This window comes from Inquilinus limosus DSM 16000 (genome assembly GCF_000423185.1).
GTDB lineage: Bacteria > Pseudomonadota > Alphaproteobacteria > DSM-16000 > Inquilinaceae > Inquilinus > Inquilinus limosus.
In genome coordinates this window covers 1-57,671 of sequence record NZ_KE383986.1, presented here as the reverse complement: position 1 = coordinate 57,671, position 57,671 = coordinate 1, and the positions used below count along the sequence as shown (strand labels likewise).

General features: G+C 70.5%; 48 protein-coding genes (1 of these 48 running past the window's edge). 26 read left to right on the top strand and 22 right to left on the bottom strand.

Annotated elements, in window-relative coordinates; all coding sequences use genetic code 11:
• The 3 genes in view from G537_RS0131880 to G537_RS0131870 are tightly spaced (at most 49 nt apart) and all read right to left on the bottom strand, a layout consistent with a single transcriptional unit that may run on beyond the window.
• A protein-coding gene (locus tag G537_RS0131880) for a carbohydrate ABC transporter permease (protein WP_026873487.1) crosses the window boundary here: on the bottom strand, nucleotides 1-893 show its 5' portion. 13 nt of this gene lie to the left of the window's left edge; the window shows 893 of its 906 coding nt (coding positions 1-893); it begins with the start codon at nucleotides 891-893; the stop codon falls past the left edge of the window.
• Nucleotides 890-1,765, bottom strand: coding sequence for a carbohydrate ABC transporter permease (locus G537_RS0131875; protein WP_026873486.1), 876 nt, complete (start codon nucleotides 1,763-1,765; stop codon nucleotides 890-892). Before G537_RS0131875 ends, G537_RS0131880 begins: the two co-directional genes overlap by 4 nt.
• A 49-nt stretch (nucleotides 1,766-1,814) precedes the next feature.
• Nucleotides 1,815-2,972 (bottom strand): ABC transporter substrate-binding protein, encoded by a 1,158-nt coding sequence (locus tag G537_RS0131870; RefSeq protein WP_211230584.1) that lies wholly within the window; start codon nucleotides 2,970-2,972, stop codon nucleotides 1,815-1,817.
• Between the two features lie 288 nt (nucleotides 2,973-3,260).
• On the opposite strand from G537_RS0131870, the gene G537_RS0131865 reads away from it, so the two are divergent.
• From G537_RS0131865 to G537_RS0131825, 9 genes are all read left to right on the top strand, one after another.
• Nucleotides 3,261-4,244 carry a LacI family DNA-binding transcriptional regulator gene (locus tag G537_RS0131865; protein WP_026873484.1) on the top strand — a complete coding sequence of 328 codons (984 nt, stop codon included), beginning with the start codon at nucleotides 3,261-3,263 and terminating at the stop codon, nucleotides 4,242-4,244.
• Between the two features lie 117 nt (nucleotides 4,245-4,361).
• Entirely contained in the window at nucleotides 4,362-4,844 is a 483-nt protein-coding gene (locus G537_RS0131860) for a GNAT family N-acetyltransferase (RefSeq protein ID WP_026873483.1), read from the top strand.
• Between the two features lie 60 nt (nucleotides 4,845-4,904).
• Nucleotides 4,905-5,930 carry a glycoside hydrolase family 3 N-terminal domain-containing protein gene (locus G537_RS0131855; RefSeq protein WP_026873482.1) on the top strand — a complete coding sequence of 342 codons (1,026 nt, stop codon included), beginning with the start codon at nucleotides 4,905-4,907 and terminating at the stop codon, nucleotides 5,928-5,930.
• A gap of 61 nt (nucleotides 5,931-5,991) precedes the next feature.
• The gene (locus G537_RS0131850) at nucleotides 5,992-7,650 is read left to right on the top strand and encodes an ABC transporter substrate-binding protein (protein ID WP_026873481.1); all 1,659 of its coding nucleotides are present in this window, start codon (nucleotides 5,992-5,994) and stop codon (nucleotides 7,648-7,650) included.
• 200 nt (nucleotides 7,651-7,850) lie between these two features.
• Nucleotides 7,851-8,828 carry an ABC transporter permease gene (locus G537_RS0131845; protein ID WP_026873480.1) on the top strand — a complete coding sequence of 326 codons (978 nt, stop codon included), beginning with the start codon at nucleotides 7,851-7,853 and terminating at the stop codon, nucleotides 8,826-8,828.
• A 3-nt stretch (nucleotides 8,829-8,831) separates the two neighbouring features.
• Nucleotides 8,832-9,719: an ABC transporter permease gene (locus G537_RS0131840; RefSeq protein WP_051249400.1), complete on the top strand. Its 888-nt coding sequence runs from the start codon at nucleotides 8,832-8,834 to the stop codon at nucleotides 9,717-9,719.
• Nucleotides 9,716-10,570 (top strand): ABC transporter ATP-binding protein, encoded by an 855-nt coding sequence (locus tag G537_RS0131835; protein WP_211230583.1) that lies wholly within the window; start codon nucleotides 9,716-9,718, stop codon nucleotides 10,568-10,570. The genes G537_RS0131840 and G537_RS0131835 overlap by 4 nt, the downstream gene beginning before the upstream one ends.
• On the top strand, nucleotides 10,567-11,457 hold the full coding sequence (locus G537_RS0131830; RefSeq protein WP_026873477.1) for an ATP-binding cassette domain-containing protein: 891 nt from the start codon (nucleotides 10,567-10,569) through the stop codon (nucleotides 11,455-11,457). Before G537_RS0131835 ends, G537_RS0131830 begins: the two co-directional genes overlap by 4 nt.
• 196 nt (nucleotides 11,458-11,653) lie before the next feature.
• Nucleotides 11,654-12,364, top strand: a complete 711-nt coding sequence (locus G537_RS0131825) for a hypothetical protein (protein ID WP_155888873.1) — start codon at nucleotides 11,654-11,656, stop codon at nucleotides 12,362-12,364.
• 5 nt (nucleotides 12,365-12,369) lie between these two features.
• Here G537_RS0131825 and G537_RS0131820 read toward each other — a convergent pair whose 3' ends face one another.
• The gene (locus G537_RS0131820; protein ID WP_425402319.1) at nucleotides 12,370-13,050 is read right to left on the bottom strand and encodes a TetR/AcrR family transcriptional regulator; all 681 of its coding nucleotides are present in this window, start codon (nucleotides 13,048-13,050) and stop codon (nucleotides 12,370-12,372) included.
• A 78-nt stretch (nucleotides 13,051-13,128) separates the two neighbouring features.
• Between G537_RS0131820 and G537_RS0131815 the strand changes: the two genes are divergently transcribed.
• Nucleotides 13,129-13,794 (top strand): O-methyltransferase, encoded by a 666-nt coding sequence (locus tag G537_RS0131815; protein ID WP_026873474.1) that lies wholly within the window; start codon nucleotides 13,129-13,131, stop codon nucleotides 13,792-13,794.
• Nucleotides 13,795-13,861: 67 nt separating this feature from the next.
• On the top strand, nucleotides 13,862-14,695 hold the full coding sequence (locus G537_RS0131810; RefSeq protein WP_211230582.1) for a phytanoyl-CoA dioxygenase family protein: 834 nt from the start codon (nucleotides 13,862-13,864) through the stop codon (nucleotides 14,693-14,695).
• Between the two features lie 10 nt (nucleotides 14,696-14,705).
• On the opposite strand, the gene G537_RS44115 is transcribed toward G537_RS0131810, so the two are convergent.
• Entirely contained in the window at nucleotides 14,706-20,879 is a 6,174-nt protein-coding gene (locus G537_RS44115) for an autotransporter outer membrane beta-barrel domain-containing protein (protein WP_155888872.1), read from the bottom strand.
• Between the two features lie 588 nt (nucleotides 20,880-21,467).
• Here G537_RS44115 and G537_RS0131800 point away from each other — a divergent pair.
• The 5 genes from G537_RS0131800 to G537_RS41130 all read left to right on the top strand — a co-directional run bounded on the left by G537_RS0131800 (nucleotide 21,468) and on the right by G537_RS41130 (nucleotide 27,774).
• Nucleotides 21,468-22,475 carry a LacI family DNA-binding transcriptional regulator gene (locus G537_RS0131800; protein ID WP_026873472.1) on the top strand — a complete coding sequence of 336 codons (1,008 nt, stop codon included), beginning with the start codon at nucleotides 21,468-21,470 and terminating at the stop codon, nucleotides 22,473-22,475.
• A 60-nt stretch (nucleotides 22,476-22,535) separates the two neighbouring features.
• Nucleotides 22,536-23,783 (top strand): ABC transporter substrate-binding protein, encoded by a 1,248-nt coding sequence (locus tag G537_RS0131795; protein WP_026873471.1) that lies wholly within the window; start codon nucleotides 22,536-22,538, stop codon nucleotides 23,781-23,783.
• Nucleotides 23,784-24,015: 232 nt separating this feature from the next.
• Entirely contained in the window at nucleotides 24,016-24,945 is a 930-nt protein-coding gene (locus G537_RS0131790; protein ID WP_211230581.1) for a carbohydrate ABC transporter permease, read from the top strand.
• Nucleotides 24,945-25,799, top strand: coding sequence for a carbohydrate ABC transporter permease (locus G537_RS0131785; protein WP_034853746.1), 855 nt, complete (start codon nucleotides 24,945-24,947; stop codon nucleotides 25,797-25,799). Before G537_RS0131790 ends, G537_RS0131785 begins: the two co-directional genes overlap by 1 nt.
• Nucleotides 25,800-25,833: 34 nt before the next feature.
• Entirely contained in the window at nucleotides 25,834-27,774 is a 1,941-nt protein-coding gene (locus G537_RS41130; RefSeq protein WP_034853745.1) for a glycoside hydrolase family 127 protein, read from the top strand.
• Nucleotides 27,775-27,783: 9 nt separating this feature from the next.
• Here G537_RS41130 and G537_RS0131775 read toward each other — a convergent pair whose 3' ends face one another.
• From G537_RS0131775 to G537_RS0131715, 13 genes are all read right to left on the bottom strand, one after another.
• Nucleotides 27,784-28,332 carry a c-type cytochrome gene (locus G537_RS0131775; protein WP_245579182.1) on the bottom strand — a complete coding sequence of 183 codons (549 nt, stop codon included), beginning with the start codon at nucleotides 28,330-28,332 and terminating at the stop codon, nucleotides 27,784-27,786.
• Complete coding sequence (locus tag G537_RS41125) at nucleotides 28,313-29,209, bottom strand: cytochrome c oxidase assembly protein (RefSeq protein WP_051249396.1); 897 nt, start codon at nucleotides 29,207-29,209, stop codon at nucleotides 28,313-28,315. Before G537_RS41125 ends, G537_RS0131775 begins: the two co-directional genes overlap by 20 nt.
• On the bottom strand, nucleotides 29,206-29,556 hold the full coding sequence (locus G537_RS0131765; protein WP_051249395.1) for a hypothetical protein: 351 nt from the start codon (nucleotides 29,554-29,556) through the stop codon (nucleotides 29,206-29,208). The genes G537_RS41125 and G537_RS0131765 overlap by 4 nt, the downstream gene beginning before the upstream one ends.
• Nucleotides 29,556-30,152 (bottom strand): cytochrome c oxidase subunit 3, encoded by a 597-nt coding sequence (locus G537_RS0131760; protein WP_026873466.1) that lies wholly within the window; start codon nucleotides 30,150-30,152, stop codon nucleotides 29,556-29,558. The genes G537_RS0131765 and G537_RS0131760 overlap by 1 nt, the downstream gene beginning before the upstream one ends.
• On the bottom strand, nucleotides 30,149-32,080 hold the full coding sequence (gene ctaD / locus G537_RS0131755; protein ID WP_034853744.1) for a cytochrome c oxidase subunit I: 1,932 nt from the start codon (nucleotides 32,078-32,080) through the stop codon (nucleotides 30,149-30,151). The genes G537_RS0131760 and ctaD overlap by 4 nt, the downstream gene beginning before the upstream one ends.
• Nucleotides 32,077-33,090, bottom strand: a complete 1,014-nt coding sequence (gene coxB, locus G537_RS0131750) for a cytochrome c oxidase subunit II (protein ID WP_026873464.1) — start codon at nucleotides 33,088-33,090, stop codon at nucleotides 32,077-32,079. Before coxB ends, ctaD begins: the two co-directional genes overlap by 4 nt.
• Complete coding sequence (locus tag G537_RS0131745) at nucleotides 33,087-33,632, bottom strand: c-type cytochrome (RefSeq protein WP_026873463.1); 546 nt, start codon at nucleotides 33,630-33,632, stop codon at nucleotides 33,087-33,089. Before G537_RS0131745 ends, coxB begins: the two co-directional genes overlap by 4 nt.
• A gap of 1 nt (nucleotide 33,633) precedes the next feature.
• Nucleotides 33,634-34,446 (bottom strand): substrate-binding domain-containing protein, encoded by an 813-nt coding sequence (locus tag G537_RS0131740; protein WP_026873462.1) that lies wholly within the window; start codon nucleotides 34,444-34,446, stop codon nucleotides 33,634-33,636.
• A complete protein-coding gene (locus G537_RS0131735; protein ID WP_081689186.1) occupies nucleotides 34,427-36,223 on the bottom strand; it encodes a methanol/ethanol family PQQ-dependent dehydrogenase in 1,797 nt (598 codons plus the stop codon). Before G537_RS0131735 ends, G537_RS0131740 begins: the two co-directional genes overlap by 20 nt.
• Before the next feature lie 96 nt (nucleotides 36,224-36,319).
• Nucleotides 36,320-37,099, bottom strand: a complete 780-nt coding sequence (locus G537_RS0131730; RefSeq protein WP_026873460.1) for an SDR family NAD(P)-dependent oxidoreductase — start codon at nucleotides 37,097-37,099, stop codon at nucleotides 36,320-36,322.
• The gene (locus tag G537_RS41120) at nucleotides 37,092-37,601 is read right to left on the bottom strand and encodes a hypothetical protein (protein WP_051249394.1); all 510 of its coding nucleotides are present in this window, start codon (nucleotides 37,599-37,601) and stop codon (nucleotides 37,092-37,094) included. The genes G537_RS0131730 and G537_RS41120 overlap by 8 nt, the downstream gene beginning before the upstream one ends.
• Nucleotides 37,602-37,610: 9 nt before the next feature.
• Nucleotides 37,611-38,780: a zinc-dependent alcohol dehydrogenase gene (locus G537_RS0131720; RefSeq protein ID WP_026873459.1), complete on the bottom strand. Its 1,170-nt coding sequence runs from the start codon at nucleotides 38,778-38,780 to the stop codon at nucleotides 37,611-37,613.
• 89 nt (nucleotides 38,781-38,869) lie between these two features.
• A complete protein-coding gene (locus G537_RS0131715) occupies nucleotides 38,870-39,376 on the bottom strand; it encodes a ferritin-like domain-containing protein (RefSeq protein ID WP_026873458.1) in 507 nt (168 codons plus the stop codon).
• Nucleotides 39,377-39,590: 214 nt separating this feature from the next.
• On the opposite strand from G537_RS0131715, the gene G537_RS42585 reads away from it, so the two are divergent.
• Together G537_RS42585 and G537_RS44110 are read left to right on the top strand one after the other, a co-directional pair.
• A complete protein-coding gene (locus G537_RS42585) occupies nucleotides 39,591-39,887 on the top strand; it encodes a hypothetical protein (RefSeq protein WP_026873457.1) in 297 nt (98 codons plus the stop codon).
• Between the two features lie 41 nt (nucleotides 39,888-39,928).
• Nucleotides 39,929-40,249, top strand: a complete 321-nt coding sequence (locus G537_RS44110) for a hypothetical protein (protein WP_155888870.1) — start codon at nucleotides 39,929-39,931, stop codon at nucleotides 40,247-40,249.
• Nucleotides 40,250-40,263: 14 nt separating this feature from the next.
• Here G537_RS44110 and G537_RS41110 read toward each other — a convergent pair whose 3' ends face one another.
• Nucleotides 40,264-41,529, bottom strand: coding sequence for an MFS transporter (locus G537_RS41110; RefSeq protein WP_034853742.1), 1,266 nt, complete (start codon nucleotides 41,527-41,529; stop codon nucleotides 40,264-40,266).
• Nucleotides 41,526-42,788, bottom strand: a complete 1,263-nt coding sequence (locus G537_RS0131700; RefSeq protein WP_026873456.1) for an arsenic transporter — start codon at nucleotides 42,786-42,788, stop codon at nucleotides 41,526-41,528. Before G537_RS0131700 ends, G537_RS41110 begins: the two co-directional genes overlap by 4 nt.
• Before the next feature lie 196 nt (nucleotides 42,789-42,984).
• Between G537_RS0131700 and G537_RS41105 the strand changes: the two genes are divergently transcribed.
• The 8 genes from G537_RS41105 to G537_RS0131660 all read left to right on the top strand — a co-directional run bounded on the left by G537_RS41105 (nucleotide 42,985) and on the right by G537_RS0131660 (nucleotide 53,313).
• Nucleotides 42,985-45,144 (top strand): VTT domain-containing protein, encoded by a 2,160-nt coding sequence (locus G537_RS41105; RefSeq protein WP_034853740.1) that lies wholly within the window; start codon nucleotides 42,985-42,987, stop codon nucleotides 45,142-45,144.
• Complete coding sequence (locus G537_RS41100) at nucleotides 45,141-45,881, top strand: endonuclease/exonuclease/phosphatase family protein (protein ID WP_064742251.1); 741 nt, start codon at nucleotides 45,141-45,143, stop codon at nucleotides 45,879-45,881. The genes G537_RS41105 and G537_RS41100 overlap by 4 nt, the downstream gene beginning before the upstream one ends.
• A 44-nt stretch (nucleotides 45,882-45,925) precedes the next feature.
• Nucleotides 45,926-46,468 (top strand): DUF4142 domain-containing protein, encoded by a 543-nt coding sequence (locus G537_RS0131685; protein ID WP_026873455.1) that lies wholly within the window; start codon nucleotides 45,926-45,928, stop codon nucleotides 46,466-46,468.
• A gap of 230 nt (nucleotides 46,469-46,698) precedes the next feature.
• Nucleotides 46,699-48,885, top strand: a complete 2,187-nt coding sequence (locus G537_RS0131680) for a TonB-dependent siderophore receptor (RefSeq protein WP_051249392.1) — start codon at nucleotides 46,699-46,701, stop codon at nucleotides 48,883-48,885.
• Nucleotides 48,886-48,892: 7 nt separating this feature from the next.
• Entirely contained in the window at nucleotides 48,893-49,789 is an 897-nt protein-coding gene (locus tag G537_RS0131675; RefSeq protein WP_034853738.1) for an ABC transporter substrate-binding protein, read from the top strand.
• Entirely contained in the window at nucleotides 49,782-51,779 is a 1,998-nt protein-coding gene (fhuB, locus tag G537_RS0131670) for a Fe(3+)-hydroxamate ABC transporter permease FhuB (protein ID WP_051249391.1), read from the top strand. Before G537_RS0131675 ends, fhuB begins: the two co-directional genes overlap by 8 nt.
• Nucleotides 51,776-52,498 (top strand): siderophore-iron reductase FhuF, encoded by a 723-nt coding sequence (gene fhuF, locus G537_RS0131665; protein ID WP_026873451.1) that lies wholly within the window; start codon nucleotides 51,776-51,778, stop codon nucleotides 52,496-52,498. Before fhuB ends, fhuF begins: the two co-directional genes overlap by 4 nt.
• Nucleotides 52,495-53,313: an ATP-binding cassette domain-containing protein gene (locus G537_RS0131660; RefSeq protein ID WP_034853735.1), complete on the top strand. Its 819-nt coding sequence runs from the start codon at nucleotides 52,495-52,497 to the stop codon at nucleotides 53,311-53,313. The genes fhuF and G537_RS0131660 overlap by 4 nt, the downstream gene beginning before the upstream one ends.
• A gap of 21 nt (nucleotides 53,314-53,334) precedes the next feature.
• On the opposite strand, the gene G537_RS0131655 is transcribed toward G537_RS0131660, so the two are convergent.
• The gene (locus G537_RS0131655; protein ID WP_026873449.1) at nucleotides 53,335-57,387 is read right to left on the bottom strand and encodes a non-ribosomal peptide synthetase; all 4,053 of its coding nucleotides are present in this window, start codon (nucleotides 57,385-57,387) and stop codon (nucleotides 53,335-53,337) included.
• The coding region (locus G537_RS41095; protein ID WP_034853733.1) for a phosphopantetheine-binding protein at nucleotides 57,384-57,671 on the bottom strand (288 nt) is incomplete at its 5' end. The genes G537_RS41095 and G537_RS0131655, both read right to left, overlap by 4 nt.

The window sequence follows — 57,671 nt, the reverse complement described above, 5'->3', positions numbered from 1 at the left end:
GCGCCCGAGGCGATGCCGCGGACGAAGTACCGACCGGAGAGGAAGTAGACGACCAGCGGCGGGATCGCGGTCAGCAGCGTCGCCGCCATGTCGACGTTGTATTCGACCTCTCCGGTCGTGGTGTTGACGATGTTGTTGAGCTGGACCGTCATCGGCAGGTTCTCGCGGCCGGCGAAGATCAGCCCCAGCAGATAGTCGTTCCAGATGCCGGTGACCTGCAGGATCAGGGCGACCATGAGGATGTTCAGCGACATCGGTAGCATGATCTGGAGGAAGATGCGGAAGAAGCCGGCGCCGTCGACCCGGGCGGCCTTGACCAGCTCCTCCGGCAGGCCGGCATAGAAGTTGCGGAAGATCAGCGTCAGCACCGGCAGGCCGAAGACGATGTGGATCAGCACGATCCCCGGCAGCGTGCCGTAGAGCGACAGGGTCGAGAACACCTTCACCAGCGGATAGAGGATCACCTGGTAGGGGATGAAGGCGCCCAGCATCAGCGCGGTCAGGATCAGGTTGGCGCCGCGGAAGCGCCATTGCGCCAGGGCGTAGCCGTTGAGCGCGCTGATCAGGATCGACAGGACCACGCTCGGCACCAGGATCTTGACCGAGTTCCAGAAGCCGACATGCAGCCCGTCGCAGAACAGGCCGGTGCAGGCCGAGAACCAGGCCTTGTCCCAGGCCTCCAGCGTCGGCGCCGCCGGCAGGGCGAAGAGCGAGCCCTGGCGGATCTCGTCCATCGGCTTCAGCGAGGTGTTGAAGGCGATCAGCAGCGGGATGGCGAAGAACAGCGCCGAGACCACCAGGAAGGCGTAGAGCCCGAGGCGCCCGGCGGTGCCGCGCGACGAGGCCCGGCGGGCGGCGCGCGGGATGGCGCCGGCGACGACGGTGTCGGTCATCGGTTCCTCCGCCCGAGCTCGATGTAGAGATAGGGGGCCAGCGCCGCCAGCACCGCGGCCAGCATGACCACGGCGCCGGCCGAGGCGAGGCCGACATTGGCGCGCTCGAAGGTCAGGTCGACCACGAACTTGGCCGGCATGTCGGTGGCGTTGCCGGGGCCGCCACGGGTCATGGCGACGACCAGGTCGTAGCTCTTCACCACCGCGATCGCGAGCAGGACGACGCAGGTGACGATCAGCGGCCGCAGCATCGGCAGCACGATCGAGAGATAGGTGCGCCAGCGCGGGATGCCCTCGACCCGCGCCGCCCGCCAGATCTCGTGGTCGATGCCGCGCAGCCCGGCCAGCATGATCGCCATGATCAGGCCCGAGGAATGCCAAACCGCGGCGAGCACCAGGGTATAGATCGCCTTGTCGCGGTCGACGATCCAGTCGAAGGTGAAGCTCTCCCAGCCCAGCCCGCGGACGAAGTCCTGCAGCCCCATGGTCGGGTTGAGGAACCACTGCCAGGCCAGGCCGGTGACGATGAAGGACATCGACAGCGGGTACAGGAAGACCGTGCGGAACACGCCTTCGAACCGGACCTTCTGGTCGATCAGCACGGCGAGCAGCGTGCCGAAGATCAGCGCCGTCACGATGAACAGCCCGCCGAAGATGAACATGTTGCTGAAGGCGGTGTGCCAGCGCGCGGTTCCGAACAGGCGCACATACTGGCCGATCCCGGTGAAGGTGTAGTTCGGCACCAGCCCGGAACGGGTGAAGGAGATGTAGATCGTCCACAGGATCGCGCCGTAGAAGCACACCGCCATGATCAGGACGGTGGGCGCAATCACGGCCTTGGCCGCCGGATAGCGGATGCGGAGCGCGGACATGGTCCCTCCCGGATGGCTCCCGGCGGCGGGCCGCCGGGAGCGGTGGGGATCAGAGATCGGCGTTGGCGACGATGTCGGCGAACTGCTTGGCCGCGTCCGCCGTCGTCATCTCCGGCGTGGTCCAGAACTGGGCGACCAGGTCGTTGATCTGGCCTTCGACGTCGTTGTTGAAGCCCAGCGCGGTGTTGGGGATCTGGTTGTTGACGTCCGCCAGCACCTTCTGGCCGGCCTGGGCGCAGGGGTCGAGGGTCCCGACATCGGCGTCCAGCCGGGCCGGCAGGGCGCCCTTGAACTGGTTGAACCTGACCTGCACCGCCGGGTCCATCATCACCTCGGCCAGCAGCTTCTGCGCCTTGACCTTGGCCTCGTCGGTCTGCTTCGGGAAGACGAAGACGTCGACCGTCAGAATGTAGGCGTCCTGCGTGCCCGGGGCCAGGACGCAGCCGAACTCCTTGCCCGGGGTCAGCCCCGCGGACGCGAATTCGCCCTTGGCCCAGTCGCCCATGATCTGCATCGCCGCCTTGTTGCTGGCGACCATCATGGTGGTGTCGTTCCACTTCCGGCCGGCATGGCCCTCGTCGACATAGTCCTTGAGGCGGCGCAGCGTCTCGAACGCCTTCACCGTGCCCGGGCCGCCCGCCAGCTCGGCGTCGTGATCGACATAGATCTTGCGGTAGGTGTCCTTGCCGGCAGTGCCGGCCAGGATGGCGCCGAACAGCAGCCCTTCCTGCCACGGCTCGCCGCCCAGGCCGAAGGGGATGTAGCCCTTGGCCTTGATCTTGTCGGCGACGGTGAAGAACTCGTCCCAGGTCTTCGGCGGTTCGACCCCGACCTCGGCGAAGATCTTGGTCGAGTACCACATCCAGTTGTTGCCATGGATGTCGGTCGGCACCGCGACGACGTGATCGTCATAGGTGTTGTTCTTGACGATCAGCGGCGGCAGCACCTTCTCCCAGCCGCCTGCGGCCGCGAGGTCGTCGAGCTCGGTCAGGAGCCCCTCCTCCGCCAGCTTGCGCACGGCGACGCCGGCGTTCCACTGCGCGGCCGAGGGCGGGTCACCGCCGGCGATCCGGTTCATGGCCGAGGCGCGCGCCGCCTGGCCGCCGACCACGGCGCTGTCGATCCAGGTGCCGCCGCGCTTCTTGAACTCCTCGGCGAAGACGCTGATCGCCTTGGATTCGCCGCCGCTGGTCCACCAATGGACCACGTCGACCGTCTGTGCAGCCGCCGTACTCGCCCCTGCCGCTGCTATTGCACTGCAAAACGCAGCGGATAGCAGAAGTTTCTGGGAAAAACTCATAAGATTCCTCCCTCGATTTATTCGGTCACCGGCTCATCGAATCCCATCACCGCCCGCAGAACGGGCAGCGAACATTGGAACTGCAGCGCATTCCGTATTTTGACCGGATCGTACAATCGATTACATTGGGGCGTCAACCGCGGAATTGGGGAACGAATATTGCCTTCCTGCGGGAATGGGCGGAACCGCACCAGGATGATCGACATCGCCCGGCTGGCCGGGGTTTCGGTGGCGACGGTCAGCCGCGCGCTGACCGGCTCGCCCCTGGTCACGGCCGAGACGCGCGAGCGGATCGAGGCGGCGGTGCGCCAGACCGGCTATGCGGTGAACCCGCTGGCGCGCGGCCTCAGGCGGCAGGAGGCGCGGCAGATCCTGGTGCTGGTGCCGGACATCGCCAACCCGTTCTTCTCCGAGGTGCTGCTGGGGATCGAGGAGGAGGCGGCGGCGCGCGGCTTCAGCATGCTGGTCGGCAACACCGCCAAGGATCCGGCGCGCGAGGACCGGCACGCCGGGCAGCTGCTGACCGGCGCGGTCGACGGCCTGATCCTGCTGAACGGTCGGCTGCCGCCCCGCCTGCAGCGCGACCGCGACCATGACGGCCGGATCGTGGCAGTGTCCGAGGCGATTCCCGGCGGCCGGGTGCCGGTGGTGGGCATCGACAACGAAGGCGCGGCGGCCGCGGTCGTGGCCCATCTCGCCGGGCTCGGCCACCGCCGCATCGGCCACATCGCCGGGCCGGAAAGCAACATCCTGACGCGGCAGCGCCTGGCCGGCTACGGCGCCGGGCTGCTCGCCGCAGGCCTGGCCGCCGAGCCGGCGCTGATCCGCCACGGCGACTTCACCATCCCGAGCGGCGAGGCGGCGATGGCGGCGCTGCTGGCCCTGCCCTCCCCGCCGACCGCGGTGTTCTGCAGCAACGACGAGATGGCGATCGGCGCTATCCGGGTGCTACGCCAGGCCGGGCGCGATGCCCCGCGGGACGTAGCGGTGGCCGGATTCGACGACATCCAGTTCGCCGGTACCTACGAGCCGCCGCTGACCACGATCCGCCAGCCGCGCCGCCGCATGGGCGCGGAGGCGATGGCGCTCCTGGACCGCCGCGTCGCCGGCGAGCCCGGTGCCGGCGGCGACGTCACCCTGCCCTTCACGCTGGTGGAGCGCCGGAGCAGCCGGACCTGAGCGCCACCTCCCCGACCTGCTTCGCGTCCGATATTGACGCCGCGCCATTCCCGGCTTTAGCTGTTAAGACGCAATAACGTCACATACTTCGTTATTGCGGAATAACGGGAGGCCGGGATGACCGACATGCTGGTCAAGCTCTACGCGCTGGAGCCGCCGACGGCATCGCGTGCCGCGATGCAGGCGGCCGGCATCACCATCCGTCCCGCCATCGCGCCGGAGAAGCGCGCCGTCGCGCAATGGGTGGCGGAGCGCTTCGGCGACCGCTGGGCCAGCGAGGTCGAGGTCGCCTTCGCCCATCAGCCGGTCGGCTGCCTGGTCGCGGTCAAGGACGGCGTGCTGCTGGGCTTCGCCTGCCACGACGCCACTGCCCGAGGCTTCTTCGGCCCGACCGGCGTCGACCCCGATCAGCGCGGCAGGGGAATCGGCGAGGCCCTGCTGCGCGAGACCATGCAGGCGATGCGCGGACAAGGCTACGCCTACGCCGTCATCGGCGGCGCCGGCCCCACCGCCTTCTACGAGAAAATCGTCGGCGCGATCGCGATTCCGGGTTCCACAAGTGGTCTATACCACGGCATGATAGGCTCCAAGACGGAGTGATCCGAAGGGCACGGCCCCGACCTCGGCGGGCCGCCCATCGCAGACACGGGAGGTTCAACGGTGACCGCAGCACCCAGCCGGCCGCTCGCGCTCGTCCTCGGCATCCAGCGGCCGACGCTGTCGGCGGACGAGCTGGCCTTCTTCCGCGAGGCCAACCCCTACGGCCTGTTCCTCGGCCGCCGCAACATGAAGGACCCGCAGCAGCTGCGCGCCCTGTGCGCCGCCTTCCGCGAGGCGGTGGGCCGGCCGGACGCGCCGGTGCTGACCGACCAGGAGGGCGGCCGCGTCTCGCATCTCGATTCCGGCGCTTGGCCGCTGTTCCGCAGCTTCCGCAGCTTCGGCCGGCTGGCCGAGACCGACTTCGCCGCCGCCAGGCGCGCCATCCGCCTGTCCTCGGTCGCCATGGGCCGGATGATGCGCGACGTCGGCCTGAACAGCGCCTGCTCGCCCGTCCTCGACCTGCTCATCCCCGGCGCCGATGCGGTGATCGGCGAGCGCGCCTTCGGCGGCGATCCGGAGCTGGTGGCGGCGCTGGGCCGCGAGGTGGTGGACGGCTTCCTCGAGGTCGGGCTGATCCCGGTGATGAAGCACATCCCCGGCCATGGCCGCGCCACCGAGGACAGCCACAAGACCCGGCCGGTGGTGACCGCCGACGCCGCGACCCTGGACGCCACCGACTTCCTGCCCTTCGCCAAGCTGCGCGACACGCCCTGGGCGATGGTCAGCCACATCGTCTACAGCGCCTTCGACCCCGACCGCCCGGCCTCGGTCTCGCCGGTGATCACCCGGGAGGTGATCCGCGGCCGTCTGGGCTTCGAGGGCGTGCTGATCTCCGACTGCGTGTTCATGAACTCGCTGCAGGGCGAGGTGCATGACCGCGTCGCCCAGGTGCTGGACGGCGGCTGCGACATCGCCCTGCATTGCCATGGCGAACTGCCGGAGATGCAGCGCGCCGCCGTCCGCGCCCGGCCGCTGAGCGACGCCGCGGTCGCCCGGCTGGAAGCGGCGGAACGGCGGCTGGGCGCGGCCGCCGCCGATGTCGGGGCGCTGCACGCCGAGGTCGAGGCGTTGCTGGCCGCGGCCTGACCGCACCGGCGGCCGGCAGATCAACGATCAACGACAAAACGAAGGCATGGAGGCCAATGTCATGAGGCAGAAGAAGTCGGCATTCCTGCTCGCGGCCGCGCTGCTGGCGGCGACGAGCGCCACCGCCCCCGCCCAGTCCACCCTGTCGATGCTGATCGAGGAGGAGACGAACTGGGTCCGCAACTTCAACCCGTTCAACCGCACCTCATACCGGCAGAGCACGATGGATTTCATCTACGAGCCGCTGGTCGTGTTCAACAAGATGCAGAACAACAAGGTCTACTACCGCCTGGCCACGGCAATGAGCCTGGCGGACGACCTGAAGGCGGTCACCTTCGACCTGCGCGAGAACGTGAAGTGGTCGGACGGCCAGCCCTTCACCGCCGACGACGTGGTGTTCAGCTTCGAGCTGATGAAGAAGTTCCCGGCGCTGGACTTCAACAGCATCTGGCAGGTGATCGACGGGGTGGAGAAGCTGAGCCCGACCCAGGTGCGCTTCACCTTCAAGGCCCCGACCGCGCTGGGGCCGGAGAAGATCGTCGAGATGCCGATCGTGGCGCAGCACGCCTGGAAGGACGTGGCCGACCCGGTGACCTATCTCAACGAGAACCCCATCGGCACCGGGCCGATGACCGAGATCACCCGCTTCACCCCGCAGGTCTATGAGCAGTGCCGCAACCCGAACTACTGGGACGCGGCGTCGCTGAAGGTGGACTGCCTGCGCTTCCCGCAGATCGCCACCAACGACCAGGCGCTGGCCGCGGCCAAGGCCGGCGAGCTGGACTGGTTCGCCTCCTTCCTGCCGGACATCGACAAGACCTATGTCGCGGCGGACAAGGAGCATCACGGCTACTGGTTCCCGCCGGGCAGCCTGGTCGCCGTGGTGATGAATCTGGAAAGCCCCAACCCGGCCAACCGCAAGGCCTTCGACAGCGTCGAGTTCCGCCGCGCCGTCAGCATGGCGATGGACCGCGACGCCATGGTCAACGTCGCCGGCTACGGCTATCCGACGCTGAACGACGACCCCGGCACCTTCGGCAAACGGTTCGAGAGCTGGGCCGACCCCAAGGTGCGCGAGACATACGGCAAATACACCCAGTACGACCTGGAGGCGGCCAAGGCGCTGCTGGACCAGGCCGGCTTCAAGGACAAGGACGGCGACGGCTTCCGCGACACGCCGGACGGCGAGAAGCTGTCCTTCGACCTGATCGTCCCGAACGGCTGGACCGACTGGATCAGCACCTCCCAGATCGCGATCGAGGGCCTCAACCAGATCGGCATCGACGTCAAGCTGGCGACGCCGGACGGCGCGGCGTGGCGCCAGAGCCTGCTGGACGGCAAGTTCGACATGGCGCTGAACTCCTGGTACGTCGGCGCCACGCCCTACTACCAGCTGGACGACGCCTTCCACTCCCGCAACAAGGGCAAGACGCGGTTCACGGCGCAGCGCTTCTTCGACCCGAAGCTGGACCAGCTGCTGGACGCCTATACCCAGACCACCGACGACGCCAAGCGCAAGGACCTCCTGGACCAGGCGCAGATGCTGCTGGCGGAGAAGATGCCGGTGGTGCCGATCTACAACAACCCGCTCTGGTACGAGTACAACTCGAAGCGGTTCACCGGCTGGGCCACCGCCGACAACCCCTTCGTCAGCCCGCAGAACTACGATCCCAACCACGACCGGCTGCTGCACCTGCTGGCGTTGCGGCCGGTGCAGTAGGGCTGTGCGGGCAGGCCGCCTGAAGAGGCCCCCCCTGCCCTTCTCTTCTTGTCATCCTCGGGCTTGACCCGAGGATCCAGGGCCGCCGGAACCGCTCTCGATGGCCTCTGGATTGCCGGGTCAAGCCCGGCAATGACAGACCAAAGGAAGCGATGCCGCGAATACACCGCCTCGTCACCACAGCCGGATGACCTGACCACATGGCCTTCGTCGCCCGACGACTGATCTTCTACATGGTCGCCTTCCTGGTGGCCGCGAGCATCAACTTCCTGATCCCGCGGCTGATGCCGGGCGACCCGATCGACATCATGTTCTCGCAGTCCGGCACCCGGCTGTCGGTCGAGAACCTGGCGGCGCTGAAGGCCACCTTCGGCTTCGTCGACGGCCCGCTGTGGCAGCAATACCTGGCCTATCTCGGCAGCATCTTCACCGGCGACCTCGGCATGTCGGTGAAGTACTTCCCGACACCCGTATCCGACGTGCTGGGTCGCGCCCTTGTCTGGACTCTGGTGCTGATGGGCGGGGCCACGGTGCTGAGCTTCACGCTCGGCACGCTGCTCGGCATCATCGCCGCCTGGCGCCGCGGCAGCCGCTTCGACGTCGTGGTCTCGACCACCGCCATCGTCTCGATCGCCACCCCGGCGGTGGTGGTGTCGCTGCTCGGGCTGTTCCTGTTCGGCTTCACCCTGCAGTGGTTCCCGACCGGCTACGCCGCCGATCCCGGGATCGACCCGGCCCTCTCCGCCGACTACGTCCTCAGCGCGCTGTACCACGCCGTGCTGCCGATCCTGACGCTGTCGGTGGTGCTGACCGGGGACTTCCTGGTCACCATGCGCAACAACATGATCAACCTGCTGGGCGAGGACTACATCACCATGGGCCGGGCCAAGGGCCTGGCCGACCGGCGGGTGATGCTGATGTACGGTGCCCGCAACGCCCTGCTGCCCGGCGTCACCAGCCTGGCCATCGCCATCGGCAAGATCCTGGGCGGGTCGCTGGTGACCGAGGTGGTGTTCAACTATCCCGGCCTCGGCAACACCCTCTTCAAGGCGATCCTCGGCCGCGATTATCCGGTCATCCAGGGCCAGCTGCTGATCATGACGCTGGCGATGCTGGCCGCGAACTTCCTGGCCGACATCGCCTATGCCTGGCTCGACCCCCGGCTGCGCAGGAGCTGAGAGATGCGGATGATCCTGGCCGCCCTGTCCAACCGCAAGGCCGCGATCGGCCTCGTCATCGTCGTCTTCCTGGTGGTGACGGCGCTGATCGCGCCGCTCTTGACCGACTACAACCCGTCGCGCCGGGTCGGCCGGCCGCACGAGCCGCCCTCGGCGGAGCACGTCCTGGGAACCACCCGCAACGGCTACGACGTCTTTTCCCAGCTGACCTACGGCGCCCGCACCTCGCTGGCGGTCGGCTTCGGCGCCGGGCTGCTGATCACCGTGATCGGCACCGCGGTCGGGATCGCGGCCGGCTATCTCGGCGGGAAGACCGATGAGGTGCTGAACTTCGCGACGAACGTCGTGCTGGTGATCCCGAACCTGCCGCTGCTGCTGGTGCTGGCCGCCTTCATCGGCCAGGCCAGCCCCTGGGTGATCGCGCTGATCATCGGCGCCACATCCTGGGCCTGGGGCGCGCGCGTGACCCGGGCCCAGACCTTCGCGCTGCGGGAGAAGGAGTTCGTTCGCTCCGCCGAGATGATCGGCGAGCCGCGCTGGCGCATCATGCTGGTCGAACTGCTGCCGAACCTGGTGTCGATCGTCGGCATCAACTTCATCGGCAGCGTGATCTATGCCGTGATCACCGAGGCGACGCTGGAGTTCCTCGGCCTCGGCGACCCGCAGACCATCTCCTGGGGCATCATGCTGTTCAACGCGCAGAACGCCTCGGCCATGGCGGTCGGCGCGTGGTGGGAGCTGCTGGCCCCCTGCGCCGCCCTGGCCCTGCTGGGCGCCGGGCTGTCGCTGCTGAATTTCGCCATCGACGAGGTCGCCAACCCGCAGCTGCGCATCGGCCGGTCGATGGCGCGCTGGAAGCGGCTGGCCCGGCTGCGGGAGGCGCGGCCGTGAGCCCGGATGTGACCGCGGCCCCGCCGCCCGAGCCGCTGCTGTCGGTGCGCGGCCTGACCATCGATTATGTCGGCGACCGCGGCGACTTCCGGGCGGTCGACGACGTCAGCTTCAACATCGGCCGCGGCGAGGTGTTCGGCCTGGCCGGCGAATCCGGCTGCGGCAAGAGCACCATCGCCTTCGCCATCACCCGGCTGCACAAGCCGCCGGCTCTGATCAGCGCCGGCGACATCCGCTTCGACGGGCAGGACGTGCTGCGCCTGGACGGAGAGGCGCTGCGCCGCTTCCGCTGGCGCGAGGTCGGCATGGTGTTCCAGAGCGCGATGAACGCCCTGAATCCGGTGCTGACCATCGAGGCCCAGTTCCGCGACGTGCTGGCCGCCCACACCGGCTGCAGCCGGGCCGAGGCGCGGGAGCGCGCGGCCGAGCTGATGCGCATGGTCGACATCGACCCGGCGCGGCTGCGCGATTATCCGCACCAGTTCTCCGGCGGCATGCGCCAGCGCATCGTCATCGCCATCTGCCTGGCCCTGAACCCGAAGCTGATCGTGATGGACGAGCCGACCACGGCGCTGGACGTCGTGGTCCAGCGCGAGATCCTGCAGCAGATCGACGGGCTGCGGCGAAAGCTGGGCTTCTCGATCCTGTTCATCACCCACGACCTGAGCCTGATGGTGCAGTTCTGCGACCGCATCGGCGTGATGCTGAAGGGCAAGCTGGTCGAGGTCGGGACGGCGCAGCAGATCTTCCGCGCCCCGGCCCATGACTACACCCGGAAGCTCTGGGCCTCCTTCCCCTCGGTGCACGGGGCCCGCCGCACCACGCTGCAGGACGTGGCGGAGGCGTCATGACCCACACGCCCATTCTCGCCCTCGAGCGCGTCGGCAAGCGCTTCGGCCCGCTGCAGGCGCTGGACGACGTCTCGATCGACCTCCATGCCGGCCGGGCGCTGGCGCTGGTCGGGGAGTCCGGCAGCGGCAAGACCACCTGCGCCCGTATCCTGATGCTGCAGCACCAGCCGACCGCCGGCCGGGTGCTGTTCCGCGGCCAGGACGTCGCCACGCTGAACGGCAAGGCCGAGCTGCTGGCCTATCGCCGCGCGGTGCAGATGGTGTTCCAGGACCCGTTCGGGTCGCTGAACCCGGTGCACACCATCTTCCACCACATCGCCCGCCCCCTCGCCCTCCACGCCGGCCTGGCCGACCGCCGCGCCCTGCGCGCCCGGGTGATGGAGCTGCTGGCGGCGGTGGAGCTGGAGCCGGAGACGACGGCGGCGAAGTATCCGCATCAGCTCTCCGGCGGCCAGCGCCAGCGGGTCAACATCGCCCGCACCCTGGCGGTCGGCGCCGAGGTGGTGCTGGCGGACGAGCCGACCTCGATGCTCGACGTCTCGATCCGGCTCGGCGTGCTCAACCTCCTGGAGCGGATGAAGCGCGAGCGCGGCATCGCCTTCCTCTACATCACCCACGACATCGCCACAGCGCGCTACGTCGCCGAGGAGATCGCGGTGATGTATGCCGGGCGGATCGTGGAATGGGGCGACACCGGCGCCGTGATCGATGCGCCGCAGCATCCCTATACTCAGCTTCTGCTCTCCGCCGTGCCGGACCCGGAGCGGCCGTTCCACGGCGAGGCCTCGCAGCTGCAGTCCGAGCTCGTCGCCCAGGCCCGCGAGGCCGCCCGCCTTCCCAGCGGCGTGCGACAAGTGGCGGGCAACCACTTCGTCCGCGCCGCCTAGGAAGGCCGTCCGGCGCCTGCCATATCGACGCCACCATCGGCCCGGAACCTGCATTCGCTGTAGGCCTTGGGGGCAGGAGATGGGGCATTTTCTGCGATGGCGGACGCAGCCGACGATCGCGCTGCTGGCGGTCCTCGCCGGCTGCGGATCCGATTGCAACATCCTGTCCAGCTCGAACAGCTCAGGTTGCGATGCCATGCTGGCCGGCGGCATGATCCTGTCCGCCCCTGTCGTCCTTCCCGCCCTCGCGGTGCAGGGGCTGGCGCAGGATGCGGAGGACAGCGCCACCTTCCGCCACATGACGGACAAGGTCCGTGCTGGAGAAATGGCGGCGCTGCGGCAGTGCACCATCGCCTGCAACAGCATGGCCGCCGACGTCGTCGGGCCGGAGGAGCGGCACGGGCTGCGTGCGGAGGCCGCGCGGGCCCTGATCGCCGCAGCCGGCCCGGCCCCCCAGCCGCAGGATGTCGTTCCGCTCGTCGTCGCCTACGACCTCGTCTCGGAGCAGGAGACGCCGGCCGGACGGATCGCCATCGACGAGGCCGCGGTGCGTAAGGCCTATGACCTGCTTCGCCGGCCGGATTTCGAGCCGCTGGCCCGGCGGAGCCCATGGACGCCGTATGGCGGGTTCGATTCGGTGGTGAACTCCGTCTACGGGAAGCACCTGGCCCTGCGGACACGCTCCCTTCCCTCGTCCGAGACGGACGCATTCTTCAGGCGATGCGCAGCCACGGTGCGCTCGGCCTATCCCTCGCCATATAAACCAAGGGCGTCCGCGATCTGCTCGACGGCATACCAGGCGACATATGCCGCCGACCCGCCCGGGGAACTCAGGAAGATCTGGATCGAGGCCGATTTCACCAGCATGCGCGGCGGTCCGGTTCGTCCGCGCCGTCCGGGCGCATGACCCGGTCAGGCTGAGTCGCCGGCCGCTTCGGCGCCTTCTCCGGCATGCTTCAGGCCATTGAGATAGGCGCAGAACATATCGGCCATGGCGTTGGCGTAGGTCTCGATCTCCGCGGGTGTCCGGGGCGTCTCCGAGAAGCGCTTCCCCACCTCGCTCAGCGTCGTCGTGATCAGATCGCCGGCCAGTTCGCGGATCGTTTCCGAGGCCTCGGGCAGCACCTCACGCATGAAGGCCTCGACGGCGCGGTCTCCCGACGCCCTCGCCTCCTGCGCCTCGGGCGCGTCGCGATAGAGGGGAGCGGCGTCGTCGAGCGCAGTACGGATCTCGGCCTCGTCGCATTCCGAGCGGATGAAGGCGTGGACCAGGGCGCGCAGCCGTTCGAGCGGCGGCCTCCGGACATCCTCGAGGATGCCGCGCAGCAGCTCGGTCGTCCGCCGCCACTCGTCGCTCTGGAGCCGGAAGAGGATCGCCGCCTTGTTCGGAAAGTACTGGTAGACCGACCCGACGCTGACTCCGGCCTTCTCGGCCACCCGCGCCGTGGTGAAACGCTGCGCGCCCTCCTTCGCCAGAACCTGAACCGCAGCCTCCAGAACCGCGGCGACGAGCCCGGCCGAGCGGGCCTGCTGCGGCTGCTTTCGTGAGGAAATCGAAGGGCTTCGGCGATCGGACATCAGGGCGCGCGGCAACGCGAATAGGGAACCTGACGCATTAGTCGTATTTCTGGTCCGGCGCAACGACGCGCTCACCCCAGACCGGAGACCTGCATGACCACCCTGACCGCCAACCCGCTTGCGCCGCTGCTGGACCGCCTGTTCGACGAGTCCTCCAGGGCATGGTCGGCGGCGCCTCCCGCCGTGGCCGACCTCTCGCCCGAAGAACGGGATCGCCTGATGCGAAGCAAGACCGGCTACCTCGACTTCTACGGACACCTGAAGGATCTTCCGCTCGCGGTCTCGCGGGAGATCGGCGTGCTGCTCTACATGCTGGCGCGAGGCTGCGGCGCGCGCACGATCGTCGAGTTCGGGACCTCGTTCGGCATCTCGACCCTGCATCTCGCCGCGGCCCTGCGGGACAATGGCGGCGGCCGCCTGATCACCACCGAGTTCGAGCCGTCCAAGGTGGCGCAGGCCCGGGAGAACCTGACGGCCGGCGGCCTCATCGACCTGGTGGAGATCCGGGAGGGAGACGCCCTGCAGACGCTGGGCGGCGACCTTCCCGAAACCATCGACCTGCTTCTGCTCGACGGCGCCAAGGCGCTCTATCCCGAGATCCTGAGCCTGGTGGAGGGTCGCCTCAAGCCGGGCGCCTTCATCGTCGCCGACAACGCCGATTACAGCCCCGACTACCTGGCGCGCGTGCGCTCACCCGCGAACGGCTACCTGTCCACGCCCTTCGGCGAGGATGTCGAGCTGTCCATGCGGATCGGCTGAGCGCAAGGCTCGAAAGCCGTCCGGAGGCGGCTTCGGCCGCCGCGCCGACCGGCTTTGACCCCGGTTGATGGTGACGGGGGGCGGCCTGTACCCTGCCGCCGCCATGATCGAGACGCACGCGCCGAGCGACGGGCAGGTGGAGCAGTTCATCCGCGACGGCTTCGTCCGGATCGACCGGGCCTTCCCGCCCGAGGTGGCGGCGGAGGCGCGGGCCATCCTGTGGCGCGACCTGCCCTGCGATCCCGACGACCCGGCGACCTGGACCCGGCCGGTGGTGCGGCTGGGCTTCTACGGGCAGGAGCCGTTCCGGGCGGCGGCGAACACGCCGGTGCTGCACGCGGCCATCGACCGGCTGGTCGGCCGGGGCCGCTGGATCCCGCGCCGGGACCTCGGCACCTTCCCGGTGCGCTTCCCGCACCACAAGAGTCCCAATGACGACGGCTGGCACGTCGATGTCAGCTTCCCGGGGCCGGACAGCGACCCGGACGAGAGGCAGGACTATTCGTCCTGGCGGGTCAACGTCACCTCACGCGGCCGGGCGCTGGTGATGCTGTTCCTCTTCTCGGATATCGGCCCGCGCGACGCGCCCACCCGCCTGCGCGTCGGCTCGCATCTCGACATGGCCCGCTTCCTGGCCCCGGCGGGCGAGGCCGGCGTGTCGAGCCCGCGGGTCGACCTCGTGGGCGCCGGCCGGCCCGAGGCGCTGGCGACCGGCGAGGCCGGCACCGTCTATCTCTGCCACCCCTTCATCATCCACGCAGCGCAGAAGCACCGGGGCACGGCGCCGCGCTTCCTGGCGCAGCCCTCGCTGGCCCTGGCCGAGCCCTGCCGGCTGGACCGGGCGGACAGGGCCTATTCGCCGGTCGAGACCGCGATCCGCCGGGCGCTCGGCATGGCCTGACCGGGCTCGGTCAGAACCGATAGGCGACCCGCCCCAGGCCGGCGTGGGAGGCATAACCGTCGCCGACGCCGGCACTGTACTGGAGCCGGAAGTCCCAGTTCGCGCTGCTGAGCAGCTCGGCTCCGAGGGTGAACCTGCCCAGCACATCCGGGATCGGCGTCTCGGCCCGGAAGCCCCGGCTCCCCGGCTGATCCGCGAACCGCGCGGTCGCCGCCCAGTCTCCGTTGGCGTTGAGCTCGACGCCCGCACTGGCGAACGGACGCAGCACCGCGGTCGGGCCGATGGGGATGCGCCCGCCCACCTCGACCGCGGGGATCGCGGCGAAGGTCATTGCCCCCTCCGCCTCGACGTCGAGATTGAACGGGCCGGCTCCCGTCTCCGTGTAGCCGTCGCTGTGCACATAGGTCAGGTGCAGGTCGAGGCGGGGCTGCACGTACCAGGCCTCGACGGGCACCTGATAGGCAAGACGCGCATGCGCGCCGACATGCCAGACATTCGGCGAGGCATCGGCGGTCCCCCGGAAGCTGCCGGCCTCGACCGCGCGCCTGCTGTCGTACCAGCCATAGCCGAAGTCGAGCGCACCCGAGGCCTGCCACGGCCCGGTCTGGTAGCGGAGGATGGCGCCGAGCAGCAGGCTGTCGCCGCTGACCCGCGAGCTGCCGGCATCGCCACGGAAGCTGCTGCTCTCGTAGCCGATGGAACCGCCGAGGAACCAGCCGGGTGCGACCTCGCGCTGTCCGCCGGCCTGCAGGGTCCAGGCGCTGGTGTGATAGCCGAGCGCGTCGCCCGTGCTGTCCTGGTCGGCGACGCCGCCGAAGGCGCGCGCCCAGGCGCAGCTGACTTCGTCCTGCGTCACGCCGGCGCCCTCGAAGGTCGCGCACTCATCCAGCATGTTGGTGACGAAGCCGTGGCTCGAGCTGTAGCGGAAGGCCGCGATCGCCCCGACCGTCTGCCCGGACAGGCTGTTCAGTGCCTGCGCGTAGCTGCCCCCGTCCCCGACCCCGACCAGGGCCGTGAAGCCCTCATCGAGCGTCGCACCGCTGTCCCAGAGCCGCTGCAGATGCGCCGCCACCCGACGCTGGTTGCGGCCCAGCGGGCCGGCCGCCGCGCTGAACTCCGCCACCGGCTGCAGCTGCAGGCTATTGTCGGACTGACGCGTGTCGAAGCGATAGAGATAGGTCCGGCTGGCCTCGAGGTCGGGATCGACCGTCAGCCCCTCCGTCGCGCTCAGCACCGTCACGGCGCGGTTGGCGAGGCTCACCGGATGCACCTCCACCGTGCCGTCGAGGCGGGCACTGCCTTGCACGTCGAGTTGATCCGCCGCGCCGGTGCTGTGGTTCGTCTCCACCACCAGGCGGCCCGTGGCGCTCTGGGCGAGATCGCCCTCGAGCGTGGTCCTGCCGATCCGTCCGCCGCCACCGACGAGCAGGGAGCCGGCGTTCCGCAGGACGCCGCCGTTCCCGAGCGCGATCGCCGTCGGGGCATCGACCACGCCGCCCGACCAGTTGTCGAGGAGGCTGCCGGAACCGCCGGAGAGCTTGACGTCGCCGGTGATCCGCCCGGTGTCGGTATTGGTAACGGCGGTATTGCTCGACGGCGTGTCGGCCAGGATCGCGATCCCTCCGTTAACCCCCAGGATCTGGCCTGCGTTGTGGATCCGGTTCCCGGTGCCGCCCAGCAGCCGGATGGCCGCGTCGTCCCGCTCCGAGGCCTCCTGGCCGCTGCCGTCGGGCGCACCGCCCCGAACCTGCGAGGTTTGATCGATCGAGATCTGGATCGGACCGGACCCGGTTCCGGCGCTCTGGGCGAGAATCCCCGCCGAGCCCACCCCCTCGGCGAAGACCAGGGTGTCGGCCAGCGAGACCGTCACGCCGCCGCCTGTGCCGGCGCCGCCGGCGGTACCCCGCGCCTGGATGTGAGCGCCATTGGCGACGTAGTTCACCAGCCCGCCGCCGCCGCCGACGCTCTGCGCGAAGATGGCCGGGGCGTATTTGCCGGTGGTCTGGATGAGGGCGCCGTCCGCCGTGACCGAAACGGCGCCGCCATTCCCCGAGTTCAACGCCACCAGGTTGCGGGGGATGCCGAGCGCATAGGTCCCCACTGCGGACAGATCTCCGGCGATGCCGCCGCTGCCGCCGACGCTCTGGGCCAGCACCCCGTAGGCGCCGTCGCCGGCCGTCGTAATCGCCGCTCCCGACTGCAGTTGCACGGTGACGGGGCCACCGCTGCCGCCCGCGCCGCCCTCGGGGGGCGCGGGCTGCAGATGGACCTGGCCGCCGACCGCGATGCCTCCGCCGCCGCCGACCGACTGCGCCACAATGGCGTGTGCGTCCAGCCCCGACGTCTCGACGGGGCCGGCGGCCGCCGTGACCTGGACCTGCCCGCCGTCGCCGCCGACGCCGCCCTGGCCGCCGAAGGTCAGCGCCAGCCCGTGGATGTCGCCGAGCCGCCCCTGCGGGTTCACGATGATCTTGGAGGGGTCGAAGGTCTGGTCGGTGGTCATCGTGCGCGCCAGGCCGCCGCTGCCGCCGACGCTCTGCGCCAGGATGGCGATGCCGTGCTTGCCGGTCGTGGTGATGTTGCTGCCGGTGCCACCGCCGGTGGTCACGCTGACGGCGCCGCCATTGCCGCCGGTGCCGCCACTGCCCCCGACGCCGACCGAGAGGCTCTTGAACGAGCCGCTGACCGTCCCGGCCGCCGCCCCTTCGCCACCGCCGCCGCCGACGCTCTGGGCGAAGAGGCCGAACGCCGCGACGCCCTGGGTCAGGATCATGCTGCCGGTGCCGTTGACGACGGTAACGGTGCCGCCCGCGCCCCCGCCGCCGCCCTTGCCGCCGACGCCGATCGCAGTCTGGTACGCTTTGTCGTTGGTCGCCGCGCTCGTCGAAGTCGCCGCCCCGGCACTCCCCCCGCCGCCGCCGACGCTCTGTGCGTAGATCCCGTCCGACTGCGCGCCGAAGGTGATGATCGAGCCGGTGTTGGTCGCGGTCGCGGCGCCGCCGTTGCCCGCGGCTCCGCCGCTGCCGCCGACCGAGACCGAGACGTCGATCTGCTTGCTGGTGCCGATCTCGGACTCGCCCGCCTGCGGCTGCGAGAAGATCTCCTGCAGCTCGTCGATCGTCGCCTCGATCTCCTTGCCGATCTGGCCGATCTGCAGAATGCCGTCGCCGAGGTCGGTGACCTGCTGATTGATGTTCAGCCCGCCCGCCAGGATGTTGAACAGCGCCTTGGCGTTGGACACGGGGTTGACGCCGCCGGCGGTCGCGCCGCCTTTGCCGCCGGTGCCGCCACCGCCGCCGACGCTCTGCGCGAAGATCGCGACGGCGTCGGTGCCACGGGTGACGATGCTGCCGCTGTTCTGCACCGTCGCCGTGTTGCCGTTGCCGCCGGCGCCGCCCTTGCCGCCGACGGCGACGGCGACGGCGATGTTGCCACCGTTCGCCGTGGCGGTGCCGCCGCCGGCGGCGCCGCCACCGCCACCGACACTCTGGGCGAACACGCCGACGGCACCATCGCCGCGGGTCGTGACGGCGCCGCTGTTGGTCAGGCCAAGGGCGCCGGCGTCCCCGCCGGTGCCGCCGCCGCCGCCAACTGCGACGGAGGTGCCGAAGCTGAGCTTGGCCTGGTTCGCGAAGGCGGTGGCGTCGCCGCCACCACCGGTTCCGCCGCCGCCGCCGACGCTCTGTGCGAATACGCCGTAGGCGTCCTGGCCCAGGGTGGCGATCAAGCCCGAGTTGGCGATGGTCACCCCGCCGCCGGTGCCGCCGGTGCCGCCGGAGCCACCGACCGCCACGTCGATCGAGACCGACAGCCCGCCCTGGTTGTTGCCGCCCGCATAGGAGGCGGCCGTGGCGTCGCCCGCCGCCCCGCCGCCGCCGCCGACCGACTGCGCCATCACCCCGATCGCCCCGTCGCCGGCCGTGGTGATCAGTCCGGAGTTGTTGAGCCCCACGGCCCCACCGATATTGCCGGAGCCGCCGGCGCCGCCCGTTGCCACGGCGACCGAGATCGCCGGGATCCGCCGGTTCGGCGAGATGTCCACCGCACGCGCCGCCGCCGCCCCGCCGCTGCCGCCGCCGCCGCCGATGCTCTGGATCAGGACGCCGTGCGCGTCCGCGCCGTAAGTCGTCACCTGTGCCGTGTTGCCGACGGACACGTCGCCCGCCGCGCCGCCACCGCCGCCGCTGCCGCCCACGGAGACGGACGCGAGCGGCAGGACACCGGCCTGGAACGACACCGCTGAACCGCCTTTGCCGCCGCCGCCACCGATCGATTGCGCCTGGATCCCGGCGGCGTGGTCGCCGTAGGTGGTGATGAGCGCATCGCTGCTAATGTTCACCGGGCCGCCGGCCCCGCCGCTCCCGGAATTGCCGCCGATCGCCATTGAGATCAGCCCGACCCCAGTCGTGGACGCGCTTCCGCCCGCCCCGCCCGAGCCGCCGATGCTCTGGGCCAGGATGCCGGCGCCGCCGAGGGTGCTGGTCGAGGCGAACACGCCCTTCGTAAGATCCAGCCCTATAGCTCCCCCATCTCCGCCGAGTCCGCCGACGCCGCCGATGACGATCGAGGCGCCAACGTCAACAGTGGTTGCGTCGCCGCCCGAGCCGCCGCCGCCGCCGATGCTCTGCGCCAGCAGGGCGGCGCCATTCTTGCCAGTGGCGATCACGGAGGCGTTGGGCGCGCTGGCCAAGACCGTGCCACCATTGCCGCCGGCCGCACCATCCCCGCCGGTGCCTCCGATGCCGAAATCCGCGCCTGCCCCGGCACCGCCGCCGCCGCCGATGCTCTGCACCAAGCCCCCATGCGCGAAATTGCCCGAGGTCCGCACCGCGCCGGTGCTCGTCGCATTGCCGAGGGTAAGCGTCGCGTTGCCGCCGATACCGGCGAGTCCGCCGCTTCCGCCCTCACCCGTGAATCCCGAGGCGCCGCCGCCGGGCCCGCCCCGACCACCATTGGCCTGGACGAGAATGCCCTGTCCGTCGACCTGACCGGTGATCCCCGCGCCGTTGTAGGTCACGCTGCCGAGGACGGTGACGATGGCCGTTCCGCCATTGCCTCCGTTGCCGCCCGTGCCACCGCCGGACCCGAGCGACGGGCCAGCCAGGCCACCGCTGCCGCCGTTACCGCCGTTCGCCCGTGCGAGGATTCCGGCGCCGGGCGTCTGGTGGGACAACTGATTGATGGTGATCGCGCCATCGGCCAGGGACACACTGGCCATCCTGCCGGCGCCGCCAGCACCGGCATTGCCGCCGGTCAGGCCGGTTGCGTCCACCGCCTGGCCGCCATCGCCGCCCGCCCCTCCAATCGATTGCGACCATAAACCGAATTGCCCGGTCTGGACGGTGCCGCCGACCCACTGCAGGACCGCCGGGCCGCCGGCTCCGCCGGCGCCACCATTGCCGCCCGTGGCCCCGGTCAACCGATCGACAAAGGAGGTGGCGAGGCCGCCGATGCCGCCCCCGCCCCCAACGGATTGCACCGTGACACCTTGCACCGCGGCGCGGACAGAACCGCTGGCGGTAACCGTCAGAGAGCCGCCATTTCCACCCGGGCCGCCATTCCCAGCGAATTTTCCAAAGGCCCCACCACCCGAGGTTGTGCCGCCTTCCCCTCCGGCGCCACCTTGCGCCGTCACGACTAGAGCCTGGTCTGCCAAGCCTTGCGTCGGATCCGGAACGAAGTTTCCGTTGAAGATCACCGTGGCCGGACCGGCGTTGCCGCCGGCACCTCCGTCGCCGCCCGGCGCGAACTCAAAGACCGCGTTGCCGGCGGTGCCGCCCAGCCCGCCCCCGCCGCCCGTACTTCCGATAGTTGCGGCGGTCGTTGGATTGAAATCGTTGAACTGGGCACCAATGAGCGTCAGAGAGGAATTGGTGCTGGTGACCTGTCCACCAGGCTGTCCTGGACCGCCGGGGCCGCCGGATTGGTCATCGCCACCATTCGTTCCACCGCAGCCGCCGATGCCGACCGAGCCCACCGTCGGATAGGGCGTCGAGGGGCTGAAGCTCCGGTCGGCGAAATTCGCCGTAACCGCAGGCGGCGGAGACGGATTGCTGTTGGAGTTGCACTGCGCCTGCGCCGCGGCGGGGACTATGATCTCCGCGAACGCGATGCCGCCAAGCGCCAGGGCGATCCATGACCCGAAGCGGCGCTCCACCGTTGCGAAGGATCCGGTTGCCACCATCGCTTCCCCCATGCGGGCCGGATGACGACCAGTCCGCCACGATTCATTGCCCCGTCGCGAGCCGTCAACAGAGCCCCTCTTGAACCGGCTGATCGGCCTTGACGCCGTCCCAATGATCGCCGGTGCCATGCCTTCGCCGCGCGCCGGCCACGCCGCGATACACGCCAGGCTCGTCTTTCGATTTACTTCGACTAGGATTGCAGAGACGGGAAGTACTGTATGCACGAAAGCCTATTAATGCCCCGGATCACCTCCTATTCGGAAATTGGTAGAGCTGATACCTCGCAGGGCGTAGCCTGTTCAGGCATATAACCACTCAGAGACCTGCAAAGCCCGTCCTGACAGCGCCAGTGCCTGGTCGCTCCCAGCACGCCGGAGGGTCGGCGCGTCGACGGGCGGGACGTCACCGTCAATTCAGGCTTGTCGTCGCCCGGCCTCTCGCGTACCGTGTTTGAGAAAGCGGTTTCTCACATCGAAGAACAAACCTGAAGAAGCAGGTGTGAGAAACTACTTTCTCAACGAGACGTCACCGGGCTGAGCATGGACCAGAGGTCGCCACGATCCGCTCCGAACGGGCCCGGCCGGCCGGTGACCTTGCGCGACGTGGCCCGGGCCGCCGGGGTCAGCGTCGCCACCGCGTCCAAGGCGCTGAACGGCCAGGGCCGGATGGCCGATGAGACGCGCGAGCGGATCCGGCAGACGGCCAAGGCGCTGGGCTTCCGCCCGAACGGGCTGGCGCAGAGCCTGTCGCGCCAGCGCAGCTTCACCGTCGGCCTCTTGACCAACGACACCTATGGCCGCTTCACCCTGCCGGTGATGGCCGGAATCTCCGACGCGCTGGTCGACAACGGCGTGTCGGTCTTCCTGTGCAACATCGAGGACGATCCGCGGCTGGCCCAGACCCATGTCGACGCCATGCTGGAGAAGCGGGTCGACGGCATCATCGCTTCGGGCAAGCGGATCGACCGCCACCTGCCGGTGGACCTATCGAATCTGGGCATCCCTGTCATCTATGCCTTCACCGAGCCCGACCCGGAGTCGATCGGCTTCGTCTCCGACGACGAGGCCGGGGCCCGGCTGGCGGTCGAGCATCTGGTGCGGCTGGGGCGGCGGCGCATCGCCCATGTCACCGGCCCGGCCAGCTTCCGCGTCGTGCATCAGCGGGCCAAGGCCTATCGCGACGTGCAGCGCGAGGCGGGGCTGGAGGAGCCCGAGCAGGGTGTTCTGACCGGGCAGTGGGCCGAGGCCTGGGGCCACGAGGCGACCGGCTATCTGTTCGACGGCATCGGCCGCCCGCCCGACGCGGTGTTCTGCGGCAACGACCAGATTGCTCGCGGCGTTGTCGATGCGCTGCGCGAGCGCGGCCGCCGGGTGCCGGAGGACGTCGCCGTGATCGGCTTCGACAACTGGGAGATCGTCGCCGCCGCGACGCGCCCGCCTCTGACCACCGTCGACATGAACCTGAAGGAGCTGGGCCGCGAGGCCGGGCTGACCCTGCTGAAGCTGGTCGACCGCGAGCCGATCGAGCCGGGCATCCGCAAGCTGCCCTGCCGGCTGGTGGTGCGGGCGTCCTGCGGCGCCCCGCCGGACGGCTGACGCCGGGCCGCACCGACAAGGCCGCCCCGAAGGACGGCCGCAACCGAGGGAGGACACGAGATGAAGTGTCTGTTGCAGCGCCTGGCCGGGGGCATCGCCCTGATGGCCCTGACCGTCTCCGCCGCTTCGGCCGAGACCTTCACCCTGTGGGTGCGGTCGGACGGGTCGAACTTCATGCCCCGCATCGTCGAGGCCTTCAACAAGAGCCATGAGGACAAGGCCGAGTTGCAGATCGTGCCGGTGGCGGAGCTGGTGCAGAAATACGCCACCGCGGCGGCGGGCGGCGCGGCGCCGGATGCGCTGTCGCTGGACCTGATCTACACCCCCTCCTTCGCCGCCGCGGGCCAGCTCGAGGACATCACCGACTGGGCGAAGTCCCTGCCCTATTTCGACAAGCTGTCGCCGGCGCATGTGAAGACCGGCACCTACAAGGGCCGGATCTACGGCCTGCCCTACTCCGCCGACAGCTCGGTCCTGATCTGGAACAAGAAGCTGTTCCGCCAGGCCGGGCTGGACCCGGAGAAGGGCCCGGCCAACTGGGCCGAGATCGAGGCGGCGGCGGAGAAGGTCAACGCCCTCGGCGGCGACATCAAGGGCTTCTACTTCTCCGGCGCCTGCGGCGGCTGCAACATCTTCACCTTCACGCCGCTGATCTGGGCCAGCGGCGGCGAGATCCTGAGCGAGGACGGCAGCCAGGCGACGCTGGACACGCCGCAGATGCGCGACGCCATCGCCTTCTACCGCAGCATGGTCGAGAAAGGGCTGGTGCCGGAGGGGGCGCGGACCGACACCGGGTCGAACTTCTTCGCCGCCTTCGCCCGCGGCAATATCGGCCTGGCCCCGTCAGGCGCCTTCGCCATCGGCGCGCTGAACACACAGTATCCGGACATCGAGTACGGCGTCACCTTCCTGCCGGGGAAGACCGGCGGCTGGTCTTCCTTCGCCGGCGGCGACAATTTCGTGGTCACCAAAGGCACGACCAAGCTGAAGGCGATCAAGGCCTTCCTCGACTTCTCCTATTCGCTGGAAGGGCAGACCCTGCTCGCCCGCTACGGCAGCCTGCCGGTGCGCGGCGACATCTCGGACGAGGCGCTGAAGGACCTCGACCCCCGCTACAGGATCGCGGCCGAGGCGATGGAGAAGGGCCGGACGCCCTATTCCGTGGTCTTCAACGACATCATCAACAGCATGAACAGCCCCTGGGTGCAGATGGTGAACGAGGTGTTCTTCGGCGACGACGTCGACGGCTCCCTCGCCAACGCCCAGGAGACGATGCAGAGCATCATCGACAGCGCCCCGGGGAATTGAGGGCGGTGATGGCAGCGAAGGCGAAGCCAAACGAGTCCCCCCTCCCCTCGCGGGAGGGGGCCAGGGGGAGGGGGTTGTCTCCGCTGGGCTCGGCTCGGGCTGTCGAAAAACCGGTTCGGCGAGATCGACCCTTTTCCCCTTCGCGCGCGGACGCGCGCAGACCCCTCCCCCTACCCCCCTCCCGCAAGGGGAGGGGGGACAAGGAAGGAGCGGGCTCGGGTGGAGGATCGGCATGATGTCGACGTCCCAGGCCGCCGGCGCGATCCCGAGGGCCCTCGCCCGCCGCCGCCCAGCCCGGCGGCGGGAATGGGCCGGGCTGCTCTTCGTCCTGCCGGCGGTGGCGCTGGTGGTGGTGTTCTTCGTCGTGCCGCTGGCGATGACGGCCTGGATGTCGCTGCACAACTGGCCGCTGATGGGCGTGTCGCGCTTCATCGGCCTGGACAACTACCTCGCCATCGCCCGCGACATGCGGTTCTGGAACGCGCTGCGCTTCACCGCGCTGTACACCGTCGTCGTCACGATCGCGATCTTCGCGGTCGCCTTCCCGCTGGCGCTGTTCGTGGAGAAGCCGCGTCCCTTCGGCGGCTTCTTCCGCACCGCCTATTTCCTGCCGGTGGTGGTCGGCTTCGCCTCGGCCAGCCTCTTGTGGTCCTGGCTGCTGAACGTCGATGCCGGGCTGTTCAGCCCGGCGGCGGAGGCGCTGGGCCTGACATCCGGCCGCGTCAACCTGCTGGCCGATTTCGACCCGGCCTTCTGGTCGATCATCGCCATGGTGGTGTGGAAGGTCGCCGGCTTCACCATGGTGATCCTGATGACCGGGCTGCAAGGAATCCCGGCCGATTACCTGGAAGCGGCGAAGATCGACGGCGCCGGCGCCTGGGCCCGGTTCCGCCGCATCACCCTGCCGCTGATGCGGCGGACCATCGCGCTGGCGCTGATCCTGTCGGTCACCGGATCGATGCTGGCCTTCGACCAGTTCTACATCATCCTCGGCGGCGGGCCGCGAAACCAGACCGTCACGGCCGTCTACTGGATCTTCAACCAGTCCTTCGTCTCGTTCCGGCTGGGCTACGGCGCGGCGCTGTCGATGGTGCTGCTGGCCATCCTGCTGGTGCTGAGCGTGATCCAGCTGCGCCTCTTGCGCCATCCGGAGAGCGAGTGATGAGCGCCACCGTCCCGATGCGCCGGACCGCGCCCGGCTTCCTGCTGCAGGCGGCGGCGCTGATCGCCGCCATCCTGTTCCTGGCGCCGATCGCCTGGACCATGCTGGCCAGCGTCAAGCCGGCGTCGGAGGCCAACCTGCCGCCGCTGCCGCCCTGGCCGAGCGCGGGCTGGAGCACCGACAGCTACGCCGCGCTCGACGCCTTCGGCGCCGGCATCGGCCATTACGCCGGCAACAGCATCACGGTCGCCGTCGCCACCGCCGTGATCACCTCGATCGTCAGCCTGCTCGGCGGCTACGGCTTCTCGCGCTTCCGCTTCCCGCTGAAGAACGTGCTGTTCGTCCTGATCATCGCGACGATCATGATCCCCTTCCAGTCGATCCTGACGCCGCTGTTCCTGCTGCTGACCAGGCTCGGGCTGCAGAACACGCTGGCCGGGCTGGTGCTGATCTACGTCACGCTGCAATTGCCCTTCTCGATCTTCATGATGCGCAACGCCTTCGACGCGGTGCCGCGCGAGATCGAGGAGGCGGCGCGGATCGACGGCGCCGGCAGTATCCAGCTGCTGGCCCGGGTGATGCTGCCGCTGGTGTTCCCCGGCATCGTCACCGTGGCGCTGTTCGCCTTCCTGGCCGCCTGGAACGAGTTCCTGGCGGCGCTGATCCTCTTGACCGACCAGGACAAGTTCACCCTGCCGATCCTGATGACCGCCGTCCGTTCCGGCCGCTTCGGCGCCGTGAACTGGGGCGCGGTGCAGGCCGGCGTCACCGTGATGATGATCCCCTGCCTGATCCTGTTCCTCGCCCTGCAGCGCTTCTACATCCGCGGCCTGACGGCCGGCGCGGTGAAGTAGGCGCCCCCTCCCGCTGATCGATGGAGTCTCACCGATGACCGACGCTTCCGCCGTTGCCGTTCCCGACGCCGCGCCGCGCGCCCGCTTCCGCCCGCCGGCGGTGCCGCAGGTCGAGGTCCGCGGCTTCTGGGGCGCCCGCATAGACGCCGTCTGCGCCAAAACCGCCGACACGCTGTACCAGCGCTGCGAGGAGGCCGGGATGCTGCAGCAGATCGACCCCGACCAGCCGTCGCCGGGTGTCCGCATCCCCTTCCATGGTGGGCTGGTGACGGCCCAGATGTTCTGGGATTCCGATTTCGGCAAGGTGATCGAGACCGCCGCCTACTGCCTGCAGCGCAGCCCGAACCCGGAGCTGGAGCGCAAGGTCGACCACGTCATAGACCTGTACGGCCGGCTGCAGCAACCCGACGGCTATCTCAACAGCTGGTACCAGAGAATCGAGCCGGGGCTGCGCTGGACCAATCTGCGCGACTGCCATGAGCTGTACTGCGCCGGCCATCTGATCGAGGGCGCCGTCGCCTATTTCCAGGCCACCGGCAAGCGCAAGCTGCTGGACATCATGTGCCGGTACACGGACCACGTCGCCACCGTGCTCGGCACCGGCCCCGGCCAGAAGCGCGGCTATTGCGGCCATGAGGAGATCGAGCTGGCGCTGGTCAAGCTGGCCCGCGTCACCGGCCAGCAGAAATACATGGACCTGGCCAAGTACTTCATCGACGAGCGCGGCCGGCAGCCGCATTTCTACGACACCGAGGCGCGCGAGCACGGCCGCGACCCGAAGGACTACGTGTTCAAGACCTACGAGTACAACCAGTCGCACCTGCCGGTGCGGGAGCAGGACAAGGTCGTCGGCCACGCCGTCCGCGCGATGTACCTGTACAGCGGCATGGCCGACATCGCGATGGAGTATGGCGACGACAGCCTGCGCCTGGCGCTGGAGCGGCTGTGGCGCGACCTGACGAGCAAGCGCCTCTACGTCACCGGCGGGCTCGGCCCTTCCGCCGACAATGAGGGCTTCACCGCCGATTACGACCTGCCGAACGAGAGCGCCTACGCCGAGACCTGCGCCGCGGTCGGGCTGGTGTTCTGGGCCGGCCGCATGCTGGGCCTCGGCCCCGATGCGCGCTACGCCGACATGATGGAGCTGGCGCTGTACAACGGCGCCTCCTCCGGCCTGTCGCTGGACGGCGCCACCTTCTTCTACGAGAACCCGCTGGAGAGCCGCGGCGGACACCACCGCTGGACTTGGCACCGCTGCCCCTGCTGCCCGCCGAACATCGCCCGGCTGACCGCGTCGATCGGCAGCTACATGTACGGCCAGTCCGAGGATGGGATCGCCGTCCATCTCTACGGCGACAGCACCGCGACGCTCGACACCGCCGGCGGCAAGGTGCGGCTGGTGCAGGAGACGCGCTATCCCTGGGATGGAGCCATCGCCCTGACGGTCGAGCCGGAGGCGCCGGCGGCCTTCACGCTCCATCTGCGCATTCCCGGCTGGTGCCGGAAGGCGAGCCTGTTGGTCAACGGCACGGCCCAGGACCTCGCCGCCATCACCCGCAACGGCTATGCCGCGATCAGCCGGCGCTGGGCGGCCGGCGACACGGTGCGGCTGGACTTGGAGCTGGCGGTCGAGCGGATCCACGCCCATCCGGAGATCCGGCACGACGCCGGCCGGGCCGCGATCCGGCGCGGGCCGCTGGTCTACTGCCTGGAGGGCGTCGACAACCCCGTGCCGCTGAACAGCGTGGTGCTGCCACAGGACGCCAGGCTGACCGCGCGCGAGGAGCCCGGCCTGCTGGGCGGGGTGGTGACGCTGGAGGGCGAAGGGCGGGCGCAATCGGCCGCCGACTGGGGTGGCGATCTCTACCGCACCGCGCCGCCGGCCGAGCGGCCGGTGCGGATCAAGGCCGTGCCCTACTACGCCTGGGACAACCGTGACCCCGGGGAGATGCTGGTCTGGGTCCGCACGGCTTAGCTGGCCGGTTCAGGGCCGCGTTCCGTGGGCATAAAGATAGGCTGCGATGTCGCGCGCCTCGGCCTCTGGGATCCGCGTGCTCGGCATCGCGGTGCGCGGGTTCACGGCGCGCGAATCCCGGAGCCACAGCACCAGGTTCTCCGGCGTGTTCGGCAGCACGCCGCCGATATAGGCCCGGTCCGCCAGGCCTGACAGGGCGGGGCCGACCGTGCCGCGGGCGGCGTCGATCCCGGGAATGGTGTGGCAGCCGGCACAGCCGTTGCGCAGGATCAGAGCCGGCGCGCGCTGCGGGTCGCCGCCGGTGAGATCCGCCGCCCAGCGCTCCGCCGCCTGGCGGCTCTGGATGCCGTAGACCGCCGCGCCGCCGCCCAGCAACAGGATTATCGCCAGCACGGGGACGATCCAGGCCAGCGCCCGGCGGAGACGCCGTGCTCCCGGAGACGTCCGCGGTTCCGAAGCGGGCTGCGGCGCGGCCCGCCGCCCGCCGCAGGCCGCGAGCACGGCCATGGCCGCCGTCGCCAGCACCGCGGCGACGCCCCTACCGCGTCCCGACGGCATGGCGCCCCTCCCCTGCCCGCCGGCCGGCGCCGGCGATCCACAGCCCGGCCAGCGCCAGCCCGGCGATCGGGTAGGCCAGGCAGGCCGGGATCCACATCACCAGCCCGGCCAGCTGCTGGTCCTCCAGCGCCGTCAGACCCCAGCGCGCCGCCTCGCCCGCCTGGTCCGGGAACCACAGCCGGGTGGAGAACACCAGGAGGGCGCCGAGAAGGCCGGTGTGCAGCGCCGTGGCGAAGAGGTGGCCGACCGCCACGCCCCGGCTGCCGCGGCGGCACAGCAGCGACCACCAGAACAGCAGCGCGGTGACCAGGAAGCTGAGGTGCTGCAGCGCGTGCATGGCCTCTTCCGCCAGCGCCGCCGCGAACAGCGCCGGCACGTGCCAGGCCCAGATCGCGATGCCGTGCAGCACCGTCGCAGCCAGCGGGTCGGTGACCGCCCGCCAGAACCGGCGCCAGGGCCGCGACCCCGCCGCCGCGCCCAGCGACCGGCGCCAGCCCTGCGGCAAGCCCCACAGCATGGCGCCGATCGGGCGCGACAGGGCGAGAAGCGGCGCCGCCAGCACCATCAGGATCTCATGCTCGACCATATGCGCCGTGAACAGCCGCTCGCCCAGCGCGTGCAGCGGCGTGACGAGCGCGGCGGCGAGCGCCAGCCAGCCTGCGAGGAACATTGCCGCCTGCCCGTGGCCGACGCCCCGCCCGGGCCCGGCGCGGCGCCACAGCCGCAGCACGCCACGGGCATAGAGCAGCGCCGTCAGCAGCAACGGCCCGGTGATCCACCAATCCCAGGTCCAGGGATACCCGTGGTCGTGCCCGGCATGGGCGAAGGCCGTCGCCGGCACAAGCGCGAACGGGACGGCGAGGCAAAGGCGTCTCATCGCTCGCATCCGTCGAAGACCAGCCCGGCCGAGCCGTGCAGCGCCACGATCAGCGCGAACAGAAGCGCCGCGCCGATGCCCAGCATCGCGATGAAGCGCTCGGTCCGGACCGGCCGCGCGGTGACGTCGGGCCGGCGCAGGGCCCGCCAGGACAGCGCCCCGCCGGCGAGGGCCACCAGCACCAGCAGCAGCGCCGTCCAGGGCACGATGCCGAGCTGGCGCGGGCAGTCCCAGGGGACCAGGGCGTAGTTCACCTGGGTCGACAGCGCCCACGCCCCAGGCCCCGACAGCAGCCCGGCCCAGGAGAGCCCGTGCAGCCGGATCCGGGTGAACACGCCCGCGCCCATCACTGCACCCAATAGAGCAGGAGGTAGATCGGCAGCCAGGAGGCGACCACGAAGTACCAGTAGAACGCATTGTCGCTGACGTCGCTGAAGCGCCTCCCGGTCCTGGCGTGGCGGGTGAACATCAGCACCGCCAGCACGATGGTGTCGCCGGCGTCCGTCAGCAGATGCGTCGTGTGCAGGCCGAGCAGGAACCAGACGACCGAGCCGTAGGCGTTGGTGTCCCACAGCACCGTCAGGGCCTGGAACTCGAAGATGCGGACGATCAGCGGCGCGACGCCGAACAGGCTCATCACCACCAGGCCGATCCGCACCTTCCGGAGGTCCTGCCGCTTGGCCCATTGGTCGAGCAGATGGTTGGGGACGGCGCTGACCAGGAGCAGGATGGTCAGGATCGTCGCCGCCCGGATGTCGTGCTGCGGCGGTGCGATCGGCCAGCTCGGCGCCTGATGGGCGAGGTAGAGATAGGCGCCGATCGCCAGGGCGAAGCCGGTGCCTTCGAGCGCGACGAAGCTGAGCGTGCCCCACCAGATCGGGCTCTTCGATCCGAAGCCGTAGGTCGGCAGCTCCGAGACATCGGCGACGGGGCGGTGCCTCATTCCTCGTCCTCCGGCGTGCCCTTGGGCCAGAACCAGCCGATCAGCGTGACCGCCACCGGGATGCCGCCCCAGACCACCGCCCAGGGGGTGAAGATCGACCCGAGGAAGGCGGCGCCGACCGCCAGCGCCGCGAAGAGCGGCCAGATCGAGGAATCCGGTGATGCCTCTCGCATCTCCGGCTCGGCCTCGGCCAGGGTGCCGGCGATCAGCTCGCGCGCGTCGACGCGAAGTCCGGTCGCGACCGGCAGATCGCCGCGCTCGGCCCAGAGCGGCTCGACATGCGTCACCACCGGGATCCGGGCGAAGTTGTAGGGCCGCGGCGGCGACGCTGTCGCCCATTCCAGCGTGCCGGCATCCCAGGGGTTGGGTCCCGCGATCTCGCCGCGGCGCAGGCTGCGGATCACATTGACCAGCAGCAGGGCGAAGCTGGCGGCCAGGACCACCGCCCCGGCGGTGACGAACAGGTTGGTGCCGCCCCAGCCCGACGCCTCCGGATAGGTGTAGACCCGCCGCGGCATGCCGGCGAGGCCGAGGAGGTGCATCGGGAAGAAGGCGGCGTTGAAGCCGATGAAGGCGAGCCAGAAGTTCCAGCGTCCCAGCCGGTCGTTCAGCATCCGGCCGGTGATCTTCGGGAACCAGTAATAGACGGCGGCGATCAGCGGGAACACCGAGCCGCCGATCAGCACATAGTGGAAATGCGCCACCACGAAGTAGGTGTCGTGCACCTGCAGGTCGATCGGCACCGAGGCGACCATCACCCCGGTCAGCCCGCCGATGACGAAGACGACGATGAAGCCCAGCACGAACAGCATCGGCGTGTTCATGACCGGCCGGCCGCCCCACAGCGTCGCGATCCAGCAGAAGATCTGCAGCCCGCTGGGGATCGCGATCAGCATGCTGGATGCGGTGAAGAAGGCGGCGCCGAGCTGCGGCAGCCCGGTCGCGAACATGTGGTGCACCCACAGGCCGAAGGACAGGAAGCCGGTCGCGATCAGCGCCAGGACCATGCCGAGATGCCCGAAGACCGGCCGCCGCGCGAAGGTGGCGATGATGGCGGAGACCATGCCGGTCGCCGGCAGGAAGATGATGTAGACCTCCGGATGGCCGAAGAACCAGAACAGGTGCTGCCACAGCAGGGCGTCGCCGCCCTCGGCCGGGTTGAAGAAATGGGTGCCGACCAGCCGGTCGAGGATCAGCATGGTGCTGGACACCATCACCGCCGGCATGGCGAAGAGGATCATGAAGGCGGTGACCAGCATCGCCCAGACGAAGAGCGGGACGCGGTCCAGCGTCATCCCCGGCGCGCGCTGCTTGAACACGGTGACGACGATCTCGACCACGACCGCCAGGGCCGAGACCTCGGTGAAGGTGACCATCTGGGCCCAGAAGTCGCTGCGCTTGCCGACGCCGTATTCCGGCCCCGCCAGCGGCACGTAGCTGAACCAGCCGGCATCCGCCCCGGTGTTGAGCGCGAAGGCGATCCAGATCATCAACCCGCCGGAGAGGTAGACCCAGTAGCTGAAGGCGTTCAGCCGCGGGAAGGCGATGTTGCGGGTGCCGACCATCAGCGGCACCAGATAGATCGCGAAGGCCTCCATCACCGGCACGGCGAAGAGGAACATCATCGTCGTGCCGTGCATGCTGAACAGCTGGTTGTAGAGGTCGGGCCCGACCACGCCGGCCTCCGGCCGCGCCAGCTGCAGCCGCATCATCACCGCCGCGAGCCCGCCGAGGATCAGGAAGAAGAAGGCGGTCACCATGTAGCGCCGGGCGATGATCTTGTGGTCGACGGTGGCGAGCCCCGCCAGGAGGCCTCTGCCCGTCCCCCAGGTCTCCGACAGCAGCCGGTCGAGCGTGTGCTCGTCCAGATCGGTGTCGCGCAGGCCGCGCGGTGCGGTGTCGGACGGCAGCGCCTCGGCCTCGTTCATTTCAGGCTCTCGAGATAGGCGACGAGGGCGTTCAGCTCGTCGGCGTCGAGATCGACGCGGGGCATGTTGCTCCCGGGCTTGATCGCCTGCGGGTCGGCGATCCAGGCGGCCAGGCTGCCGCGGGTCAGCGGCAGGGTTCCGGCCGCGAGCGTCTCGCGGCTGCCGATATGGGTCAGCTCCGGTGCCACCCGGCCGCCGGACGGGGTGCCGCGGATCTGGTGGCACATGACGCAGGGCTTGGACAGGAAGACGTCCCGGCCCCGCCGCGCCTCCGCCTCCTGCGGCTCGGCCGCCGGGGCCAGCTGCGCCTCGCGCCAGGCGTCGAAGGCAGGGCGCGGCTCCGCGACCACCAGCAGCGCCATCTTCGCGTGCTGCAGGCCGCAGAACTCGGCGCATTGTCCGCGATATCGGCCGGGCGCGTCGGCCTTGATGGTGATGACGTTCTGCCGGCCCGGGATCAGGTCCTCCTTGCCGGAGAGCCGGGGCACCCAGAAGGAGTGGATGACGTCGTTCGCCTCCAGCTTGATCTGCACCGGCTCGCCCACCGGGATGTGGATCTCGTTCGCCGTGGTCAGCACCCGGTTGGGCTGGTCGTCCTCGTACTGCACCTGCCACCACCACTGGCTGGCGGTGACGCGCAGGGTCAGCGCCGGCCGCTCGCCGAGGGCAGCGAGCCCCTTGCCGGTCCACCAGCTGAACCCGGTCAGCACGATCAGGATCACGCCGGTCGCGGCCAGGCAGGCGCCGACCACCCGGCGCGCCGCGCGGTCGCGCCGCGGCTCCTCGGCCAGAGGGTCGGCCCGGTCGACGCGATGGCGGGCGATGGCGATGGCCAGCGCCAGCACGACCAGAAGCCAGACCACGGCGCAGACGATGGTGAACAGCCAGAACAGCCGCGCGATCCGGTCGCCGCCCTCGCCCATCGGCGTCAGCGCGGCCGGCCATTCGCCGCAGCCGGCGAGCAGCGCGGCGCCGGCCATGGCGACGGACCGGAGCAGCCGAGCCGTCATTGCGGCACCCCGACCGGGCGCGGTACCGCGGGCGGCAGCCGGTTCTCCGCCGGCCGCGATTGCATGCCGTCGTTGCGCGACGGCGCGGCGTCCTTCGGCACGAAGCGGCCCATGGAGCGGACATAGGCGGCAATCTGCCAGATCTGGTCGTCCGGGATGCGGCCGCGAAAGGACGGCATGCCGTTCGGCCGGCCCTCGCGGATGGTGGCGACGATGTTGTCGATGCCGCTGCCGTAGATCCACTTGTCGTCGATCAGGGCAGGCCCGGAACCGCCGCCGCCATTCCCGTGACAGCCGCTGCAGTTGTACCACTGGAACAGCCGCTTGCCTTGGCTCATGGCGTAGGCGTTGTGCTCGTACTCCTGCCCTTTCGGGTTCGCGGCCGTCTGCGGGCTGCTGCCGCCGGGCGAGATCGGCGCCAGCGCCACGATCACCTCGGCGGCGGATTCGGCCCTCGACGTGTCGTAGCTGCGCTCCTCGCGCCGGCAGCCGGAGGCCAGCAGAGCGACAGAGAGCAGCAGGATCGTCGGCAATCTGCGCATCTCAGGGCCCCGCCTGCTCGGCGCGATCGAGCCGCGGCACGCCGTACTGCGCCAGGATCGCGTCGATCTCGCCGCGATGACGGCTCAGGGCGGCGTTCACCTCTTCGGCCAGCGGCTTGTCCTCGCGGCGCACGCCCATGGCGATGTCGAACGCCATCGGCATCAGCCCCGCGGTCTGCGGCTGCACCGGGGTGACCGTCAGCGGCACCGGCTGGCGCGGCGCGAAATAGCCGGCGAAGGGCCCCCAGACCACGGCGACGTCGATCTCGCCCTTCGCCACCGCCGCGACGATCCGGCCGGCTGGGCTTGGTTCGGCGTAGTTCCCGTAAACGGTGTAGCCGACGACGTGGCCGGCCAAGCCGCGCCGGGCCAGCGCCTCGGCCGGCGGCGGGTTGGCGCCGTCGTCGCCGACCAGCTGAACGCCGATGCGGAGGTCCCGAAGCGCCGGGTCGTCGAAGGACGAGATCCGCGGCCCATCCGCTCGGGTGACGAAGACGTAGCCGGAGCGGTAATAGGGCCGGGTCGAACGCAGCATCTCCAGCCCCAGCATGGTGCCGGGGACCAGGTCGCACAGCCCGGCCTGGAGCGTGTTGCGGATGAAGCCGCGGCGCTGCGCCCACCAGGTGTAGGTCACGGTCGCGCCGAGATCCTGCGCCACCAGCGCGGCGATGCGGTTCTCAAAGCCTTCGCCCCTCGCATTGGAGAACGGCAGGTTGTTGGGATCGGCGCAGACCTTGAGCTCTCGCGCCCCGGCGGCACCGGCCGTCAGCGCCAGCGCCGCGACCAGCAGCAGCCTAGGGAAGCCGGAAGACATAGAGCATGCCTCCCCGCGTCGTCGCCTCCTTGAGGTCGCCCATGGCGCCGACGAAACCCAGCGCCGCGGTCTGGTCGCGCGGGTCAAGGTCCCCGGCGACGATCGCGCCGGCCCAGCCGCCGGCGCCGGACAGGATGGCGACATACTGGTGCCCGTCCGGGCCGCGATAGGTGGTGGGCTGGCCGATGATCCCGGAGCCGGTCTTGAACTGCCACAGCAGCTTGCCGCTGCGCGCGTCCAGCGCCTTGAACCAGCCTTCGAAGGTTCCGTAGAAGACCACGTCCCCGGCGGTGACCAGCGCCCCGCTCCAGACCGGGAAGTTCTCCTTCACCGTCCAGGCCGGCTCGCCCTTGGCGATCTTCCAGGCGGTGAACTCGCCGCGATGACCGCCGGGGCCCGGCTTCATCCGCACCTCGGCCCCGAGATAGGGGGTGCCGGCGATGTAGTTCGCCTCCATCCCCAGGAAATCCATGCACAGGTTGTTGTGCGGGATGTAAAGCAGCCCGGTCCGCGGCGAATACGCCGAGGGGTTCCAGTCCTTGGCGCCCGGCGCCGCCGGGCAGATGTCGCGGATCACGCGCCCGGTCTGCGGCGCCTTGTCCGCCACCATCGCCAGCCGGCCGGTCGCGAGGTCGACGCCGCTGCTGCTGGTGATCGGCACGAAGGGCTTGGCCGACAGCACCTCGCCAGTGACGCGGTCCAGCACATAGACGTAGCCGTTGCGCTCCGGACGGACCAGGACCTTCCGCGGCTGCCCCTGCCACGGCATGTCGAGCAGGATGTTCTCGTTGATCCCGTCATGGTCGTAGAGGTCGTGCGGGCTCCACTGATAGGCCCAGCGGGCGGCGCCGGTGTCGAGGTCGCGGGCGAAGATGCCGGCGGTCCATTTGTTGTCGCCGGGCCGCAGGTCCGGGTTCCACGGCCCGGGGTTGCCGGTGCCGTGATAGATCAGGTTCAGCTCGGGGTCGTAGGAGATCCAGCCCCAGACATTGCCGCCGCCCTGCTGCCAGGCGCCGGGCGGCCAGGTCGAGACGCCGAGGTCCTTGCCCCGGTCCGCTTCGTAGATCGGTTTGAAATCCGGGCCGATCAGGACGTCAGCGTCCGGCCCTGTGCTGTAGGCCTTCCAGGCCAGCTTGCCGGTACCGGCGTCGAGCGCCGCGATCCAGCCGCGCACGCCGTATTCGCCGCCGGAATTGCCGACCAGCACCTTTCCCTTGGCGACCAGCGGCGCCATGGTGACGGTCTCGCCGATATTGATGTCGCCGAGCTTGGTGCGCCAGATCTCCTGCCCGGTCGCGGCGTCGACCGCGATGGTGTTGCCGTCCAGGGTGTTCAGGAAGACCCGGCCGTCGGCCACGGCGGGGCCACGGGTGACCACGTCGCAGCAGGCGACGCCCTGGGCGGCGGCCTCGGGCTTCGGCTCGTACATCCACTTCAGCGGCGCGCCCGGCCTGGTGAGATCGAGGGCGTAGAGGATGTTCGGGTAGGGCGACAGGATGTACATCGTGTCGCCGGCCACCAGCGGCGGCGCCTCCTGCCCGCGGTTGACGCCGATCGAGAAGGTGAAGGCCAGCTGCAGCCCGGAGACGTTGCCGGCGTCGATCTCGTCGAGGCCGCTGAAGCGGGTGCTGGCATAGTTCTTCGCCGCCATCGTCCACTGCCCGTCCTCGGGCGGCGCCGCTGCGGGGGGCGGCTGCGGGAGGTCGGCGGGTCGCGCCGGTGAGCCGGCCGCCGCGACGACGAAGACGATGATGGTGCTGAGGATTCGGCGGCCCAATTCACCCTCGCGGCCCGGCCTCCCACATCAGCGCCAATAGGATCGGACGGGGCCGGGTTCCGGCAGCAAGGAACGATTCGTACCGGGTGGGCGGCGTCAGTCGGCCCGGGCCGTGCTGGCGATCACCCGTTCCGGCATCACCGCGGTCAGCGCCGCCTTCAGCTTCGCCGAGAACGGGGCGATGACGTGGTCCTTGCCCTTCATCATCGCGTCGTAGCCGGCCCGCGCGATCTCGGCCGGATCGGCCTTGGACGCCCGGCCGAGCTTCGTGTCCTCCATGTCGGCGCGGGCGAAGAACTCGGTCTCGGTCGCGTCCGGCAGCAGCGCCGTGACGGTGACACCGGTGTCGGCGAGCTCGTTGGCGATGCCTTCGGCGAAGGCGTATTCGAAGGCCTTGCTGGCGGAATAGACCGACTGCAGCGGCGACGGCGCAATGGCGGCGACCGAGGAGGTGATCAGGATCCGCCCCGATCCGCGCGCCACCATGCTGGCGGCGAACAGCTTGGTCAGGCGAACGACCGAGACGACGTTGAGCTGGATCAGCCGCAGCTCGTCCTCCCACCGTGTCTCGCGGGCGAAATCGCCGAAGACGCCGATGCCGGCGTTGTTGACCAGGAACTCGGGAAGGACGCCGATCCGCTGCGCCGCCTCGTGGACCTGGTCCGGCCCCTCGGGGCGGGAGAGGTCGGCCACCACCGCCTCCACGCGCGGGGAGCCTGCGTGCCGGAGCGTGGTCGCCGCGCGCTGCAGCGCCTCCTCCTCCTCCGCCACCACGATCAGGCCGTGGCCGTCCCGCGCGAAGCAGCGGGCGAGCTCGAACCCGATGCCGGTCGACGCGCCGGTCACCAGGGCTATGGTATCCTTCGGCTCAGCCATGACCGGCCTCCCTGATGGGGACCGTGACGCGGGCCGCGCCGCGCATCCGCTCCGGCGTGTCCGGCAGGCCGCTGCGGTCGCTGTAGTCGCGCACCGGCGTGCGGTGCCGGCGCCGGGTCGAGAGCGACTGGGCGCACAGCGCGTCCAGCACCGTGACCCCGATCACCGCGGCGACGGCGAGCCCCAGCCGGCCGCGGGCGCGGCTGCCGCCGGCCATCGCGGCCAGGGTGGCGAGATCGAGCGCATCGCCGGCGACGCGGGCCCAGACGAACGGCGCCGGATCGCGCGATCGCCCGAGAATGGCGAGGCCGGTCGCCACCTCTCTGGCGCCGTAGGCCTGGACCATGCGCGGATCGCTGCGCAGACCCAGCCATTGCGCCAGGCGCCGCGGTGCCAGCAGCTCGAGCACGCCGAGCGCGATGCTGAACACCCCCAGCCCCTGCGCGACGCCGCGGGCGGTGGGGAACGGGTTCGCGGGCGCGCCGCGGAAAACGGATCTCATCGCCGGCCTCTAGGGTTTGAGCACGACCTTGACGCAGCCGTCATGCTTGTCCCGGAACGTCTTGTAGAGCTCCGGCCCGCGCGACAGCGGCTCGGTGTGCGTGATGACGAAGGACGGATCGATCTGGCCGTCCTGGATGCGGCGCAGCAGGTCGTCGGTCCAGCGGTTCACATGGGTCTGGCCCATGCGGAAGGTCAGCCCCTTGTTCATGGCGGCGCCGAAGGGGATCTTGTCCAGGAGCCCGCCATAGACGCCGGGGACCGAGACGGTGCCGGCCGGGCGGCAGGCATAGATCGCCTCGCGCAGCACATGCGGCCGATCGGTGCCCAGCATCACCGCCTGCTTGGCACGGTCGAGCATGGAGTCCACCGGCCGGCCGGCATGCGCCTCGAGGCCAACCGCGTCGATGCACTTCTCCGGACCGCGGCCATGGGTCAGCTCGCGCAGCCGGTCCAGCACGCTCTCCTCGTCGAAGTTGATCGTCACGGCGCCGGCCGCCTCGGCCATGATCAGCCGCTCCGGCACGTTGTCGATGGCGATCACCTGCTCGGCGCCGAGCAGCAGCGCGGCGCGGATCGCGAACTGGCCGACCGGCCCGCAGCCCCAGATCGCGACGGTGTCGGTCGGCTCGATGTCGCATTGCGCCGCCGCCTGCCAGCCGGTCGGGAAGATGTCGCCGAGGAACAGCACCTGCTCGTCGGTCAGTCCGTCCGGGATCTTCACCGGCGCGACATCGGCATAAGGCACCCGGACATATTCCGCCTGGCCGCCGGGATAGCCGCCGGTCAGGTGGGTGTAGCCGAACAGCCCGGCCGTGGTGTGGCCGAACATCTTGGCCGCCAGTTCGGCGTTGCGGTTGGTGCGCTCGCAGACCGAGAAGTTGCCGCGCCGGCACTGGTCGCATTCGCCGCAGCAGATGGTGAAGGGCACCACCACCCGGTCGCCGACCTTCAGCCGCCGGTTCTCTGGCCCGACCTCGACCACCTCCCCCATGAACTCGTGGCCCATGATGTCGCCCGACTTCATGCCCGGCATGAAGCCATCATAAAGATGCAGGTCGGAGCCGCAGATGGCGCAGCTCGTCACCCGGACGACGGCGTCGCGCGGGTGCTCGATCCCGGGGTCCGGCACGGTGTCGCAGCGGATGTCCTCCCTGCCGTGCCAGCACAGCGCCTTCATGCCTCGCCTCCTGGATCAGCCGTCGGGCGGTTGCAAGCGGCCGTGGCGGGGCCAACGGCGCCCGCCGTCCGGTCCATCGGGCTGGTCGCTCAGCGCTTGGCCGTGGCGCCGACCTCGGAGCGGCTGATGTACTCCTTCGTCAGAGTGGGCATCTGCTGCCAGATCCAGTCGCCCATCGCCTCTTCCTCGTGCTGGATGCGCTCGCAGGTCTCGGCGATGCCGGGTTCGCCCGCCTCGCGGGCCGCCGCCGCCAGCATGCGATAGCTGCCGGCCTCGAACTGCTCGAAGGAATAGCTGCCGAGCGCGTGCTTCAGCACCTCGTCCTCGGTCATGGAATGGAACAGGCCCTGGATGTTGGCGATGGTCTTCTGCGCCAGGACCTTCAGGTCGGACGGGTCTGCGCCGAGCTTCGCCAGGCAGTCCTCGACATCCTGCCGCTGGCGATGGGTCTGCTGCAGATGCTCCTGCACCTTCGCCCGGGCCTCGGGATAGGTGTCGAGCCGGCTGGCCTGCGTCTCCAGCAGGGAGATGGCCTGGCTTTCCATGGCATAGGCATCGCGCAGCCAATGGGTGAGATGCTCTCTTGGGTCGGTCATCGCGATCTCCTGTCGAACCGCGCCCGGACCGGCTCCCTCCGGCTCCGATGCGCCCTGAAGGCTCAACAGCGCCTCGCGCACGGCCGTTCGCGGCCCGGTGAAAAAATCGCAGGGAACCGGCAGGTACCCGCGACCATTGCCAGGGCAACGGCCAGTGTCGGAGCCCGGACGAATGCCTTCGCCCAGCCCGAGGGACAGACCGACGACGGAGCAGTTGCGGCACGACATCGATCGGGGCCTCACCGGAGACAAGATCCCGGTGCAGGATCCGGCGGCCGCTCCGCTCGGCACCGATGACGAGGCGGCCGGCATGTCGCCCACGGCCGACGAGATCCACAATGCCCGCAGCCGCGAGGCGATCGGCCGCCCGCCGGACACGAGCCTCGCGCGCGGCCGCGAAACGGCCGATCTGAGGGTGCCGGTATCGTTGGGGCCGATCTGGGCGGTCGCCGTCGTGTTCGTGCTGCTGCTCCTGGTCATGCTCATCCTCGGCCTGTGGACCCAGCTTTGACCGGCACGGGCCGCGACCGGATCCGTCTCGTGGAGGACGCCATGAAGTTGTCGTGCGGCCTCGTGATCGGCATCGTCTTGGCGTCCGCATCGGCGCTGGCTCAGACCCAACCTCAGCCACAGACGCCCGCTACCGGCAGTTGCGCCGATCGGCAGCAGATCGGCTGCACCGATACTTTCAGCGGCGAGTCCTCGAACACGGGCGCAAGCGGAACTGCCCCTCCCGGCAAGCCGGGCGAAAACCAGGGCCAGCCCGCTCCCAACCAGCGGCCGGACCGCGACCGGCAGCCCCCTCCGAAGCCACAGGCCCCGAACCCGGCCCCCGGCGGGACCGGCGGCACCGGGGACAGCAACGGCGGCTGAGCGCGGGCAGTCGGTCAGGCAGCCTGCGCTGGCTCGTCCGGCGGCAGGTCCGGCCGGGTCTCGGGCATCGCCACCGCGAAGACCACGGCGGCGACCGCAGCAACCAGGCCCAGGGTGAGGAAGGCGGCATCGAAGCCGAGGGCGTCGACCACCACCCCGGCGACGAGGCCACTGAGCGAGGCGCCGATCCCCGTCATCGTCGCCACCGCGCCCTGGGCCATGTTGTAGTGGCCGGTGCCGCGCATCAGGTCGGCGATGACCAGCGGCGTCAGGGCGGCGTAGATGCCGAAGCCGACGCCGTCCAGCAACTGCACCGCAATCAGCCAGCCGCTGTCGTGCGACAGGGTGAACAGCACGGCGCGGACCGGCAGGACGGCAAAGCCGATCAGGAAGATCGGCTTTCGGCCCCAACGGTCCGCCGTGTGGCCGACCAGGATCGAGATCGGCAGCATCACCGCCTGCGCCGCGACGATGCAGATCGACATCATCGCCGTCGCCCAGTCGGGATGGGCGAAGGCCAGCACCTGCCCGACCAGGGGCAGCAGGGGCGCATTGGCGAAGTGGAACAGGAAGGCGCAAATCCCGAAGACCATCAGGGGCCGCCGCCGGAGCAGGACTTTCCAGGCGGGCCGGGCGACGGTCCTTTTCCCCTCGCTGTCGGGATCCGCTGCACGAGCGAGATCGTGATCGACGGCCTGCGCCGGGATCGACAGCGTCGCCGCTGCCGCCAGCACGGCGAAGATCGGCACCAGCAGGAACACCGCGCGTTGCGAGAACCACCAGCCGACGGCGGCGGCCAGCAGGGCGATCATCACGTTTCCGGCGTGATCGAAAGCAGCATTGCGTCCGATCCGCTGCGCCAGCCCGCGACGGCCGATCAGCCCGAGGGTGATGGCCGAGACCGCGGGGTAGAAGATGTCCCCGACCACCGCGATCATCGTGGACGCGACCAGGATCCACCAGAAGTCCGTGCGGAGGAAGATGGCGACGGCGCCCAGCGCCATCACCGCCAGCGCCAGCACGATCGCGCCGCGCTTGGCGCGGCTGCGGTCGATCGCGGCGCCGATCGGGGTCTGCAGCGCCAGGGCCGCGATGCCGCTGACCATGGTGACGACGCCGAGAGCCGACTGGCTCCAGCCCCGTTCGGTGATCAGGTAGACGTTCAGATATGGACCGACCGCACCGCGCGCATCGGCCAGGAGGAAGTTGATGGCGTCCAGCGAGCGCGGGCTGAACCCGGCCCGGCGGGCTGCCGCCGTGGATGTCCGATCGGCGCTCACCACCGCAGCAGGAAGCCGGCCAGCGCCAGGAGCAGCGCCGGAGGCATCACGACGAGGCCGAGGCGTAGGAACTGCAGGGCGCCGACCTCCAGCCCTTCGCGGCGCAGGGCGACCAGCCAGAGGATGGTCGCGAGCGAGCCGGTGACCGACAGGTTCGGGCCGAGATCGATGGCGATCAGCGCGGCGCCGGCGACCTGCGGCGGCACCGGGGCCTGGGCCAGCGTCGATTGCACGATCAGCCCCGCCGGCAGGTTGTTCATCAGGTTGACCGCGACCGCCACGATCGTTCCGACGCCCCAGGAGGCACCGGCGACGGACCCGGCCACCGCGTCCTGCAGCGCGGCGGCGAGGAGGTGGACGGCCCCGGTGCGGTCCAGCCCCTCGACCAGCACGAACAGTCCGGCGACCAGCGGCAGCACCTCCCAGGAGATGCGGCGCATCAGCCGCCAGGGCGCGGCACGGCGGTGCAGAAGGACGGCGGCGGTGGTGGCTAGGCCGGCGAGCGCCGTGGGCAAGCCGAGATCCAGGCCGAAGGCCGAGGCCAGCAGCAGCACGACCGCGGTGACGCCGAGGCCCAAGGCCGCCATCTGCCCGCCCGGCGGCAGGGCGGGCACGGGGACATCGGTCGCGATCGGCGCACGCAGCGCCCGCGCCTGGGTCAGCCGCAGCGCGACGAAGGTGGCGCCGATCGCCAGGGCCGAGGGCAGAGTGAACCAGGCCAGCCAGGTCAGGAGCGGAGGCATGTGACTGCCGAACACCACGAGATTGGCGGGATTGGAGATCGGCAGGACGAAGCTGGCGGCATTGGCGATAAAGGCGCAGATGAGCAGATACGGGAGCGGCGCGGCCCCCGCCGTCCGCGCCACGGCATAGACGGCGGGGGTCAGCACCACGGCGGTGGCGTCGTTCGACAGGAAGACGGTGACGACGACGCCGACAACGTAGATCAACGCGAAGAGCCGGCTGGCCGATCCCCGCGCCTGCCGCGCGGCGATCGCCGCCGCCCAGTCGAACAGGCCCTCGGTGCGCGCCAGCTCGGCCAGCAGCATCATCCCGATCAGGAACAGGTAGACATCGGCGCCCTTGCCGATCGCCGCCAGCGCGTCACTGCCGGGCAGAAGGCCAAAGCCGACCAGCGCCGCGGCGCCGGCCACCGCCCAGATCGCCTCGGGCAGGCGCCAGGGCCGCAGGATGACGCCACCGGTGGCCAGCGCGGCGATGCCCCAGGTGGCCGCGGCGCCGTCGGTCAGCATGCTCATGTCGGTGTCAGCTCCTCCGCGGGCAGCGATGCCGTCTCGCGGAGGACCGGGATCGCCGCCGCGCTCGCGGCTTCTCGTTAGACGGGAGCCGGTCCGTCGGCAAGGCCCGGCACGTCCCCGCGGACGGCGACATTTTCCGTCTCCGGGCGTTGAGTGGATAGGACGCGAAGCGAAGGAACGCCACGCCGTGCGGGTCATGCGAACTGCGGCCACGGTCGAGGAGAAGGAAGATCTGCTCTCGGAGACATCCGTGCTGCGGCCAGGGCGGAACGTCTGGCGGATCGAACGTGCCGACCGCGCCGCCGTGCTGGTCGACGCCGCGGCCTATTTCGGGGCGCTGCGCTCGGCCATGCGGCAGGCCAGGCACCGGATCCTGATCGTCGGCTGGGACATCGACAGCCGCACGCCCCTGGTCGGGCCGGAGGGCGAGCCGCGCGACGGGCTGCCGGCGACGCTGGGCGATTTCCTCTGCGCCCTCGTCCGCGAGCGGCCCGAGCTGTCGGTCAAGCTGCTGCTGTGGAACTACTCGCTCTACTACGCGCTGGAGCGGGAGCCGCTGCCGCTGCTGGCGCTGCAATGGAGCACGCCGCCGCAGATCGAGCTGTGCCTGGACGACGAGATCCCGGTCGGCTCCTCGCACCACCAGAAGATCGTGGTGATCGACGACGCGGTCGCCTTCGTCGGCGGGCTCGACCTGACCGTGCGACGCTGGGACACGGCCGACCACCTGCCGGCCAACCCGTTGCGCGTCGACCCGGCCGGCGTCCCCTACCCGCCGTTCCACGATGTGCAGATGATGGTGGACGGCCCCGCCGCGCGAGCCCTGGCCGAGCTGGTCCGCTGGCGGTGGCAGCGCGCGAGCTGCGAGGCACTGCCCGCCGTCGCCGCCCGAACCATGTCCTGGCCCGAGGGGGTCGGGGCGGAGTTCCGCGACGTCACGGTCGGCATCTCGCGCACGCTTCCGCTCTATCCCGGCGAGGGCGAGGTGCGTGAGATCGAAACCCTGTTCGAGGATATGATCGATGCCGCGCGGGAATCGATCTACATTGAGAACCAGTTCCTGACCTGCATCGGCATCGCGGAGCGCCTGGCCCGGCGGATGCGGGCGGTGCCGACGCTGGAGGCGGTGGTCGTGGTGCCGCGCGTCCATCACAGCTGGGTAGAGCATCGCACCATGGCGATCGGCCGGATGCGCTTCATCGAGATCCTGCGCGCCGCCGGTGTCGGCGATCGCGTGCGGGTGCTGTCTCCGCGGAGCGACCGCGACGGCTCGACCGCCGACGTGATGGTGCATTCGAAGCTGATGATCGTGGACGACCGGCTGCTGCGGGTCGGCTCCGCCAATCTCTGCAACCGGTCGATGGGCGTCGACAGCGAGTGCGATCTGGCCGTCGAGGCCGTCGACGCGGTGGAACGCCGGGCCGTCCGGGCGGTCCGCGCCCGCCTGCTGGGCGAGCATTGCGGGGTTGCGCCGGAGGAGATGGAGCGGCGGATCCGCGAGGCCGGTTCGCTGCTCGCCGCCGTGGACACGGCCGGGAACGGACAGCGCCGCCTGGTGCCGATCGACGATCTCCGGACGGTCGCGGAGGAATGGGGCTGGGCCGTCGCGGCGGTGGCCGATCCCCGCCACCCGCTGCCGGCGACCGGCCTGGTCGACCGCAGCCTGGCCTCGGTCAAGGCGCGCTGGCGGGGCCTGCTGCGCGTCCTTCCGATCGCGCTGGCGGCCGTCCTGCTGGCGCTGGCCTGGGGCACCACCGACCTCGCCGGTTGGGCCCATCCGGGCCGGCTGCAGGAGTCGCTGCACGGTGTCGCCGGGACCGGCTGGGGAGCGCCGCTCGTCATCGGCGCCTTCGTGCTGGGCGGGCTGGTGATGTTCCCGGTGACCGTGCTGATCGCCGCGACCGCCGCCGCCTTCGGCGCATGGCCGGGGCTGGCCTATGCCGCGGCCGGCGCGCTGGCCAGCGCGCTCGCCGGCTATCTCATCGGCCTCGTGGCCGGCGAAAGGGCGCTGCACGCCGCCATGGGCCCGCGCCTGCACCGGATCCGCGACGGGATCGCCCGCCGCGGGGTCATCGCCATGGCCACGATCCGCATGGTCCCGATCGCGCCCTTCACCATGGTCAACCTGGTCGCCGGCGCCGCGCGGATCCCGATCCTCGACTATCTTGTGGGCACGGCCCTCGGCCTGGCGCCCGGCCTGCTCGTCCTGTCCGCGCTGGGCGACCGCATCCTGTCGATCCTGCGCGACCCGTCGCTGGCGGAGATCGGCATCCTGCTGGCGGTCGTGGCCGCCTGGATCGCCCTGTCCGTCGGGCTGCAGGCGCTGGTGAGCCGGAGGCGGCGAACACGATCGTGACGGACGCCCCGCCGCTTCGGCTGCTGACCTGGAACATCCATGCCGGCATCGGCCCGGACCGCCGCTACGACCTCGATCGGGTGATCGCCCTGGTCCGACGGCACGCGCCCGACATCGTGGCGCTGCAGGAGGTGGATTCGCGCGGCCGCGGCACCGGCCCGGACTCGCCCTTCGCGCTGCTGGCGGCCGCTCTCGGCAACCACACCGCCGCAGCCCGGACCATCGTCGCGCCGGACGGGCACTACGGACACCTGCTGATCAGCCGCTGGCCTCTCTCGGCCATCAAGCTGCACGACCTGACCCATTCCCGCCGCGAGCCGCGATGCGCCATCGAGACCATGGTCTCGGCCCCGGGCGGCCCCCTCCACCTCGCCTCGGTGCATCTCGGCCTCGATTTCGCCGAACGGCGCCACCAAGCGGCGCTGCTGGCCCGGATCGCCGACAGCGCGGCGCGGACCTCGGTGATGCTCGGCGACTTCAACGACTGGACCTGGAACGGTGCCGTCCGGCGGTCGCTGGCCCAGGTGCTGCCGGGGCGAACCCCGCAGCGCACCTTCCCGGCCTGCTGCCCCATCCTGACGCTGGACCGGGTCTATTGCCGGCCGCGCCACGCCCTGCTGCGCAGCTGGGTCGACCCGCAGGGCCGGCGCGTCTCCGACCACCTGCCGGTGATCGCGGAGATCCGCATCGACCCGGTGCCGATGGCGTCGGAACCCGCGATCCTGCCTCAACGTTGACCAGGCAGGTTCGTCACGCCCTGCCCGCCCATGCGGAGCCGATCATGAGACGACTCCTGGCGACGGCCCTGGGGCTCGCCATATCGGCCTGCCCCGCGACCGCCGCGATCGCCCAGAGCGGCAACACCGCCGCGCAGCCGGTGCAGACCGACGCCGCCGGCTATGTCCGGGAGACCGCGATCAGCGGTCTGTTCGAGATCTCCGCCGCCCAAGCGGCGCTGGAGAAGGCGTCCTCCGACGACGTCCGCAGCTTCGCCCGGATGATGCTCGACGACCACACCAAGGCCGGCGAGCAATTGACGGACGCGGCCAAGAGCCAGAATCTCGCGACCGCCCTGCCGACGGCGGTGGACGCCCGGCACGACGAAGCTCTGCGGGATCTGGCCAATGCCACCGAGCAGGACTTCGACCGGCTCTACATGCGGACCCAGGTGGAGGCGCATAGGGCAGCGCTGAAGCTGCAGCAGGACTACAGCAGCTTCGGCGCCAATCCGGCGCTGAAGGCGATCGCGACGCAGCTGCTGCCGGTCATCAAACGCCATCTCGATCAGGCGCAGACGATCCTCGACCGGCTCGGCAAGGCATAGATCCCTCACCCTTTCCGGAAATTCGATGAAAATCTCCACCAAATGAGATTGCGAGTCATTATTATTCTTGTTAATGAGCACCCGCATTCGAAGACGGGTGGGCGACAACCGCCGGTGCCCGCGGTTCCGGATAAGAAGGATGGGGTGGCATGGGTGCTGGATACGGCGCGCGCGACCGCGTGCGGATGTTGCTAACGACAACCATTCTCGTCGCGGTTGGAGGGCCGGCCTTGGCCCAGGCCCAGGAGCAGACTCAGGCGCAGCCCCAGACCCAGACGCAAGCGCCCCCGGCCACGAACGGCCTTGTCCTGGCCCCCATCGTCGTCACCGGCCAGGGGGAGGACCCGACCGGCCCGGTGCAGGGCTTTGTCGCCAATACCAGCCTCAGCGCCACCAAGACCAACACGCCGCTGATCGAGACGCCGCAGTCGATCTCGGTGGTCACCAGGGACCAGATGACGGCGACCAACGCCGAGACCCTGTCGCAGGCGCTGGCCTACACCCCGGGCCTCACCTTCCAGTCCGGCGCCTACAGCCGGATGAATGATGATTTCATGATCCGCGGCTTCAACGTCGCGACCGGCGGATCCGGCATGCTGCGCGACGGCATGCGGCTGCAGCCCAACGTCTACGACGGCAACCAGGAGCCCTACGGGCTGGAGCGCATCGAGGTGCTGCGCGGCCCGTCCTCGGTGCTCTACGGCCAGCTCAGCCCCGGCGGCGTGGTCAATGCCATCAGCAAGCGGCCGACCGACACGCCGTTCCACGAACTGAACGCCGAATACGGCAGCTACGGCCGCACCCAGTTCTCCGGCGACTTCAGCGGCCCCGTCGATGATGCCGGCATGCTGTCCTACCGGCTGACCGGTCTGTGGCGCAATTCTGGCAACTGGGTTGATCATGTCCCCGATGACAAGCTGTACATCGCCCCGGCGTTCACCCTGCAGCCCTCAGATTCGACCAAGATCACCTTCCTGAGCAACTATCAGGAGATCTACACCCGCTTCGCGCCGCCGATGGATTATGAGGACCTGCGCAAAGAGCGGATCCCGCGCGATCTGTTCATCGGCCAGAAGGGCTTCGACCGCTACTACAGCGAAACCTACTCGCTCGGCTACCAGTTCGAGCACAAGTTCAACGACAGCCTGACGCTGCGCAACTCGCTGCGCTATTTCCATTCCGACGTCCTGTGGGATTACCTGACCTACGGCACGCTTACGGGCGATTCCCTGAGCCGGGGCGTGAGCAAGCGCTTCGAAAGCTCGGACAGCTTCACCACCGACACCTCGCTGGAGGCGAAGGTCGAGACCGGGCCGGTCGAGCATACGCTCCTGGCGGGGGTCGATACCTGGGGCCTCGACTACGACACGAACCGCTTCACCTCCGGCTCGGTCGGCCCCCTCGACATCCACGACCCGGTCTACGACGCGACCGTGACCATCAACACCAGCAACAACAGCGGCTTCAACAACAAGGGCTCGCAGGTCGGCATCTATCTCCAGGATCAGATGAAGATCTATGACAAGCTGATCCTGGTGCTCGGCGGCCGTTACGATTGGGCGGACGCCTACAACACCAGCTACCGCCCCGACCCTTGGCTCGTCCTCCGGAACCTCGACCGGAAGCAGGACCGCTCCGACAGCGCCTTCACCGGCCGCGTCGGGCTGCTTTACCTGTTCGACAACGGCTTCGCGCCGTACGCCAGCTTCAGCCAGTCTTTCCAGCCCACCGCGCTGAATGCCGGCATCAACCGGGACGGGGAACTGTTCGAGCCGACCAAGGCCGACCAGTACGAGATCGGCCTGCGTTACCAGCCGCCCGGCGAGAACTTCATCATCAGCGGCGCCATCTACCGGATCGACCAGGACCATGTCCTGACCGCCGATCCGACCGACCCGACCCGATCCTTTTCGGTTCAGACCGGCAAGGTGCGATCGCAGGGTATCGAGCTGGAGGCCCGGGCCAGCTTCGGTGCGCTCAACCTCGTCGCGTCCTACGCCTATACCGATGCCCGCACCGTCGAGAGCGACGATCTGTTCACGAAGGACGAGCGTCTCGCCCTGGTGCCCTATCACAATATTGCCCTGTGGGCCGACTACAAGCTGGACGACCTCGGCGTCAGGGGCCTGACGATCGGCGCCGGGCTGCAGTATCTAAGCTCCACCAACCTCCCGGGGGTCACCCTCTCCAGCAACAACCAACTCGAGAAGGTCGACGAGGACGTGCCGGGCCGACTGCTGGTCGACGCGATGATCGCCTATGATTTCGGCGCGATTGACGACCGCCTTGCGGGCACCACGCTGCAGCTCAACGCCAAGAACCTGTTCGACGAGGAGTACATGACCTGCACCGATATCAGCGGATGCCGCTACGGCGAGCCCCTCACCGTGTCGGCCACCCTGGGCTATCGCTGGTGAGCCGCTGATGCCGACCCGGCGCGCGGTCCTCGGCGGGATCGGCCTGGCCCTCGCCGGCCCGGCCTGGGCGCGCGCGCAGGCCCCGGGACCGGCGCGCCGGGTCGCGGCCCTCGACCTGCTGCTGACCGAGATGCTGCTGACCCTGGGCATCACGCCCGCCGCGATCGGCAATATCCCCCTGTACCAGAGGCTGGTGGCCGAGCCGGCGCTGCCGGACGGCGTGCCGGATCTGGGCCCGCTGCAGGAGCCGAATCTCGAGCTGCTGCAATATCTGCGGCCCGACCTCGTCCTGGCCCCGTCCTGGGCGGAGGTCGGACAGAACAACCTCAAACGCATCGCCCCGGTCGCCTGGCTGCCGACCTTCTCCAAGGAGAAGCCGGCGCTGGACCACGCGCGGGACCTGCTGATCCGGGTGGCGGCGCTGACCGGCCGCGACGCCGAGGCCCGAGCCTGGGCCGACCGCGCCGACGCCACCCTGGCCGAGGCCCGCCGGGTCCTTGAGCCCTGGACCGACCGGCCGGTCTATGTTGTCCGCTTCATGGAGGATGGGCGCCACGCCGCGATCTTCGGCGGCAACGGCATGATCGGCGACGTCCTGTCCCGCCTCGGCCTGCGCAACGCCTGGACCGGGCGGACCAATGTCTGGGGCACCACTTCGATCGGCATTGAGCAGCTGGCCGGCAACGCCGAGGCTCGGCTGATCCATTTCGACCGCGGCGCCGAAACCGAACGTGCCCTGCGGCAGCTCGCCACCAGCCCGCTCTGGGCCGCGCTGCCGGCGGTGCGCCAGGGCCGGGTGATCGAGATGCCGGTGGTGTATCCGAATGGCGGGCTGTTCTCGGCCACGCGCTTCGCCCAGCAGCTGGCACAGGTGTTGCCGGCGCAGGGGACCGCGAATGGCTGACATCGCTCTGCCCCGGCCGGCGACTGCCGGCCGCCCGGCGCTCCTGGCAGCCCTGCTGATCACCGCCGCCCTGGGGCTGTTCCTGCACCACCTGACGGCGCTGCTGTCGCCGGCGGACTGGGCGCAAGCCCTGATCGCGCCGGACCCGACCGACATGCGCCAGATGCTGGCGCAATACAGCCTGCTGCCGCGGCTGGTGGTCGGGCTGCTGGGCGGCGCCGCCCTCGGCCTCGCCGGCGTGCTGTTCCAGCAGGCGCTGCGCAACCCGCTGGCCGAGCCCGGCACGCTCGGCGTCTTCGCCGGGGCGAAGCTGGCCCTGATCGCCGCCACGCTGTCGGCGCCGTTCCTCCTCGAAGCCGGGCAGGAGGTCGCCGCTCTCCTCGGCGGCGTTGCGGCCGTGGCGCTGGTGCTGGCGCTGAGCGGGCGCCATCGGCTGGCGCCGATCGCCGTGATCCTGGCCGGGCTGGTCGTCTCTCTCTATCTCGACGCCGCCGGCAAGATGCTGGTGCTGTTCAACCACCAGGCCCTGACCGACCTGTTCGTGTTCCAGGGCGGGTCGCTGAACCAGAACGACTGGGGCGTGGCGCTCGCCCTGGCGCCGCGGCTGGCCCTGGCGGCGCTGGCGAGCGCGCTGATGCTGCGGCCGCTGACGCTTCTCGACCTCGACGAACAGGGCGCGCGCGGCCTCGGCCTCTCGCCGGCCGCGGCACGGCTGGCGGCGATTGCCGTCGCGGTGCTGCTCAGCGCCTCCGTCGCCGCCCTGGTCGGGCCGATCGGCTTCATCGGGCTGGCCGGCCCTGCCATCGCCCGCCTCGCCGGCGCGCGCCGCTTCCGCGACCGCCTGGTCTGGGGGGCTGCGGTGTCCGCCGGTCTGCTGGCGCTGACCGACCAGCTTCTGCAATTCGTCGAGGGCGCCGGCGCCGCACCGACCGGCGCGGTCACCGCCATCCTCGGGGCGCCGCTGCTGCTGTGGCTGCTGCGCCGGCTGCGGCCGGCGGGCGAAGCCCGGCCGGACCGGGCGATGTGGTCCGCCGAGCACCGTCGCCGGCATCCCTGGATCTGGGTCGCAGGCATCCTGCTGCTGCTCGGCGCCATCGTCTGGGCCGCGCTGGCGCTGGGCCGCACGCCGGAGGGATGGCACTGGAGCACGGGAAGCGATCTCGAGCTGTTGCTGCCCTGGCGTGCTCCCCGCGTCGCCGCCGCGCTGGGCGCCGGCTTCATGCTCGCGGCCGCCGGCGTGGTGCTGCAGCGCCTGACCGGCAATGCCATGGCGAGCCCGGAGCTGCTCGGCGTCTCCTCCGGCGCCGCGCTGGCACTGATCGTGGCGGCGGTCGCCGTGCCCGGGCTGGATCGCCTGGCCCTGACGGCCGTGGCCGGCCTCGGCGCGCTGGCGGCGCTGCTGGCGGTCCTCTCGCTCGGGAGGCGATCGGCCTTCTCGTCGGAGCACATGCTGCTGGCCGGCACGGCGCTGACCATGATCGCGGCGTCCTTCATGGTGGCGCTGCTGTTCAGCGGAGATCCGCGCACCGCCCTGCTGCTGGGCTGGCTGTCGGGATCGACCTACGGCGTCTCGGGCCGGGACGCCGTGATCACCTGCGGCCTCGCCCTTGCGGCCGCCCTGATCCTGCCCCTGGCCGGGCGCTGGCTGACCATCCTGCCGCTCGGCGCCGCGACCGGCCGGTCGCTCGGCCTGTCTCTGGCCCGCAGCCGGGCCGCCCTGCTGCTGCTGACCGCCCTGTTGACGGCCGGGGCGACGCTGACCGTCGGCCCTCTGAGCTTCGTCGGCCTGATGGCGCCGCACATGGTCCGCATGCTCGGCATCCGGCGGCCGACGCCGCAGATCCTGGCGGCCGGGCTGCTCGGCGCCGGGCTGATGGTGCTGGCCGACTGGCTGGGCCGCACCGTCGTCTTCCCCTGGCAGGTCCCGGCCGGGCTGGTCGCCACCTTCGTCGGCGGCACCTATTTCATCTGGCTGATGCAACGGCGATGATCGACGCGATCGCCCCGATCTTCGCCGGCCCCCTCGCCGATTTCGCCGACCGGCTGGTCCTGGCCGACGATCCGCGGCCGGCGGTGCCGGGGTCGGACCTCCTGGATCCCGCCGTGCTGGGCCCGGTCCTGGAGCGCTTCGCCGGGCGATACGACCAGCCGGAGCCACGGGCCGTGGCCTCGCTGTGGGCGAAATGGCATTTCTGGATGCTGCTGACCCCGGTGGTCGCGGCGAGTCTGCTGCTGGAGCACGGGCTGCCGACCGGGCTCGACGAGGTCGGGGTGGTCCTGGCGCCGGACGGGCAGACGACGGCGTTCAAGCTGCCGCATGGCGGCGGCCGGGCCGCCCCCGCCGACGGATTCGAGCGCTTCGGCCCCTTGGTCGACCACCACATCGAGCCCCTGGTCCGTGCCCTGTCGGCACAGAGCGGCGCCACCGCGAAGGTGCTGTGGAGCAATGTCGGCAACCTGTTCGAGAATCTGCTGCGCCAGATTGAGGCCTCGGGCATGGCGCGCGGCCCCGGCCCGGCCCAGGCCCGCGCCCTGCTGGCCAGCCGCGATTGGCCCGGCCGACGCGCCAACCCGCTGTTCGAGCCGGTGCGCTATGTCGATCGCGGCGGCGAGCGGAAAAGGCTGCGGCGCGTCTGCTGCATCCGCTATCTGATCCCCAACCTGGACTACTGCTCGACCTGCCCGCTGGTGAAAGCGAGAACGGCATGAACCACACCGCCCCCGCGCCTGCGGCCGAGACCGACGCCGCGCCGGCGATGTTCGAGCTGTCGCAGGTCGCCTTCGCCGTGACCGACCGCACCCTGCTGCAACCGCTCGACCTCACGCTCGCACCGCACCGGGTCACCGGGCTGATCGGCCACAACGGCTCCGGCAAATCGACGCTGCTGAAGATCCTGGCGCGGCAGCAGCCGCCGAGCGCAGGCGCCGTCCGTTTCGAGGGGCGCCCGCTCAGGGACTGGGCCGACCGCGCCTTCGCCCGCCGGGTCGCCTATCTGCCGCAGCAGACGCCGCCCGCCTCCGGCCTGCTGGTGCGCGAGCTGGTGGCGCTGGGGCGCTATCCCTGGCACGGGGCGCTCGGCCGCTTCGGCGCCGGCGACCGGGCGAAGGTCGAGGAGGCGATGGCGCTGACCGACATCGCCCCCTTCGCCGACCGGCTGGTCGAGACCCTGTCGGGCGGTGAGCGGCAGCGCGCCTGGCTGGCCATGCTGGTGGCGCAGGATGCTGCCTGCCTCTTGCTGGACGAGCCGATCTCCGCCCTCGACATCGCGCATCAGGTCGAGGTGCTGGCGCTGGTGCAGCGGCTGAGCCGCAGCAAGGGTCTGGGCGTCGTGGTGGTGCTGCACGACATCAACATGGCGGCGCGGTTCTGCGACGAGATCGTGGCGCTGCATTCCGGCCGGCTGATCGCCCGCGGCACGCCGGATGCCATCCTGCGGCCGGACCGGCTGCAGGCGATCTACGGCATCCCGATGGGCGTCCTGCCCAACCCGGCCGGCGGCCCGCCGATCAGCTATCCGCACTGACCGGCGGCCCCCTCCCCCGCCTTACTGGGCCGCCACCGCCAGGACGGCATCGACCCGGCGCAGCGCATCCCGGACCCCGGACTGGAATTCCGGGGAGTGGATGATGTCGAGATGCGTGGCGCCCGGCACCCGGGCCAGCGCCGCCACTGGCGCCAGCAGGCTCCAGTCGCGCAGCCGCTCCGGCCGGCCCAGCGAATCCTCCGCCTGCCAGACATGCACCGGCAGGCCGAGCGGCCGGTAGGCGTAGCGCGCGGCGCGCAGCCGCTTGTCCAGCATTGCCCATAGTTCGAACTCGCGCGAGGTCAGGTCGGGCCCGTCCGCCGGCAGGCCGTCGGCGTGGGTCAGGACGTATTCGTCCAGCGCCGCCTTTTCGGCCTCGTCCATCAGCGCAAACAGAGACCGCCACTGCGCCGCCATGGCCGAGCGGCCGAGCCATTGCTCCAGCAGGGAGGCAGCCCGCTGCCGCTCCTCCACCGCCAATTGCCGGTCCGTGCGGACATCGACGTTCTCGAAGACATCGACCAAGCCGAGGAACTCGATGCTCACCCGGTCCTTCAGCCGATGCGCCGTCTCGAAGGCCAGGTCGCCACCGGAGGACCAGCCCAGCAGGGCGCAGCGCCCGCCGGCGGTGCGCTCGATATGGGCGGCGAACTCCTCGGCCAGGGCGGCCATGTCGTAGCCGCGCCAGCGCTGCTGCGTGTAGACATGGCTGACGAAGCCGGTCACCGGGCGGTCGCCGCCCAGCGCCGCGACCATCGAGGCGAATTCGGTCGAGTTCACGATCAGCCCCGGCAGGCAGTAGAGCGGTACCCCGTCGCCGCCGCGCTGGAGATGCACGACCTCCGGCCCCTTCGGCGGCTCCGGCGCGATCCGCGCCGCCAGATCGGCGAGGCTGCGGGCGTTCAGGATGTCGGCCAGGGTCAGCGCCTGCCCTCCCGCCAGCCCCTGCTTGCGGATCCGGGCCAGGAGCTTGAGGCTGAGGATCGAGTCCCCGCCCAGGGCGAAGAAGTTGTCGTCGCGGCCGATCGCGTCGGTGCCGAGCAGGCCGGACCAGAGGGCGGCCAGCGCCTGCTCGGTCTCGCCGCGCGGCGGATCGTCGGCCGGTTTCGCCGCCTCCGGCGCCGGCAGCGCCTTGCGGTCGAGCTTGCCGTTGGCGGTGACCGGCAGGGCATCGAGCCGCACCCAGGCGGCCGGGACCATGTAGTCCGGCAGCCGGGCGGCGAGCCGGGCCTTCGCCGTCTCCAGATCCGTGCCGGCCGGCGCCGCGACATAGGCGACGAGCTGCATCCGGCCATCCTCCGCCGGCAGTGCCACCACCGCGGCGTCGGCGATGCCGTCGAGGCTGCGCAGCGCCGTCGCCACCTCGCCCGGTTCGACCCGGTAGCCGCGGATCTTCACTTGGTCGTCGGCCCGGCCGAGGAACTCCAGGCTGCCATCGGCCAGCCGCCGCACCCGGTCGCCGGTGCGGTACAGCCGGGCGCCGGGCGGACCGAAGGGATCGGGCACGAAACGTTCCGCCGTCAGGTCCGGCCGGCCGAGATAGCCGCGCGCCACGCCGGGGCCGCCGAGATAGAGCTGGCCCGCCGCGCCGGCCGGCACCGGGTTGAAATGGCCGTCCAGCACATGCGCCGCGGCATCCGGCAGGGGCCGGCCGATCGGCAGCGTGCCGGCCGCGCGCCAGGCCGCGACGGCGGGCTGGCACAGGGCGCCGACCGTGGCCTCGGTCGGTCCGTAATGGTTGACCACGCGGCAGCCGGGCGCCAGCTCGCGGATCCGGTCCAGCAGCGGCCAGCCGGTCGCCTCGCCGCCCAGCACCAGAGTGTGGGCCGGCAGCGCGTCCTGCGGCCGGCGCGCCTGCAGCAGCGCCTGCAGGTGGCTGGGCACGATCTTCAGCACCTCGATGCGCTGGGCAGCCATGTATTCGGCGAAGCGGTCGGGGTCGAAGGCGCGGGCCGGGTCGATCAGGTGCAGCTCGCCGCCGCCATACAGCGCGCCGTACAGCACGGTGTTGCCGAGATCGGCGGCGACGGTCGAGACCATCGCCATCCGCGCCCCCTCCGGCAGGTCCAGGACCTGCAGCACGCCGCGGGCATAGTCGGCGATGCCGCCGCGGGTGACCACCACACCCTTGGGCTTGCCGGTCGAGCCCGAGGTGTAGATCAGGCAGCCGGCCTGGTCCGGCGCCGGCTCGGGCAGTGGGACCGTCGCATCATCGGCATCGTCGTCCAGCGACAGGCGCAGCACCTCGCAGCCGAAGCTCTCGGACGTCTCCGCATCGACCAGAAGCCAGCGAGCGCCGCTGTCGGCCACCAGCTCCGCCCGCCGCTCCGCCGGCGCCGCGGGGTCGAGCGGCAGATAGGTCGCGCCGGCCTTGAGCACGCCGAGGATGCCCAGCACCCATTCCGGCGTGCGCCCCATCTGCAGCGCCACTCGGTCCTCGGGCCGGACGCCGCGGGCGACCAGCCGCCGGGCCAGCCGGTCGGAGACCCGGTCGAGCTGCGCCCTGGTGCAGGACCTGTCCTCGTGCCGGACCGCGACCGCCTCCGGCCGTGCTGCCGCCTGCGCCCGCCAGACCGCGACCAGGTCGGCCGGCGGCTTGGCGCTGGCCGGGCCGAAGGCGGTCCCCGGCGCCGGGGCCGGCGCAAGATCGACCAGGCGCCGCTCCGGCGCCGCCACCACGGCGTCGGCCAGGGCGGCGAAATCCGTTGCCAGCCGCTCGACCGTCGCCGCGTCGAACACGTCGGTGGTGTAGGCGATGAGGATGTCGATCCCCTCCGCTCGGTCGGTGAAGTCGAGGCTGAGGTCGAAATGCGCGGCGCCGCTGCCCAGGCCGCGCAGCGTCATGGCCAGGCCGGCGAAGTCGCCGCCGCCCGGCGCGTCGGCCTGCTCGGTGCATTTCACCTGGAACAGCGGATGCACCCCGGCCTGGCGCGGCGGCGCCAACGCCTCGACCACCATGTCGAACGGCACGTCGATCCGGGTCTCAGCCGTCAGCAGGCCTTCGCGCACCTGGTCCAGCAGCGCGGTGAAGCCCCGGCGCTGGTCCAGGATCGTGCGCAGCACCGCGACATTGGTGAAGTAGCCGATCATCGGATGCGTCTCGGCCCGGCCGCGATGGGCCAGTGGCGCGCCGATGCGGATGTCGTCGCCGCCGCCGTTCCGCGCCAGCAGCAGCTTGAACAGCGCCAGCACCACCATGAAGGTCGAGGCGCCGCGGCTGCGGGCCAGGGCGCGCAACCCGTCGCTGACCGGCCTCGACAGCTGGAAGCGGTGCGCCGCCCCGGCCTCGCTGCGCTCCGCGGGACGTGGGCGGTCGAAGGGCAGGTCGAGCGGCGGGTGGCTGTCGCCCAGCGCCGCCTTCCAGGCATCGAGCTGCCGCGCCTCCTCCCCCGCCTCCAGCCAGTTGCGCTGCCAGGCGGCGTAGTCGGCATAGTGCAACGCCAACGGCGGCAGGCCCGACGGCTTCCCGTCGCGCCGGGCCGCGTAGAGGGCGGCGAAGTCGCGGATGATCAGCCCGATCGACCAGCCGTCGGCGACGATGTGGTGCAGGACCAGAACCAGCCGGTGCTCGCGGTCGGCCAGCACATGGAGCTCGAAGCGCAGCAGCGGACCGGCTTCGAGGTCGAAGGGTTGGCGCGCCAGAGCCTCGGCGAAGGCGTCACTCTCCGCCTCCCCTGCCGCGCGCAGGTCCCGGACCACGAAGGGCGGCGGCAGCTCGGCGTGAATGCGCTGCACCGGCCGGCCCTCGGCGTCGATGCCGAAGGTGGTGCGCAGCGCCTCATGCCGGGCGACCAGATCGCCCGCGGCCGCCTGCAGGGCCGCGGCGTCGAGATCGCCGGTGAGGGACAGGATGCCGGCCATGGTGTAGGCCGGGCTGGCGGGGTCGCGCTGCCAGGTCAGCCACAGCCCGCGCTGGGCGTGGGACAGCGGCAGGTCGCCGCCCCGCCGCGCCGGCACGATCGGCAGCGTGGCGAAATCCACCCCATGCTCGGCCAGCTTGTCCAGGAAGGCGCGGCGACGGTCCGGCGCCAGCGCAGCGAAGCGGCGGGCGATCTGCTGGGCATCGACGGTCATGTCAGGTCCTCGAGTTCGCTCATCCACTTGTTCATGTCCTCCAGTCGCGGCTCGGCGGCGCCGGCGGACAGGTCCAGGCTGGCGGCCAGCCCGGCGAGGGTCGGATGGTCGAAGAAATGGCGGATCGGCAGGGCGCGGCCGTGCCGCTCCAGCAGCAGCGCCCGCACCTTCATGGCGGCCAGCGAGTGCCCGCCGAGGTTGAAGAAGTCGTCGTGCCGGGAGACGTGGTCGAGGCCGAGGACGTCCTGCCAGATGCGGGCGATGGCCTGCTCGGTCTCGCCCTC

Coding starts and splice junctions, on each gene's coding strand:
- G537_RS0131790 (WP_211230581.1), top strand. CDS start 24,016: ATGATGTCGACGTCCCAGGCCGCCGGCGCGATCCCGAGGGCCCTCGCC.
- G537_RS0131795 (WP_026873471.1), top strand. CDS start 22,536: ATGAAGTGTCTGTTGCAGCGCCTGGCCGGGGGCATCGCCCTGATGGCC.
- G537_RS0131740 (WP_026873462.1), bottom strand. CDS start 34,446: ATGTCTTCCGGCTTCCCTAGGCTGCTGCTGGTCGCGGCGCTGGCGCTG.
- G537_RS0131765 (WP_051249395.1), bottom strand. CDS start 29,556: ATGGGCGCGGGCGTGTTCACCCGGATCCGGCTGCACGGGCTCTCCTGG.
- G537_RS41105 (WP_034853740.1), top strand. CDS start 42,985: ATGCGAACTGCGGCCACGGTCGAGGAGAAGGAAGATCTGCTCTCGGAG.
- G537_RS0131810 (WP_211230582.1), top strand. CDS start 13,862: ATGGTGACGGGGGGCGGCCTGTACCCTGCCGCCGCCATGATCGAGACG.
- G537_RS0131850 (WP_026873481.1), top strand. CDS start 5,992: ATGAGGCAGAAGAAGTCGGCATTCCTGCTCGCGGCCGCGCTGCTGGCG.
- G537_RS0131715 (WP_026873458.1), bottom strand. CDS start 39,376: ATGACCGACCCAAGAGAGCATCTCACCCATTGGCTGCGCGATGCCTAT.
- G537_RS44110 (WP_155888870.1), top strand. CDS start 39,929: ATGAAGTTGTCGTGCGGCCTCGTGATCGGCATCGTCTTGGCGTCCGCA.
- G537_RS41120 (WP_051249394.1), bottom strand. CDS start 37,601: ATGAGATCCGTTTTCCGCGGCGCGCCCGCGAACCCGTTCCCCACCGCC.
- G537_RS0131830 (WP_026873477.1), top strand. CDS start 10,567: ATGACCCACACGCCCATTCTCGCCCTCGAGCGCGTCGGCAAGCGCTTC.
- G537_RS0131685 (WP_026873455.1), top strand. CDS start 45,926: ATGAGACGACTCCTGGCGACGGCCCTGGGGCTCGCCATATCGGCCTGC.
- G537_RS0131785 (WP_034853746.1), top strand. CDS start 24,945: ATGAGCGCCACCGTCCCGATGCGCCGGACCGCGCCCGGCTTCCTGCTG.
- G537_RS0131865 (WP_026873484.1), top strand. CDS start 3,261: ATGATCGACATCGCCCGGCTGGCCGGGGTTTCGGTGGCGACGGTCAGC.
- G537_RS0131825 (WP_155888873.1), top strand. CDS start 11,654: ATGCTGGCCGGCGGCATGATCCTGTCCGCCCCTGTCGTCCTTCCCGCC.
- ctaD (WP_034853744.1), bottom strand. CDS start 32,080: ATGAACGAGGCCGAGGCGCTGCCGTCCGACACCGCACCGCGCGGCCTG.
- fhuF (WP_026873451.1), top strand. CDS start 51,776: ATGATCGACGCGATCGCCCCGATCTTCGCCGGCCCCCTCGCCGATTTC.
- G537_RS0131860 (WP_026873483.1), top strand. CDS start 4,362: ATGACCGACATGCTGGTCAAGCTCTACGCGCTGGAGCCGCCGACGGCA.
- G537_RS0131760 (WP_026873466.1), bottom strand. CDS start 30,152: ATGAGGCACCGCCCCGTCGCCGATGTCTCGGAGCTGCCGACCTACGGC.
- G537_RS41125 (WP_051249396.1), bottom strand. CDS start 29,209: ATGAGACGCCTTTGCCTCGCCGTCCCGTTCGCGCTTGTGCCGGCGACG.
- G537_RS41130 (WP_034853745.1), top strand. CDS start 25,834: ATGACCGACGCTTCCGCCGTTGCCGTTCCCGACGCCGCGCCGCGCGCC.
- G537_RS0131720 (WP_026873459.1), bottom strand. CDS start 38,780: ATGAAGGCGCTGTGCTGGCACGGCAGGGAGGACATCCGCTGCGACACC.
- G537_RS0131845 (WP_026873480.1), top strand. CDS start 7,851: ATGGCCTTCGTCGCCCGACGACTGATCTTCTACATGGTCGCCTTCCTG.
- G537_RS0131775 (WP_245579182.1), bottom strand. CDS start 28,332: ATGCCGTCGGGACGCGGTAGGGGCGTCGCCGCGGTGCTGGCGACGGCG.
- fhuB (WP_051249391.1), top strand. CDS start 49,782: ATGGCTGACATCGCTCTGCCCCGGCCGGCGACTGCCGGCCGCCCGGCG.
- G537_RS0131875 (WP_026873486.1), bottom strand. CDS start 1,765: ATGTCCGCGCTCCGCATCCGCTATCCGGCGGCCAAGGCCGTGATTGCG.
- coxB (WP_026873464.1), bottom strand. CDS start 33,090: ATGACGGCTCGGCTGCTCCGGTCCGTCGCCATGGCCGGCGCCGCGCTG.
- G537_RS0131745 (WP_026873463.1), bottom strand. CDS start 33,632: ATGCGCAGATTGCCGACGATCCTGCTGCTCTCTGTCGCTCTGCTGGCC.
- G537_RS0131700 (WP_026873456.1), bottom strand. CDS start 42,788: ATGAGCATGCTGACCGACGGCGCCGCGGCCACCTGGGGCATCGCCGCG.
- G537_RS0131660 (WP_034853735.1), top strand. CDS start 52,495: ATGAACCACACCGCCCCCGCGCCTGCGGCCGAGACCGACGCCGCGCCG.
- G537_RS0131655 (WP_026873449.1), bottom strand. CDS start 57,387: ATGACCGTCGATGCCCAGCAGATCGCCCGCCGCTTCGCTGCGCTGGCG.
- G537_RS0131815 (WP_026873474.1), top strand. CDS start 13,129: ATGACCACCCTGACCGCCAACCCGCTTGCGCCGCTGCTGGACCGCCTG.
- G537_RS0131840 (WP_051249400.1), top strand. CDS start 8,832: ATGCGGATGATCCTGGCCGCCCTGTCCAACCGCAAGGCCGCGATCGGC.
- G537_RS0131730 (WP_026873460.1), bottom strand. CDS start 37,099: ATGGCTGAGCCGAAGGATACCATAGCCCTGGTGACCGGCGCGTCGACC.
- G537_RS44115 (WP_155888872.1), bottom strand. CDS start 20,879: ATGGTGGCAACCGGATCCTTCGCAACGGTGGAGCGCCGCTTCGGGTCA.
- G537_RS0131675 (WP_034853738.1), top strand. CDS start 48,893: ATGCCGACCCGGCGCGCGGTCCTCGGCGGGATCGGCCTGGCCCTCGCC.